The organism is Streptomyces sp. NBC_00353, assembly GCF_036108815.1.
Lineage (GTDB): Bacteria > Actinomycetota > Actinomycetes > Streptomycetales > Streptomycetaceae > Streptomyces.
Window position 1 is genome coordinate 3,897,289 of record NZ_CP107985.1, and the last position, 57,671, is coordinate 3,954,959.

The following is a 57,671-nucleotide window of genomic DNA, read 5'->3' on the forward strand; positions in this document are numbered from 1 at the left end:
ACGGGTCCCGTCTCAGGCCACCGTCGGCCCCGCCGTGGTGCCGGACTCGCTCGTCGTCGCCGACGGACCGCTCGCCGAGACGGACGTGTCCGGCGTGGTCGGTTCCGGTTGCGTCTCGGTCGGGCTGGGGCTGTCCGTCGGGGTCGGGGTCGGGGACTGCGTGGGTGTCCCGCTCGGAGGCTTGGTGGGGGACTTGGTCGGCGACTTGGTGGGCGTGCCCGGTGTGCTGGGCCTCCCGGTCGACGGCCTGCCCGATGACGACGGGCTGTCGCTCGGCCCGGTCGATCCCGTGGACGGCGCACCGCTGCCGCTCGGGGTGCTCCGACTGCCGGACGGCCCCGGCGACGAGGGACTCCCGCTGGACGAGGCCTTGCCCGGTGTCGAGGCGTCCGTCGGCTCGTCGGCCGGGAGCCCGCTGTCGCCGTCGCCCTCGTCGGCCGGCTGCTCGGTCGTGACGCCACCGCCGTCCCGGGCGTCGCTGCTGGACGTCATGCCGAGCGTCACCACCGTGCCGAGCACAGCGACCAGCGCGGCACCCGCGCCCGCCGCGACGAGATTGCGCCGGGCGCCGCCCAGCAGCGCAGCCTTGCGGCCGCCGGACGCACCGGTGCCTGCCGGCGGGGCGACCCGGGATATCAGCGCGGTCTCGTCCTCGGACGTACGCGGCGCGGCCTTCGGCGCGCTCATAGGTACGACGACGGGCAGCCGCGGCGACTCCTCGTACCGCGCGGCCGGCACCTCCTCGCCCGACGGGCGGCCGCCGGACACCTGTCCGCCGGAGCGGTCGGCGACCAGGGCGAGCGCGCGCCGTCCGGCCACCGCCCCGGACTTGTCGGCGAGCGCGCCGCGCATACCGATCGAGGCCTCCAGTTCGGCCCTGGCCCGGTCGAGATTGCCGGTGCAGAGCGCGAGGACGCCCAACTCGTGGTGGAAGTAGGCCTCTTCGGCGACCTCACCGGCGATCCTGGCAGCCTCCTGGCCGAGCCGCAGGGCCTTCTCCCAGCCGCCCCAGTGCAGCCCGGCGGCGAAGGCGGGGGCCGCGCTGCGGGCCAGCAGCACGGCTGCGCTGGTCTGTCCGGCCCCGTCGCCGGGGACCAGCTGGGTCATGGCCGCGATGATCGCGTCGGCCTCGACGACCGCGCGGGCAGGGGTGACCGAGGGATGCCCGGACCACCAGGCGTAGTGCTGGGCCGCCGTACGGGCCCGGTCGGCCGCGTCCTCGCCGTATCCGGCGGCCTCCAGCTGGGCGAGGACACCGGCGGCCAGCCGGTAGCGGGAACCGGCCGGGGAGAGCATTCCGCAGCCGGCCAGCTCGCCGAGCGCGGCATCGGCGTGGGTGTCCCCCACGAGGGCCGGCAGATGCGCCTGGTGGGGCACCTCGCCGCCGAGTGCGACCGCGAAGTGCAGGGTGTCGCGCGCGGGCTCGCTGAGCCGGGAGGCGAGCAGCGCGGCGGGCGCGGCGCCCTCGCCGAGGCTGGGCAGCGGTACGTCGTGGCCGTCGGCGTCGGCGTCCTGGCCGAAGGCGTCGAAGGAATCGTCGACGGGCCGGCCGTCGAAGTAGCCGTGCTCGTCGTACGCGGTGGGGTCGGTGCGCAGCATGTCGCGCTGGCGCAGCAGGGCGCCCGCCTGGACGAAGCGCAGCGGCAGCCCCTCGGACTCGAACCAGAGGTCGCCCGCCCAGTTCGCCTCGTCCTCGGTGAGCGACCGCTCGACGACCTGTTCCAGCAGGTCGACCGAGGCGCTGCGGCCCAGCCCGGCGAGGAAGACCTCTTCGAGGTGCGAGTCGGCGGTGGGTGCGGCGACGTCGGGTGTCGCGGCGAGCAGGAACGCGCACTCCGGCGTCGCGTCGAGCAGCTCCTCCAGCGCGGCCCCGCCGAACTCCAGGTCGTCGAGGACGACGACGGCCCCGATGCCCCGGACCTTTTCGAGGAGGGCGGCGCGGTCGGGGCGCAGCAGCGGTGCGTCGAGGACCGCCTGGTAGAGCCCGTACAACAGGTCAGTGGCGGTGCGCTTGTGGCCGGAGAGCCGTACGACCCCGTCCGGTGCGAGGTCCGCACAGTCGGCGGCGACGGCGTTCAGCAGCGCGGTGCGTCCGGACCCGGCCGGTCCGGTGAGCCGCACCGAGCGGCCGCGCGCCAGCAGGCGCACCAGCCGCTCACGCTCCTCCGCACGCTCCAGGAGCGGCAGTTGGGGGGAGGGAGGTCCCGGCGGTACGGGTGGTGCGGCGGCGCGCTCGCGGTCGGTGCGCTCGGCGGGGGTGCGGCGGACCGGAGTGGCGGGCTGCTCCCCCGGCGGGCACAGCTCGACCTCGCTGCCGTCGACCGGGTTGACGGTGAGGAGGAAGTCGCCGGGAAAGAGCTGCACGACGCGAGCCTGCTGCGGCGACTGCTGACCGAATTCGGTGAGCGGGTCGCGGGACCGCCGTCGGCCGGTGTCCTCGCCGTAGCCGTCATTGTCATGGCCGAAAACTTCCGGCCCCCGGTGTGTCGAGTCCATCGCCAAACCCCCCAGACGCGTCGCGCACGGTTGCCCCTCCCGGCCTCGCACGCCCTGCTGTCGCTTCTGGTCCGGTGTCCGCCGCATGGGTTCCGTCAATCGGCGGACGGCCGAACCCTAAACCTTCGCACAGTATCTACAAACCATCGGGGTGCCGCGCCGTCCAGGACGTCACGGTCTCGTGAGGATTGTGCGGGTTCGAGCGAGGGGACGAGCGCCCCTGCGCCCGTGCTAAACCCGCGGCAGGGAGTCCGCGGCGATTCCGCCTTCGATCGCCAGAATGCGGTGCAGTCTCGTCGCCACCAGCAGGCGCTGCATCTGTGGCGGCACACCACGGAGCACCAGCCGCCGTCCGGCCCGCCCGGCCCGGCGGTGCGCGCCCATGATGACACCGAGACCGGTGGCGTCCCAGGAGTCCAGCTCGGTCAGGTCGAGAATCAGGTCGCCGACCCCGTCGTCAAGGGCCGAATGCAGGACCGTACGGGCGTCCGCCGCGCTGCGCACGTCGAGGCGGCCCCCGACGACCAGCTCGGCATGGTCGCCCCTGATGTGCATATTCGCTCCCCGGAAATGCTCCATGGCACGGTCGTCTGTCTGTTTCTGTCTCTGCCTCAACTGACTGCGGCAACGACAGGGAAGTTTCCGTCTGTAAGCGAACCGATACCGAATTCACTCCGTGGAGTGACAACGGCCCACTCGAGGACCACCGCAGCCGGGGAGTGACCCCCGTCTCCCCCGGGCGTGATCGACGGCAGATCAGTCGCCCAGGGGCCGAGAACGATCAGTAGGTGTAGAAGCCCTGCCCGCTCTTGCGGCCGATGTCACCTGCATCCACCATCCGGCGCATCAGCTCGGGTGCGGCAAACTTCTCGTCCTGCGACTCGGTGTAGATGTTGGACGTGGCGTGCAGCAGGATGTCGACGCCGGTGAGGTCCGCCGTCGCGAGCGGGCCCATGGCGTGGCCGAAGCCCAGCTTGCAGGCGATGTCGATGTCCTCGGCCGTGGCGACGCCCGACTCGTACAGCTTGGCGGCCTCGACGACCAGCGCCGAGATCAGCCGGGTGGTGACGAACCCGGCGACGTCACGGTTGACGACGATGCAGGTCTTGCCGACGGACTCGGCGAACTCCCGTGCGGTGGCGAGCGTTTCGTCGCTCGTCTTGTAGCCGCGCACCAGCTCGCAGAGCTGCATCATCGGGACCGGCGAGAAGAAGTGCACACCGACGACGCGCTCCGGACGCTCCGTGACGGCCGCGATCTTGGTGATCGGGATGGCGGAGGTGTTCGAGGCGAGGACGGCGTCGTCCCGCACGATCTTGTCGAGGGCCCGGAAGATCTCGTGCTTGACCTCGAGCTTCTCGAAAACGGCCTCGACGACGACATCCGCGTCGGCGACCGCGTCGAGGTCGGTGGTCGTGGTGATGCGGGCCAGCGCGGCGTCGGCGTCGGCCGCCTCCAGCTTGCCCTTGGAGACGAACTTGTCGTACGAGGCCTTGATGCTGTCGCGCCCACGGGCCAGGGCCTCGTCGGTGACATCACGCAGCACGACGTCCCAGCCCGCCTGGGCGGAGACCTGCGCGATACCGGACCCCATGAGTCCGGCCCCGATGACGGCGAGCTTCCTGGCCACGTTCGCACCCCTTTGTGTCAGTCCTCGACGGCCGACGTCCACGACGGCTCCCCGGACATATTCGTAACGCTTGTTCACATGCTCTCCGGCGGAGATTAGTACCCGTGAGGCGCGCTGGGGCGGCGAAGAGATACGCGTCACGTCTCACATGACGGACATCACACCGGTACACGTCATTCGGTGGCGCGCCGCGCGCAGTTGAGCACCCTGCCGCCGAGGAAGCCGTGAAGTCCTCGTGGTGTGCGCGTCCGCCCGCGTTCCGGACCGCCGGAGCGGGAACGGGCCCGGATAGGCTCGGCCGCATGGTCAATCTGACACGCATCTATACCCGTACCGGCGACCAGGGCACCACCGCCCTCGGGGACATGAGCCGCACCGCCAAGACCGATCTGCGGATCTCGGCGTACGCGGACACGAATGAGGCCAACGCCGTCATCGGTACGGCGATCGCGCTCGGCCAATTGCCGGAGGAGGTCGTGAAGGTCCTCGTCCGCGTGCAGAACGACCTGTTCGACGTGGGCGCGGATCTGTCGACGCCGGTCGCCGAGAAGCCGAAGTATCCGCCGCTGCGGGTCGAGCAGAACTATGTCGACAGGCTGGAGGCGGACTGCGACCACTTCCTGGAGCACCTGGAGAAGCTGCGGAGCTTCATCCTGCCGGGCGGTACGCCGGGGGCGGCGCTGCTCCACCAGGCGTGCACGGTGGTCCGGCGTGCCGAGCGGTCCACCTGGGCGGCGCTGGAGGTGCACGGTGACGTGATGAACGCACTGACGGCGACCTACCTCAACCGCCTCTCCGACCTTCTGTTCATCCTGGCGAGGACGGCGAACAAGGAAGTCGGCGACGTGCTGTGGGTGCCGGGCGGCGAGCGGTAGGAAGGGGGGGCCGTCCGGCTCGGCAGATGTGCTCAGCCGCCGGACGGGCCCATTCCGCTTGATTGAAGGGCACGTCAGCCGGTTGCCGCGACACTCGGGCTGCGCAACCGGCCCCAAGCGGCGGTTCCGGCACAGGAGTTGGGCATGTGAGGTTTACTTCCGATCTTTGGTCCAGACCTCTTGACGATTGGTCCAGACCTTCCTAACCTCACCGAACACACTGCGGTGAGCGCGCCATGACAAAGCGTGCTCAGGGCGGCGCAGGGTTGCAGTCCACGGACCACCCCCGTTTGTCCGGACCTCACCCGAGGAGCACCGTTGAGCACCGAAACCCCCCTACGTCGAACCAGATTCAGATTCGGCCTGGCCACCACCACCCGCACGAAGGCGATGGCGGGCCTCACCGCACTACTGCTCCCCCTCGCCGCAATGGTCGGACTGGCCACTCCGGCCCAGGCCGCCACCTCGGCGACCGCCACCTACGTCAAGAAGTCCGACTGGGGCACCGGCTTCGAGGGCCAGTGGACGGTGAAGAACACCGGTACCACCGCCCTGAGTTCCTGGACCATCGAGTGGGACTTCCCCTCCGGCACGTCGGTCACGTCCGCCTGGGACGCCACTGTCACCAGCTCCGGAACCCACTGGACCGCAAAGAACGTCGGCTGGAACGGTGCGGTCGCCCCCGGCGCCAGCGTCAGCTTCGGCTTCAACGGCGCCGGCCCCGGCGCCCCCACCGGCTGCAAGGTGAACGGCGCCTCCTGTGACGGCGGCAGCGTCCCCGGCGACAACGCCCCCTCCGCACCCGGCACTCCGACCGCGAGCAACATCACCGACACCGGTGTGAAGCTCACCTGGACAGCCGCCACCGACGACAACGGCATCAAGAACTACGACGTGTTGCGCAACGGCAACAAGGTCACCACGGTCACCGGCCTGACCTACACCGACAGCGGGCTGACCGCCGGCAGCGACTACTCGTACACGATCCAGGCGCGTGACACCGCCGACCAGACGGGCCCGGCCAGCGGCTCGGTGGCCGTACACACCACGGGCGGCGGAGGAAACCCCGATCCCGGCAGCAAGGTCAAGCTCGGTTACTTCACCGAGTGGGGCGTCTACGACCGCAACTTCCACGTCAAGAACCTGGAGACCAGCGGCAGCGCCGCCAAGATCACGCACATCAACTACTCCTTCGGCAACGTCACCGGCGGCCAGTGCGCGATCGGCGACGCCTACGCCGCTTACCAGAAGACCTACGACGCGGCCTCCAGCGTCGACGGCACCGCCGACACGTGGGACCAGCCGGTGGCCGGCAACATCAACCAGCTGCGCGAGCTGAAGAAGAAGCACCCGGGCCTCAAGGTCCTCTGGTCCTTCGGCGGCTGGACCTGGTCCGGCGGCTTCACCCAGGCCGCGCAGAACCCCACCGCCTTCGCCAACTCCTGCTACAACCTGGTCGAAGACCCGCGCTGGGCCGATGTCTTCGACGGCATCGACATCGACTGGGAGTACCCCAACGCCTGCGGTCTGTCCTGTGACAGCAGCGGCGCCGCGGCCTTCAAGAACGTGGTCTCCGCGCTGCGGACGAAGTTCGGCAGCTCCAACCTGGTCACTGCGGCGATCACCGCCGACGCCTCGTCGGGCGGCAAGATCGACGCGACCGACTACGCGGGCGCGGCCCAGTACGTCGACTGGTACAACGTGATGACGTACGACTTCTTCGGCGCCTGGGACGCGGACGGACCGACCGCCCCGCACTCCCCGCTCACCTCGTACAGCGGCATCCCGCTGGACGGGTACAACAGCGACGCCGCGATCACCAAGCTCAAGGGCAAGGGCATCGCGGGCAGCAAGCTGAACCTCGGCATCGGCTTCTACGGGCGCGGCTGGACCGGCGTCACCCAGGCCACCCCGGGCGGCACGGCGACCGGTCCCGCGCCCGGCAAGTACGAGCAGGGCATCGAGGACTACAAGGTGCTCAAGACCAGCTGCCCGTCCACCGGCACCATCGCCGGCACCGCCTACGCCAAGTGCGGCAGCAACTGGTGGAGCTACGACACCCCGGCCACCATCGCCGGAAAGATGACCTACGTGAAGAACCAGGGCCTCAAGGGAGCGTTCTTCTGGGAGTTCAGCGGGGACACCAGCAACGGTGAACTCGTCAGCGCGATCGACAGCGGCCTGAGGTAGTCACCGCGGTCCTCGTGCAGAACAGCGCGTAACCCCGAAAAGCAGCCGGGGAGACAGGTCCGCCCCCTGTCTCCCCGGTTCCTCTTTGTGCCCGTTGCCGTGCCCGTACGTCCCGTGGTCGTGCCCGTGCACAAGGGGCCTCCGGCACAAGGGGCCTCGGGCCAGGCTCGCCCTCCCCGGACCTCATCCGGGGGGACCCGTTACCGGCGAGGCCCTTTCTCAAGCAACATTGACCCGCTGGCCGGGCGGCGCCGCCTCCAGCCAGGCGAGAAAACCGGTGAGGGCGTCCTCGCTCATCGCCAGCTCCAGGCGGGTCTCGCGGTGGAGACAGCCGAGCACGACGGCGTCGGAGAGCAGCGCCAGCTCCTCCTCGCCCTCGGGAAGCCGCCGGGCGACCACCTCGATCGCGGAACGCTCAAGAACCCGGCGGGGCCGGGGAGCGTACGAGAAGACCCGGAACCAGTCGATCCTGTCGCCGCTGTACCGGGCGACGCCGTACACCCAGCCCTTGCCCGAGAGATCGGGCTCGGCCGGCACGTTCCACCGCACGCTGCAGTCGAACGTCCCGCCGGATCGCTGGATCAGCCGCCGGCGCAGGCCGAAGACGAAGAGACCCACCGCGACCAGTACGACGACCAGGCCGCACACCCACAAAGCGAGGACCATCTCCACCGACCTCCTCGCATCGTCGAGTAACGGATACCACCCGGACTGCACCTGCACCTGCATCGCCTCAGCCGCGGCACGGTCTGGAGAGATCCAGCTCGGGCCGCGGCTGAGGATAAAAACATTCGGCGGGGTGCTTAACGCACCGCCACCGCACGGAGTCGGACATCGGCGCGACGCTCGGCGGCGCCGTCCGTCTCCGACTTCGCACGCTCCAGCGCACGCTCGGCGCGCTGGACATCGATCTCGTCCGCCAGCTCGGCGATCTCCGCCAGCAGCGACAGCTTGTCGTCCGCGAACGAGATGAAACCGCCGTGCACAGCCGCGACTACGGTTGGGCCCTCGCTCGTTCGGATCGTCACCGGGCCCGACTCCAGCACACCGAGAAGCGGCTGGTGACCGGGCATGACGCCGATGTCGCCGGACGTGGTACGCGCGACGACCAGGGTGGCCTCGCCGGACCAGACACTGCGGTCCGCGGCGACCAGCTCGACGTGCAGCTCAGCAGCCAAGAGTGGCTCCTCGGGTCACCACCCGGCCGTTGCAGCCGGGTGTTGGGTCAATTCTACGGGGCGTGGTGAGGGGGACGGGACGCACCCGCCCCCCTCGGTGAGCCATGGGCTCAGGAGACGCCGAGCTCCTTGGCGTTGGCCTTGAGGTCCTCAATGCCACCGCACATGAAGAACGCCTGCTCCGGGAAGTGGTCGTACTCACCGTCGCAGATCGAGTTGAACGCGGCGATCGACTCCTCGAGCGGTACGTCCGAACCGTCCACGCCGGTGAACTGCTTGGCGACGTGGGTGTTCTGCGACAGGAAGCGCTCGACACGACGGGCACGGTGGACAACGAGCTTGTCCTCCTCGCCCAGCTCGTCGATACCGAGGATCGCGATGATGTCCTGGAGGTCCTTGTACTTCTGGAGGATCCCCTTGACACGCATGGCGGCCTCGTAGTGGTCCGCCGCGATGTAGCGCGGGTCCAGGATGCGGGACGTCGAGTCCAGCGGGTCGACCGCCGGGTAGATGCCCTTCTCCGAGATCGGACGCGACAGAACGGTCGTCGCGTCCAGGTGGGCGAAGGTGGTCGCCGGCGCCGGGTCGGTCAGGTCGTCCGCGGGGACGTAGATCGCCTGCATCGAGGTGATCGAGTGACCGCGGGTCGACGTGATGCGCTCCTGCAGCAGACCCATCTCGTCGGCCAGGTTCGGCTGGTAACCCACCGCGGACGGCATACGGCCGAGCAGCGTGGAGACCTCGGAGCCGGCCTGGGTGTAACGGAAGATGTTGTCGATGAAGAAGAGCACGTCCTGCTTCTGCACATCGCGGAAGTACTCCGCCATGGTCAGACCGGCAAGCGCGACCCGCAGACGGGTGCCCGGGGGCTCGTCCATCTGACCGAAGACAAGGGCGGTCTTGTCGATGACGCCCGACTCGGCCATTTCCTCGATGAGGTCGTTGCCCTCACGGGTGCGCTCACCGACGCCCGCGAACACCGACACACCGTCGTGGTTGTTGGCGACGCGGTAGATCATTTCCTGGATCAGAACGGTCTTGCCGACACCGGCACCACCGAACAGACCGATCTTTCCACCCTTGACGTACGGGGTGAGAAGGTCGATGACCTTGACGCCGGTCTCGAACATCTCGGTCTTGGACTCGAGCTGGTCGAAGCTGGGCGCCTTGCGGTGGATCGGCCAGCGCTCGGTGACCTCGGACTCGGCCTCAGGCTTGTTCAGGATCTCACCGAGGGTGTTGAACACCTTGCCCTTGGTGATGTCGCCGACCGGCACCGTGATGCCCGCGCCCGTGTCGGTCACCGGGGCCTGGCGGACCAGACCGTCGGTGGGCTGCATCGAGATCGCACGGACCACGCCGTCACCGAGGTGCTGGGCGACCTCGAGCGTCAGCTTCTTGATCTTGCCGTCCTCGGCCGGGTCGGCCACCTGGACAGTCAGCGCGTTGTAGATCTCCGGCATTGCGTCGACGGGGAACTCCACGTCGACGACCGGGCCGATGACCCGGGCGACGCGGCCCGTGGCAACGGCCGTCTCAACTGTGGTCGTCATTACTTGTCACTCCCCGCGGTCGCGTCGGCCAGCGCACTGGCACCACCGACGATCTCGCTGATTTCCTGGGTGATTTCGGCCTGGCGGGCCGCGTTGGCAAGCCGGGAGAGGCTCTTGATGAGATCTCCGGCGTTGTCGGTGGCCGACTTCATCGCGCGGCGGCGGGCAGCGTGCTCGGAAGCAGCGGCCTGCAGCAGTGCGTTGTAGATCCGGCTCTCGACGTACCGCGGAAGCAGGGCGTCGAGGACGTCCTCCGCCGACGGCTCGAAGTCGAAGAGCGGCAGGATCTCGCCCTTGCCCTCTTCGGCCTTCGTCATGTCGAGGCTGAGCGGCAGCATCCGGTTGTCCACCGGGTTCTGCGTCATCATCGACACGAACTCGGTGAAGACGATGTGCAGCTCGTCCACGCCGCCCTCGGCGGTCTCCTGGGTGACCGCCTCGATCAGCGGGGCCGCAGCCCGCTTCGCATCCGCGTACGTCGGGCTGTCGGTGAAGCCGGTCCACGAGTCCGCGACCTTGCGCTCACGGAAGCCGTAGTAGGCGACACCCTTGCGGCCGATCACATACGTGACGACCTCCTTGCCCTCACCGCGCAGACGCTCGGTCAGTCGCTCCGCCGCCTTGATGGCGTTGGCGGAGTAACCGCCGGCCAGACCGCGGTCGCTCGTGATGAGCAGGATCGCGGCCCGCGCCGGAGCGTCGGCCTCGGTGGTCAGCGGGTGCTTGGTGGTGGAGCCGGTCGCCACCGCGGTCACCGCACGGGTGAGCTCGGTCGCGTACGGCGTCGACGCCGCCACTTGGCGCTGCGCCTTGACGATGCGCGAAGCGGCGATCATCTCCATCGCCTTGGTGATCTTCTTCGTGGCGGTGACGGAGCGAATGCGGCGCTTGTAAACGCGAAGCTGAGCGCCCATCGATCAGCCCTCGCCCAGGAGCTTGCCGTCCGAGGTCTCGAACTGCTGCTTGAAGGCGGCGATCGCGTCGGCGATCGACTGCAGCGTGTCGTCGGACATCTTGCCGCCCTCGGCGATGCTGGTCAGGAGCTCCTTGCGCTCACGGCGCAGGTACTCCAGCAGCTCGCTCTCGAAGCGACGGATGTCCTCGACCGGGACGTCGTCCATCTTGCCGGTGGTACCGGCCCAGACGGAGACGACCTGCTCCTCGACGGGCATCGGCTGGTACTGGCCCTGCTTCAGCAGCTCGACCATGCGCTTACCGCGCTCCAGCGACGCCTTCGAGGCCGCGTCCAGGTCGGAACCGAAGGCGGCGAACGCCTCCAGCTCGCGGAACTGGGCGAGGTCCACACGGAGACGGCCGGAAACCTGCTTCATGGCCTTGTGCTGGGCGGAGCCACCGACACGGGAGACCGAGATACCGACGTTCAGGGCCGGACGCTGGCCGGCGTTGAACAGGTCGGACTCCAGGAAGCACTGACCGTCGGTGATGGAGATGACGTTGGTCGGGATGAACGCCGACACGTCGTTCGCCTTGGTCTCGACGATCGGGAGGCCCGTCATCGAACCGGCACCCATCTCGTCGGAGAGCTTCGCGCAGCGCTCCAGCAGACGCGAGTGGAGGTAGAAGACGTCGCCCGGGTAGGCCTCACGGCCCGGCGGACGGCGCAGCAGCAGCGACACGGCGCGGTAGGCGTCGGCCTGCTTCGAAAGGTCGTCGAAGATGATCAGGACGTGCTTGCCCTGGTACATCCAGTGCTGACCGATGGCCGAACCGGTGTACGGCGCCAGGTACTTGAAGCCGGCCGGGTCGGACGCCGGGGCGGCGACGATGGTCGTGTACTCGAGCGCGCCGGCCTCTTCGAGGGCACCGCGCACGGAGGCGATGGTGGAGCCCTTCTGACCGATGGCGACGTAGATGCAGCGCACCTGCTTGTTCACGTCGCCCGAGCGCCAGTTGTCGCGCTGGTTGATGATCGTGTCGACGGCCAGAGCGGTCTTACCCGTCTGACGGTCACCAATGATCAGCTGACGCTGGCCACGGCCGATCGGCACCATCGCGTCGACGGCCTTGTAGCCGGTCTGCATCGGCTCGTGCACCGACTTACGGACCATTACGCCAGGGGCCTGCAGCTCGAGGGCGCGGCGGCTGTCGGTCGCGATCTCGCCGAGACCGTCGATCGGGTTGCCGAGCGGGTCGACGACGCGGCCGAGGTAACCCTCGCCGACGCCGACGGAGAGCACCTCACCGGTGCGCTGCACCGGCTGGCCCTCCTCGATTCCGCTGAACTCGCCGAGAACGATCGCACCGATCTCGCGCTCCTCGAGGTTGAGGGCGAGACCGAGGGTTCCGTCCTCGAACTTCAGCAGCTCGTTCGCCATGGCCGAGGGAAGACCCTCGACCTTCGCGATGCCGTCGCCGGCAACGCTGACCGTACCGACCTCCTCGCGCGAGGCCGCGTCCGGCTTGTACGACTGGACAAAGTTCTCCAGCGCGTCCCGGATCTCCTCCGGCCGGATCGTGAGCTCCGCCATCTGGGTTCCCTGCTCTCCTTGTTGGGCCCGAAGTTTCTTAAGGGGGTCTGGGGGCCGACCCCCAGGAATCTTCTGCAATTTCTGCACGGCCCAACCGGGCCGCTGGTCTTGCTTGTTCTGTTGCTGCGCTGCGTCAGCCGGCCATGCGACGGGTCGCCTCGTCGAGGCGCTCCGCGATGGTGCCGTTGATCAACTCGTCACCGACCCGCACCGCGATCCCGCCGAGGACCGTCGGGTCCACGTCGAGGTTCAGGTGCATCGGCCGACCGTAGATCTTCGCCAGTGCGGCACCGAGGCGCTGCTTCTGCTGATCACTCAGCGGCACTGCCGACGTGACCACGGCGACCATGCGGTCCCGGCGCTCCGCGGCAAGCTTGGAGAGGGACTCGAGTCCCGCTTCCAGGCTACGTCCCCGGGGCTGGGTCACAAGCCGCACGACGACGCGCTCGGTGACGGGCCGCGCCTTGCCGCCGAGCAGGCTGCGCAGCAGCTCGCCCTTGGCGGCGGTGGACGCGGACCGGTTGGTGAGCGCGGCGCGCAGCTCCCTGTCGGAAGCCACGATCCGGCCGAACCGGAACAGCTCGTCCTCGACGTCGTCGAGGTCTCCGCTGCGCTGGGCGGCGGTGAGGTCTGCGATGTTCGCCAGCTCCTCGACCGAGTCGACCAGGTCACGCGACTGCGACCAGCGGGAGCGGACCATGCCGGAGACCAGGTCGACGGTCTCGCCGCCCACCTGGCCGCGCAGCAGCCGTCCGGCCAGCTCCGCCTTGGCCTCGCCTGCCTGCGACGGGTCGGTCAGGACCCGCCGCAGTGAGACCTCGCGCTGGAGCAGCGCCGTGACAGCGGCCAGCTCCTCGGCGAGCTTCGCCGCGTCGACCGACGTGCTGTCGGTCAGCGCGTCGAGACGCTCACGTGCGGCAGCCAGTGCCTCGCGGCTCGCGCCGTTCATCGGACAGCCTCGGCCTTCGCCTCGAGCTCATCGAGGAAACGGTCGACGGTGCCGCTCTGCCGGGCGTGGTCCTCGAGGGACTCGCCGACGAGCTTGCCGGCCAGGTCGGTGGCGAGCTTGCCCACGTCCTGACGCAGCGCAGCGGCCGCAGCCTTGCGGTCGGCCTCGATCTGGGCGTGGCCGGCAGCGATGATCTCCTCGCGCTGCCGCTGGCCTTCCGCCCGCATCTCCTGCAGGATCACGGCGCCCTGCTCCTGCGCCTCCTGGCGCAGGCGCGCGGCCTCGTGACGGGCCTCGGCGAGCTGAGCCTTGTACTGCTCAAGAACGCTCTGGGCCTCGGTCTGGGCCGCATCGGCCTTTTCGATACCGCCTTCGATGGCCTCGCGGCGCTCGTCCAGAACCTTGTTGATGTTCGGGAGGAGCTTCTTGGCGAGGAAGCCGAAGACGATGAGGAAGGCGATGAGGCCGATGACGAGCTCGGGGATCGGCGGGATGAGAGGGTTTTCCATCTCAGCCGCGACCGTAAGCATCTGGCTCACGTCATTGCCTTTCGTCTAGTGGGCTGGTCGTGGATCCGAAGATCACTGGCCGTAGACGAACGGCATGACCAGACCGATGAGGGCGAGCGCCTCACAGAAGGCGAAGCCGAGAATCTGGTTGGCGCGGATGAGACCGGCAGCCTCGGGCTGACGGGCGAGAGCCTGGGTGCCGTTACCGAAGATGATGCCGACGCCGACGCCGGGACCGATGGCGGCGAGGCCGTAACCGATGGAGCCGAGGGAGCCGCTGACGGCAGCAAGGGTCTGGGACATGCCAGTTCTTCCTTCTCTTTCACGGACCGGTGGGGGTTGGCCACCGGACGAATAAGGGTCGGAGCGCGAGATGCTCAGTGGTGCTTGGCGAGCGCGCCCTGGATGAAGGTGCAGGTCAGGAGTACGAAGACGTACGCCTGCAGCGCCTGAATGAAGAGCTCGAACGCGGTCATCACGATGACCATCACAAAGGAGACGCCCGCGTAGGCGATCCCGATGCCGTTGAGCAGGTACCAGCTGGCGATCGTGAACAGCAGCAGCAGCGTGTGGCCTGCAAACATGTTCGCGAAGAGTCGGACCGCGTGGGTGAAGGGGCGGACCAGCAGGTTCGAGAAGAACTCGATGAGCATGGCCAGCGGGAGCACCGGGCCGAGCGACTTGTCGTATCCGGTGAAGTTCTTGAAGGCGCCGACGAAGCCGTGACGCTTGAAGGTCAGGCTGACCCACAGGACGTACACGATCAGGGCCAGGACGATCGGGTACGCGATGATCGACGTCACCGGGAACTGCGCGACCGGGATGATCGACCAGAGGTTCATCATCCAGACGAAGAAGAACAGCGAGACAACGAGCGGGACGTACTTCTCGCCCTCACGCTTGCCGATCGTCTCGTAGACGATGCCGCGACGGATGAAGTCGTAGCCGGTCTCGGCGACCATCTGCAGCTTGCCCGGGACGACCTTCGGCTTACGGAAGGCGGCCCAGAAGAAACCGACGACGATGATCGAGCCGAGCAGGGCCAGCAGCATCGGCTTGTTGAAGTACAGGTTGCTGTCCGCGTCGCCCCAGAGGGGCTCGAACAGGAACGAGTGCAAGCCGGGTGCCGGGAAGCCACAACCGTTGTCGGCGAAGATGTGGCAATCGGTCTCGAAGGCGAGCACCTGTGTCGGGTCAGCACTCACCGCGGGCTCCTTCAGCGTGGCGCATAGGTACGGCAACCTCGTTGTGTCGGCGCGGCGCACAGCCGCGGTTCGGCACTGGACTGGTGTTACGGATGTGTGAGCGGCAGTCAGGCATTGAGCCTCGCGATCGAGCAGGCGTCAGCTCACATGCCCGCGCCCGCAGTGCCGCAGTTGGAACCGGACGATAGCAGGGTCCGGAACGTGCACTTATTCCGCCCCTACCTTTCACGTCTGCGAGCCCGTGTTTTTGGGCTTGTCGCCCTGGTCGGACTCGGGCTCGACGTAAAGGATCTTGGCCTTCATGTGCGCACGCGCCTGTGCGCCGATCCACACGAGAGTCGTCGCAACCAGCGTGATCGCGAAGGCCTTCGGGTTGAACAGCGTCGTGTTCTTGAATGCGGCAACAAAGATGAACAGCAGCAGGAGCTGGGCTGTATACAGCATCAGCCCCATCGCCTGGAACAAGTGGGGCAGGGACCTCGCGGTCCGTTGCAGGACCATGAGGCCGATCCCCATGAAGAGGATCACCACGATCGTCGCAACGACCGCGCCCAGGGCTCCCTTGCCGCCGGCAACGCCACCGCTGATGGCGGCGGCAACAGCGCCGGCGACAGCGGTGGGTACGGCGGCTTGAAGGAGAGTCCGGACGTCGTTGGACGGCATGGCGGCAGCTCCGCTTGCAGGGGGTGGGCAGTGTGTCGTCATGGACGAGCGTAGGCCCGGTTCGAGTCGATGCCTCGGGCCAATGGAGCCTCTCATTAGGCTCCTTCGGCTCCGTCACCGGGCTTAGTGAACGGTATCACAAACTATTTGATGAGGTCTTTACCAAGAAAGTGTGGTCGCTGTCACACATGAGAGTTAACCCGCGCGTGTGAGCAAGACAACTCAATGCTTTGTCTGGTAATGCCCTTCGGTGCCCGAATCGTTAGCGGGTCGTATCGGCCTTGTGTCTCTCCGGGAGACGCGAACGGGGGCCGATCGCGGTCGCTCCGTTGACGCCGGAGACTCCCGCGACGACCGGGCGCCGCCCGTGGTGCTCGTCCGCGTCCTGCCCCATCTGCGTTTCCCTGGGCTCCTGTTGGGTCCCGTACGCAGCTGAGGGCGCCGCCCCCGACTCCTCGCCGTGGCGGTCCCGGCGACGGTAACGAGGCGGCACGAAGCGCTCCGCCCAGTGCGGTGCGCGCGGGGTGAAGCGGGGCATCAGCAGCAGGACCAGACCCACCGCGCTCAGCCCCACGATGACCAGCACGATCCACAGTGATGCCGAGTGCACGGAGTAGCCGACCGTCCCGAAGGCGATCAGAGCCGACCAGAAGTACATGATCAGCACGGCCCTGCTGTGCGAGTGGCCGATCTCCAGCAGTCGGTGGTGCAGATGGCCGCGGTCCGCCGCGAACGGCGACTGGCCGTTCCAGGTACGCCGCACGATCGCCAGCACCAGGTCGGCGGCCGGGATCGCGATGATGGTCAGCGGCAGCAGCAGTGGGATGAAGACCGGCAGCATCGCGTGGGTGGCCTCGCGCTCACTGCCCGCGAAGAGCTTCATCGCGTCGGGGTCGACCTGGCCCGTGACGGAGATCGCGCCGGCCGCCAGCACGAGGCCGATCAGCATCGATCCGGAGTCGCCCATGAAGATCCGGGCGGGATGCATGTTGTGCGGCAGGAAGCCGAGGCACATGCCCATCAGGATCGCGGTGAAGAGCGTCGCGGGGGCGGCCGCCTCGATCATGTGCCCGTACCAGAGCCGGTACGTGTAGAGGAAGGACGCGGCGGAGGCGATGCACACCATGCCGGCCGCCAGGCCGTCCAGGCCGTCGACGAAGTTGACCGCGTTGATCGTGATGACGACCAGTGCGACGGTGAGCAGCGTGCCCTGCCACTGGGTGAGGGCGACCGTGCCGATGCCGGGGATCGGCAGCCACAGGATGGTCAGACCCTGGATGACCATGACCGCGGCGGCGATCATCTGGCCGCCGAGCTTGATCAGCGCATCGATCTCGAACTTGTCGTCGAGTACGCCGATCAGCCAGATCAGGGCGGCGCCGGAGAGCAGCGCCCGTGGCTCGTTGGAGAGCTGGAAGACGCCGTCGAGGTTGTACAGATGGTCCGCGACGATCAGTCCGGCGCACAGCCCGCCGAACATGGCGATGCCACCGAGCCGCGGTGTCGGTTCTCGGTGGACGTCACGCGCTCGGATCGCGGGCATCGCCCCGACCGCGATAGCGAACTTCCGCACCGGACCGGTCAGCAGATAGGTCACCGCGGCCGTGACACACAGTGTCAGCAAGTAATCACGCACGGGCTGCCCCACAGATATCGCCGGCCATCTCAGCCCACACCTTAACTACGTCGGCCTCATGATTGAGGACACGGAGGTACGGGTGATGGTTGCACGAGCCACGTCTACCCCGGATAGGGGGGATATTTCCCTGTCAGTTCCTTCACCTCTGCGCGGACGTCGCCTTCCTCACGTACGGCCGCCCCGAAGAGCACCGCGATCCGCGCCATGTCGGCGTCGCCCATGCCCTGGGTGGTGACCGCGGCGGTGCCGAGCCTGATGCCCCGTGCGTCCCCGTACGGCAGCGCGCAGGTGTCCAGCACCATGCCCGCAGCCGCGAGCCGCTCCCGGGCGGTGCGGCCGTCGACACCGAGCGGCGCCGGGTCCGCGACGATCAGATGGGTGTCCGTGCCGCCGGTGGTCACCTCGAAGCCCTCGGCCTCCAGACCGGCCGCCAGCACCCGCGCGTGTGCCACCACCTGGTGGGCGTACCCCGTGAACGCCGGTGTCGCCGCCTCCCCGAACGCCACCGCCTTGGCCGCGACCGTGTGCATCTGCGCCCCGCCCTGGGTGAAGGGGAAGACCGCCCGGTCGATCCGCTCGGCCAGCTCCGCGCCGCACAGGATCATGCCGCCGCGCGGCCCGCGCAGCACCTTGTGCGTGGTGGCGCACACCACATCGGCGTACGGGACGGGACTGGGCGCAGCTCCCCCGGCGATCAGCCCCATCGGATGAGCGGCATCGGCGATCAGATACGCGCCGACCTCGTCGGCGATCTCGCGGAACACCTCGTAGTCGGGGTGACGGGGGTACGAGATCGAGCCGCTGACGATCGCCTTGGGCCGGTGGGTGCGGGCCAGGGTGCGCACCTGCTCGTAGTCGATCAGACCGCTGTCGGAGTCGACCCCGTAGCCGATGAACTCGAACCAGCGGCCGGAGAAGTTGGCGGGCGAGCCATGCGTGAGGTGTCCGCCGTACGGGAGTCCCATCGCGAGGACCGTGTCGCCGGGGCGCAGCAGCGCCGCGTACGCCGCGAGGACGGCCGAGGAGCCGGAGTGCGACTGGACGTTGGCGTGCTCGGCGCCGAAGAGCGTGGTGGCCCGCTGGACGGCGATGAATTCGGCGGCGTCGGCCATCTCGCAGCCGCCGTGGTGGCGGGCGCCGGGATACCCCTCGGCGTACTTGTTGGCGAGCGGTGAGCCGAGGGCGGCAAGGACCGCGGGCGAGGTGAAGTTCTCGGCGGCGATCAGCTGCAGCGTGCTCGACTGCCGGTTCAGCTCCCCCAGCAGCACATCGGCGATCTCCGGGTCCTCCCGGATCAGGGCTGCGAAGTCCTGCGGCAGGGCGGTGACGTGGGCGGAGGAGGGGGCGGCGGGGGTGGTGACCGACATCTGACGGCTCCGGGCCTGGGGTGGGGGTGCGCTGGCGTCAGATCCAAGGTAGGCCAGTACCCGGCTCGCTGCCTGCTGCGCGCTGCCCCCGGACGCGTCAGTGCGGGGCCGGTACGCCCGTCAGTGCGGTGACCACCGGGTCGAGGGCCTGGTTGATCTCGTCGCCGACCGAGCGGAAGAACGTGATCGGGGCGCCGTACGGGTCGTACACCTCGTCGGCCTCGGCGGTGGGGGCCAGCAGCCAGCCGCGCAGCGCGGCTGCCGCGCGGACCAGCGCGCGGGCGCGTTCGACGACGCCCTCGTCGCGCGGGTCGGGCAGCGTCGCGGGGTCTATGGCCCGGACCAGCCGGGTGAATTCCTTGAGCGTGAACGTCCTCAGGCCGGCCGAGTGACCCATCGAGATCACCTGGGCGCGGTGGTCGCGGGTCGCGGTGAGGACGAGGTCGGCGCGGATCACGTGCTCGTCGAGCAGTTCGCGGCCGACGAAACCGGTGGCGTCGGCGCCGAAGTCGGCCAGGACGATCTCGGCGTTGGCCTCCATGGGGGCGCCTTCGTGCCCCCAGGTACCGGCGCTCTCCACGATCAGGCCGCCGCTGAGCGGATCGCCGAGGCGGTCCACCAGGGCATGGCGGGTCAGCCGCTCGGTGATCGGCGAGCGGCAGACGTTGCCGGTGCTGACGTGGAGGATGCGGAAAGTATCGGTCCGCCCCGCTATGCCACGCCCCTCAGGGGCGGTCAATTGGCCACCTCGAGGTCGGGTACCACCTTGCGGAGTTCCTCGACGGAGAGCGCACCGGCGCGCAGCAGTACCGGCACCTTGCCCGTGACGTCGACGATGGAGGACGGCACGATGCCGGGGGTCGGGCCGCCGTCGAGGTAGACGGAGACGGAGTCGCCGAGCATCTCCTGGGCTGCGTCGCAGTCCTCGGGGGACGGGTGTCCGGTGAGGTTGGCGCTGGAGACGGCCATCGGACCGACCTCGGTGAGCAGCTCGATGGCGACCGGGTGCAGCGGCATCCGGACGGCGACGGTGCCTCGGGTGTCGCCGAGGTCCCACTGGAGCGACGGCTGGTGCTTCGCGACGAGCGTGAGGGCGCCGGGCCAGAAGGCGTCGACGAGCTCCCACGCCTGCTCGGAGAAGTCCGTGACCAGGCCGTGCAGGGTGTTCGGCGAGCCGATCAGGACAGGGGTGGGCATATTGCGGCCGCGGCCCTTGGCGTCGAGCAGGTCGGCGACGCCCTCGGAGCTGAAGGCGTCCGCGCCGATCCCGTACACGGTGTCGGTGGGCAGCACGACCAGTTCGCCCCGGCGCACGGCGGACGCGGCTTCGCGCAGACCCGTCGTACGGTCGGTCGCGTCGTTGCAGTCGTATCGCCGTGCCATCAGCCGGCCTCCTCAAGCGTGTACGGGTACGGGTCGTGCGGGTGCGCGTGCGGGGCGCCGGTCACGGCATGGCCTTGCGGGCCGTGGCGAACCGGGGGCGCCCGTTCAGGTCGGGGTGGTCGGCCGCGTCGGCCCAGCCCCGCTCCTCGGTGAAGATCCACGGCACCTGACCGCCCTGGGTGTCGGCGTGCTCGATGACGACGAGACCGCCGGGGCGCAGCAGACGGTGCGCGGTGCGTTCGATGCCGCGGATGGTGTCGAGACCGTCCTCGCCGGAGAAGAGCGCCATCTCCGGATCGTGGTCACGGGCCTCGGGTGCCACGTACTCCCACTCGGTGAGCGGGATGTACGGCGGGTTGGAGATGACCAGGTCGACCTGGCCGTCGAGCTCGGGAAGGGCCGTCAGGGCGTCTCCGCGGTGCACGGTGACCCTGGACCCCTCGGCGTTCTTCCGCGTCCAGGTGAGGGCCTCCTCGGACAGCTCCACGGCGTGCACGCGCGAGCGCGGCACCTCCTGGGCCATCGCGAGGGCGATGGCGCCCGATCCCGTGCAGAGGTCGACGATCATCGGCTCGACGACGTCCATCGCGCGGACGGCGTCTATCGCCCAGCCGACGACCGATTCCGTCTCCGGGCGGGGGACGAAGACGCCGGGGCCCACCTGGAGCTCCAGGTAGCGGAAGAAGGCGCGACCGGTGATGTGCTGGAGCGGCTCGCGGGCCTCGCGGCGGGCGATGGCCTCCCAGTACCGCGCGTCGAAGTCCGCGTCCGGCACATTGTGCAGCTCGCCCCGCTTGACGCCGTGCACGAACGCGGCGAGCTCCTCCGCGTCGAATCGCGGTGAGGGTACACCGGCGTCGGCCAGCCGCTGGGTGGCCTGGGCCACCTCGGCGAGCAGCAGGTTCATCGCGGTTCTCCGTACGGTTTCACGGGCGGGGCGGGGTGTTGCTCATGCGACGGCGAGCTTGGCGGCGGAGTCGGCGTCGACGCAAGCCTGGATGACTGCGTCCAGTTCACCGTCGAGCACCTGGTCCAAGTTGTACGCCTTGAATCCGACGCGGTGGTCCGAGATCCGGTTTTCCGGGAAGTTGTACGTGCGGATCTTCTCGGAACGGTCGACGGTGCGCACCTGGCTGCGCCGGACGTCCGAAGCTTCCTGCTCGGCCGCCTCCTGGGCTGCGGCAAGCAGTCGCGACCGCAGGATACGCATCGCCTGCTCCTTGTTCTGGAGCTGGCTCTTCTCGTTCTGGCAGGAGGCCACGACACCGGTCGGCAGGTGCGTGATGCGGACGGCGGAGTCCGTCGTGTTGACGGACTGGCCGCCGGGGCCCGAGGAGCGGTAGACGTCGATACGGAGATCGTTGGCGTGGATCTCGACGTCGACCTCCTCCGCCTCGGGCGTGACGAGCACACCGGCTGCCGACGTGTGGATGCGGCCCTGGGACTCGGTGGACGGCACCCGCTGCACGCGGTGCACGCCGCCCTCGTACTTCAACCGGGCCCACACACCCTGGCCGGGCTCGGTTGCGCCGTTGCCGCCCTTGGTCTTCACGGCGACCTGGACGTCCTTGTACCCGCCGAGCTCGGACTCGGTGGAGTCGATGATCTCGGTCTTCCAGCCGACGCGCTCGGCGTACCGCAGATACATGCGCAGCAGATCGCCGGCGAACAGGGCGGACTCGTCGCCGCCCGCGCCCGCCTTGATCTCCAGGAGCACGTCCTTGTCGTCGCTGGGGTCGCGCGGGACCAGGAGGAGGCGGAGCTTCTCGGTGAGCTCCTCGCGCTGCTTCTCCAGGTCCTTCACCTCGGCGGCGAAGTCGGGGTCGTCCGCCGCGAACTCGCGGGCGGTCTCGATGTCGTCCCCGGTCTGCTTCCAGGAGCGGTACGTACCGACGATCGGGGTCAGCTCGGCGTAGCGCTTGTTGAGCTTGCGCGCGTTGGCCTGGTCGGCGTGGACCGCGGGATCCGCGAGCTTCTTCTCAAGATCGGCCTGTTCGCCGATCAGTTCCTCGACCGCCTCGAACATCGGGGGCTCCTGGGGGTGGGGTATCCCCTGCTCATCAAGAGCTCGGGGAAGTGACTTCGACGTGCCTGCTGGAAGGCGTGGTGCTGTCCGGTCGGGGCTGCGGGGACTGGCCCGTACCCCCCGGCCGGAAAAAAACGCCGGTCTCGGCGCCCCCGGGAAGAGGGCGCCGAGAACCGGCGCAAGGGCTCGCTACTTGCTGGCGGAGCCTGCAGCCTTGCCGAAGCGGGCCTCGAAGCGGGCCACACGGCCACCGGTGTCGAGGATCTTCTGCTTGCCCGTGTAGAACGGGTGGCACTCGGAGCAGACGTCGGCACGGATGGCGCCGCCGCCGATGGTGGACCGCGTGGTGAACGACGCGCCACAGGTGCAGCTGACCTGCGTCTCGACGTACTCGGGGTGGATGTCGCGCTTCAAGGGTGTCTCCTAGGTTCGGGAGGGCGCCGGGTCGTACGCGCGGATTTGCGCATCCGTGAACCGGGGCCGACGTACCAGTCTGCCAGGACCGGCCGCATCTCCCAAAACCGGGGGCGAGCCGCAACTATTCCCGAGCGTTCCGGAACGTTCCGCGCATGCCGGGTCACCGGACTGCGGTGGTCCTACCGGACGACCTGGCCGGCATCGCCCTTGTCACCGGCCGACTTCTCGATGGCGGAGGCGGGGATCGGCTTGTCCTGCTTGAGGGCGGTCCACACCTGCTGTGCGGACTTCTCCAGCGGTACGACGCGGTTCGGGTCGGCCGGGTCGTACTGCACGGGCAGCGTGACCATGTGGACGTTCCTCGAGCCGAGCCCCTTGAGGCCGTTGGCGAAGCCCGTGAGCTCCTTGACCGAACCCAGGTCGGAGTCGGTGGTGATGGCCTTGGTGGCCGTGTCCGCGAGGCCGAACAGTGTCTTCGGGTCGGAGAACACCCCCACGGTCTTCGCCTGTTCCATCAGCGCCTTGATGAAGGCCTGCTGCAGCTGGATGCGGCCGAGGTCGCTGCCGTCGCCGACGCTCTTGCGGGTGCGGACCAGGCCGAGCGACTGCTCTCCGTCGAGGGTGTGGGTGCCGGGCGTCAGATTCAGATGACTCTTGGAGTCGTTGATCGCCTGCGTGGTGGTGATCTTGACGCCGCCCAGCTGGTCGATGAGCTTCTTGAAGCCCGTGAAGTCGACTTCGAGGTAGTGGTCCATGCGGATGCCGGACATCGCCTCGACGGTCTTGACCGCGCAGGCCGGTCCGCCGACCTCGTACGCCGTGTTGAACATCGCGCGCTGCTGGCCCGGTACGGTCTTGCCGCTGGTGTCGCTCGTGCAGTCGGGGCGGGTGACGAGGGTGTCGCGCGGGATGGAGACGACGCTCGCGGTCCTGTGGCCCTGATTGAGGTGCACGACCATCGCGGTGTCCGAGCGGGCGGTGCCTTCGTCCCTGCCGTACTCGGAGTTCGCGCCGGAGCGGGAGTCGGAGCCGAGGACGAGGATGTCCTGCGAGCCGTTGTCGACGTCGGCCGGGCGGTTCTTGCCGAGCGCGGCGTTGATGTCGACGGCCTTGAGATTTCCGTTGAGCTTGAAGTACGCGTACCCCAGGCCCGTACCGCCCACGACGACCACACCGGCCACGGTCCAGGCGGCTATGGCCGTCGTCCTGCGGCGGCGGGAAGGCTCCTTCCGGCGCTTGCCGGTGCCGCGTATTCGGCCGTTGCTCCCGCTCTGCCCGGTCATCCGTCTCCTCGATCCTCGCCTGCCCCCGGCTACCCCCTGCAGTGGTGTTCGGGCACTGGTTCTGTCGCTCTGTCGCTATGAGTACGACGTGGTGGCTCGAAAAAGGGTTGCACAGCACCCTGTCGTGACCGGGTGAGGACGGAAGCCGCGCACGACGGCGCGGAACGGCCGGTGATCCCGCGCTCACCTGCGGTTTCTTGCCCGTTACAGGCATCGTCGGGGCCCGGAACGGAACGGTCGCCGTGTGGCGAAGGTCTCGGATCGGGCGGATCTGCCGAAAGGCCGGAAAACGATGCACCGGAACAGGGCCGCCCCCGTCACCGAGGTGACGGGGGCGGCCCTGTGACGACTGTCTGAGCGGTACGACGTCAGTCGTTGCCGTTGCCCGGAGCGGGCGTCGTCTTCTGGATCTGGAGCAGGAACTCCGCGTTGGACTGGGTCTTCTTCATCCGGTCCAGGAGCAGCTCGATCGCCTGCTGCTGGTCGAGTGCGTGCAGCACCCGGCGCAGCTTCCAGACAATCGCCAACTCGTCGCTGCCGAGCAGGATTTCTTCCTTACGGGTGCTGGACGCGTCGACGTCCACCGCCGGGAAGATGCGCTTGTCCGAGAGCTTCCGGTCGAGCTTGAGCTCCATGTTGCCGGTGCCCTTGAACTCCTCGAAGATCACCTCGTCCATGCGTGAGCCGGTCTCGACGAGCGCGGTGGCCAGGATGGTCAGCGAGCCGCCGTCCTCGATGTTGCGCGCGGCACCGAAGAAGCGCTTCGGCGGGTAGAGCGCGGTCGAGTCGACACCACCGGACAGGATGCGACCGGATGCCGGGGCCGCGAGGTTGTACGCGCGGCCGAGGCGGGTGATCGAGTCCAGCAGGACGACCACGTCGTGACCCAGCTCGACGAGACGCTTGGCGCGCTCGATGGCCAGCTCGGCGACGGTGGTGTGGTCCTCGGCGGGACGGTCGAAGGTCGAGGAGATGACCTCGCCCTTCACCGACCGCTGCATGTCGGTGACCTCTTCCGGACGCTCGTCGACCAGGACGACCATCAGGTGGCACTCGGGGCTGTTGACGGTGATCGCGTTGGCGATCGCCTGCAGGATCATGGTCTTGCCGGTCTTCGGCGGGGCCACGATCAGACCACGCTGGCCCTTGCCGATCGGTGCGACCAGGTCGATGATCCGCGTCGTCAGGACGTTGGAGTCGGTCTCCAGACGGAGCCGGTCCTGCGGGTACAGCGGGGTCAGCTTCTGGAACTCCGGGCGGCCGCGGCCGCTTTCGGGAGCCATGCCGTTGACCGAGTCGAGGCGGACCAGCGCGTTGAACTTCTCGCGGCGCTCGCCGTCCTTGGGCTGGCGCACCGCACCGGTGACGTGGTCACCCTTGCGCAGGCCGTTCTTGCGGACCTGGGCGAGCGACACGTACACGTCGTTCGGGCCCGGCAGGTAGCCGGAGGTCCGGATGAACGCGTAGTTGTCGAGGATGTCCAGGATGCCCGCGACGGGGATCAGGACGTCGTCGTCGGAGACCGGCGGCGCGTCGCTCGCGAAGTCGTCGCGGCCACGGCGGCCACGGCGGTCGCGGTAGCGGCCACGGCGACCGCGACGGCCGCCTGCCTCGTCGTCGTAACCGTCGTCCTGCGGTCCGCCGCCACCCTGCGGGCCCTGGCCCTGGCCCTGACCCTGGCTCTGGCCCTGGCCCTGGCGCTGCTGGCGCTGACCGCCCTGCTGGCCCTGGCCACCGCCCTGCTCGTCGCCCTTGCCTCGGCGGTCGCGCTGACGGTCACGGCGGTCGCCGCGGTCGCCACGCTCACCGCGTTCGCCACGCTGACCGCGGTCGCCACGGTCGCCACGGCGGCCTTCGGCGGTGTCCACGGCGGCTTCGGCCTTCGCCTCGGCGCGGTCCTCGCCCTTCGGCTCGGCCTGCGTCTCCACCTTGGCCTCGGCCTTGGGCTCCGCCTTGACGTCCGGGCTGCCCGCCTGCGCGGTCGCACGGCGCCGACGACGCTCACCCGTGGGCTGGTCGTCGCTGGCCGGCTGGCCGGGGATGTCGATCTGCTGCTGGGCCGTGGCCTTCTCGGCGGGCGCGGCGGCGGACTCGTCCCCCGTGCGCGCCTTGGAGGTGGCGCGGCGCTTCGGCTTGGTCTCGGCGTCCGCGGCGGCGGGCGCTGCGGCAGCCTTGGGCGCAGCGCTTCCGCCCTGCGCCTCCTTGATGACCTCGATCAGCTGGCTCTTGCGCATCCGCGCAGTGCCCTTGATGCCGAGGCCGGACGCGACCTGCTGCAGCTCGGCCAGGACCATGCCATCGAGGCCGGTGCCGGAGCGGCGGCGCCGTGCGGTGGTGCCAGTGGCAGCACCTTCGGCGGGCGCGGAGCTGTCGACGGTCTTGTCGGCAGTCACGCCCATCAGATCGGTGGTGTCGCTCACGAAGGGTCCTTCCCTGGAGCGGACGTCGGCCTTCTGGCTCGGCGACCGGTTGTGCTGTCCGACTGCGGTCTTTGGATCTTGCGGACCGTGCCGGGGCGGTGGTCCGCCGGGTACGGCGGAGAGATGAATGTGCAAGGGTCCGACGCGAGCATCCCCCTGCTCGGCCCACTCCTGGACAAGCGAGGGGTGTCGTGCCGGTTCCGGAGCGTGCTCGAAACTGCTCAGGCAGGCTGCTCAGGCAGTTGGGGAGGCTCTCGGAAGAAATGGTGGCCCCGGAAAGGGACACGAAGCAACGCGCCACATAGACGTCGATTGCAGACTTGAGGTTAACACTACCGGCTCCAACAAACATTCCCCCTCTCACTCACCGGCAATCACTTCTCGCTACGGGGCGAGCGGCAGGACACTCGCACCCGAGGCGTCGAGAGTGAGCCGGTTGGCCGCCCATCCCTCGCCCGCCAGCCGTGCGACCTTGTCGGCCGCACCGTCCTCGGCCAGCGCGAGCACGGTCGGCCCGGCACCGGAGATGACTGCAGGGACGCCGTCGGCGCGCAGTCGGTTCACAAGTTCCACGCTCTCGGCCATTGCGGGGGCGCGGTATTCCTGGTGCAGCCGGTCCTCGGTCGCGGCGAGCAGCAGTTCGGGGCGCCGGGTCATGGCCTCGACCAGGAGGCCCGCACGGCCGGCGTTGAACGCGGCGTCGACGTGCGGGACGGTACGCGGCAGCAGTCCGCGGGCGGTCTCGGTGAGCACCGGCTTGCCGGGGACGAAAACCACCGGAACGATGGAATCCGAGGGATCCATCCTGATCGCGCGGGCGGAGCCACCGTCCATCCAGGCCAGTGTGAAGCCGCCGAGCAGGCATGCCGCGACATTGTCGGGGTGGCCCTCGATCTCGGTGGCGAGCTCCAGCAGCGCCGCGTCGTCGAGCCGGGCATCGCCACCGGTCGTCACGGCGCGGGCCGCGACGATACCGGCGCAGATGGCCGCGGAGGAGGAACCGAGGCCACGCCCGTGCGGGATGCGGTTGGCGCAGACGATCTCCAGGCCGCGGGGCTGTCCGCCGAGCAGGTCGAAGGCCGTACGCAGGGAGCGCACGAGGAGGTGGCTCTCGTCGCGTGGCAGGGTGTCGGCACCCTCGCCGGCGATGTCGATGTGCAGACCGGAGTCGGCGACGCGGACGACGACGTCGTCGTACAGCCCCAGCGACAGGCCGAGGGCGTCAAAACCCGGGCCCAGGTTGGCGCTGGTAGCGGGGACGCGCACCCGGACGGCGGCGGCTCGGAAGGCGGGACCGGCCATCGCTTCGACGACTCTCCTTGTGAGGCAGTGGGGATTGCTGCGGCGGGGATTGTGGCGGTGGATATTTCGTAAGCCTGTGGAGAACCCGACGGCCACGAAGGCGACACCGCGGCAATTGCGGCGGGGCGGGTTGACTACAGCTTATCGAAGGAAGGTTCTGTCGCGACATAGGGCGCACAGGAGGCGCACGATGCGTGTCGCACGCCTCCTATGCGCTCTCCGCCCCGAAAAGGGGTGGTTGAGCTGCTGATGTCTTTACTGCACGAGGCCGAGCTTCTCCGCGGCGGTGGCGGCGTCGACCGGTACGGTGACGGGCTGCGGGGCGCCCGCGACGGCCCAGTCCGGATCCTTCAGACCGTTGCCGGTGACCGTGCAGACGATCTTCTGGCCGGGGTCGACCTTGCCCTCTTCGGCAGCCTTGAGCAGACCGGCGACCGATGCGGCCGAGGCAGGCTCGACGAAGACGCCCTCCTGAGAGGCCAACAGACGGTAGGCGGACAGAATTTGACGGTCCGTCACCTCGTCGATGAAGCCACCCGACTCGTCGCGCGCGTCCAGCGCGTACTGCCAGGAGGCCGGGTTGCCGATCCGGATCGCGGTGGCGATGGTCGACGGGTCCTTGACGATCTCGCCGCGGACGATGGGCGCGGAGCCCGAGGCCTGGAAGCCCCACATGCGCGGCCTGTGCGTCGACATGGCATCCGCGGCGTACTCCGTGTAACCCTTCCAGTACGCGGTGATGTTGCCCGCGTTGCCGACCGGGAGGACATGGATGTCGGGGGCGTCGCCGAGCGCGTCGACGATCTCGAACGCCGCGGTCTTCTGGCCCTCGATACGGACCGGATTGACCGAATTGACCAGCGCCACCGGGTAGTTGTCCGAGAGCGAGCGGGCCAGCGTCAGGCAGTCGTCGAAGTTGCCGTCGACCTGGAGGATCTTGGCGCCGTGGACGAGCGCCTGGCCCATCTTGCCGAGCGCGATCTTGCCCTGCGGTACGAGGACGGCGCAGACCATGCCCGCCCGCACCGCGTACGCGGCGGCGGAAGCGGAGGTGTTGCCGGTGGAGGCGCAGATGACGGCCTTGGCCCCCTCCTCCTTGGCCCGGGTGATCGCCATCGTCATACCGCGGTCCTTGAAGGACCCGGTGGGATTGGCGCCCTCCACCTTGAGGTGCACCTCGCAGCCCGTGCGCTCGGAGAGGACCTGAGCGGGAACGAGCGGCGTGCCACCCTCACGAAGCGTGACGACCGGCGTCGTGCTCGTGACCGGAAGACGGTCCCGGTACTCCTCGATGATGCCGCGCCACTGGTGGGTGCCCTTGCTGGTCATGGGTCCTTACTCCCCTTCAACACGCATGATGCTGGCGACACCGCGCACGGTGTCGAGCTTGCGCAGCGCCTCGACGGTCGCCGAGAGGGCGGCGTCGGGCGCGCGGTGGGTGACGACGACGAGAGATGCCTCGCCGCCTCCGTCCTGGCGGCCTTGCTGGCGGACCGTATCGATGGATACGCCCTGTTCGGCGAAGACCGTCGCGACCTGGGCGAGTACGCCAGGCTTGTCGGCCACGTCGAGACTGATGTGGTACCGCGTGACGACCTCGCCCATGGGGCTGACCGGCAGACGCGTGTACGCGGACTCACCGGGGCCGGTGGCCTCGTTGAGCTTGTTCCGGCAGACCGCGACCAGGTCGCCGAGGACCGCGGAGGCGGTCGGGGAACCGCCCGCGCCGGGGCCGTAGAACATCAGCTGCCCGGCGGCATCCGCCTCGACGAAGACCGCGTTGTACGCCTCACGGACGGAGGCCAGCGGATGGCTGAGCGGGATCATCGCCGGGTGCACGCGCGCGGTGACGGACCGGCCGTCGGCGGCGCGCTCGCAGATGGCGAGGAGTTTGACGGTGCAGCCCATGCGGCGGGCCGACGCGATGTCGGCCGCGGTGACCTCGGTGATGCCCTCGCGGTGCACCTCGCCGATCCGCACCCGGGTGTGGAAGGCGATTCCGGCGAGGATCGCGGCCTTGGCGGCGGCGTCGAAGCCCTCGACGTCGGCGGTCGGGTCGGCCTCGGCGTACCCGAGGGCGGTGGCCTCGTCGAGCGCCTCGGAGTAGCCCGCGCCGCTGGTGTCCATCTTGTCGAGGATGAAGTTGGTCGTGCCGTTGACGATGCCCAGCACCCGGTTGACCTTGTCACCGACGAGGGACTCGCGCAGCGGCCGCACGAGCGGAATGGCACCGGCCACGGCCGCCTCGTAATAGAGGTCTCGGCCGTACTGTTCGGCGGCGGCGTGCAGAGCGGCGCCGTCCTCGGCGAGCAGCGCCTTGTTGGCGGAGACGACACTCGCGCCGTGCTCGAAGGCGGTGGTGATGAGTGCGCGGGCCGGCTCGATGCCGCCGATGACCTCGATGACGACGTCGATGTCGCCCCGTTTGACCAGGGCGGTCGCATCGGTGGTGATCAGCGCGGGGTCGATCCCCTCCCGCGCCTTCGAGGGCCGGCGGACGGCGACACCGGCGAGCTCGATGGGCGCGCCGATGCGCGCGGCGAGGTCGTCGGCGTGCGTCGTCATGATGCGCGCCACCTCTGAGCCGACCACTCCACAGCCCAGCAGCGCCACCTTCAGCGGACGCGTACGCATCATCCGACCTCGTTTCTCATGCATGCTCATGTGTGGACCAGTCTCACTCACCGGACGGGAGTTTCTGTCACCCGTCCGGATCCTGAGACATCTATTTCATCAGCCGACATCAAGACGCAGGAGATCTTCCTCCGTCTCGCGCCGGACGATCACCCGCGCCTCTCCGTCGCGCACGGCGACGACGGGCGGGCGCAGCGCGTGGTTGTAATTGCTCGCCATCGAGCGGCAGTAGGCGCCGGTGGCGGGCACGGCGATCAGATCGCCGGGCGCGAGGTCGGACGGCAGGAACGCGTCCTTGACCACGATGTCACCGCTCTCGCAGTGCTTGCCGACGACGCGTACGAGCATCGGTTCGGCGTCGGAGCGGCGCGAGACGAGCGCGACGCTGTACTCGGCGTCGTAGAGCGCGGTGCGGATGTTGTCCGACATGCCGCCGTCGACACTGACGTAGGTACGCAGTCCTTCGAGGTGCTTGATGGTGCCGACCTCGTACAGCGTGAACGCGGTGGGGCCGACGATGGCGCGCCCGGGCTCGACCGAGATCCGCGGAGTGGCGAGGCCGGCCGACTCGCACTCGCGGGTCACGATGTCGCCGAGCGCCTTGGCGATCTCGTGCGGCTCGCGCGGGTCGTCGTCGGAGGTGTACGCGATGCCCAGACCACCGCCGAGGTCGATCTCCGGCAGCTCGACACCGTGCTCGTCGCGCACCTCGGCGAGGAGCTGGACCACGCGGCGGGCGGAGACCTCGAAGCCGGCCATGTCGAAGATCTGCGAGCCGATGTGCGAGTGGATGCCGATGAGTTCGATCCCATCGAGCGTGAGCGCCCGGCGCACTGCTTCGGCGGCCTGTCCTCCGGCCAGCGCGATGCCGAACTTCTGGTCCTCGTGGGCGGTGGCGATGAACTCGTGGGTGTGCGCCTCGACGCCGACCGTCACCCGGATCTGGACACGCTGCCGCTTGCCGAGCCGCTGCGCGATGTGCGAGACGCGGACGATCTCCTGGAACGAGTCGAGCACGATACGCCCGACACCGACCTGGACGGCCCGCTCGATCTCGGCGACGGTCTTGTTGTTGCCGTGGAAGGCGATGCGCTCGGCGGGCATGCCGGCGTCGAGTGCGGTGGTCAGCTCGCCGCCGGAGCAGACGTCGAGGTTGAGCCCCTCCTCCTTGAGCCAGCGCACGACAGCCCGTGACAGGAACGCCTTGCCGGCGTAGAAGACATCGGCGCCCGGTCCGAACGCGTCGGCCCAGGCGCGGCAGCGGGCGCGGAAGTCGCTCTCGTCGAGGAAGTAGGCGGGCGTGCCGAATTCCTCGGCCAGCCGGGTCACTTCGATCCCGCCGACGGTCACGGCGCCGTCGTCGTTGCGGGAGACGGTGCGGGCCCAGACCTTCTCGTCGAGGACGTTCAGGTCGGCGGGCGGGGCCGTGTAGTGCCCCTCGGTCAGGACGTCGGCGTGACGGGGACCGGCGGGGTGTGCGGATCGGCTCATGGTGTTGCTCTGCTCTTTCGGATCTCTCAGAGGTGTTCGGGTGCGCTGATACCGAGCAGGGACAGGCCACCGGCGAGCACCGTCCCGGCGGCTTCGGCAACGGCCAGCCGGGAGCGGTGGGCGGCCGAGGGTTTCTCGTCGCCGACGGGCAGCGGGGACGCGGAGTCCTGGAAGTCGAAGAAGGCGTGCGCGACGTCTTCGAGATGCCGGGCGAGCCGGTCGGGCGCGCGGTGGCGGGCGGCGGCGGCGAGGGCCTCTGGGTAGTCGGCCAGCGCGCGCAGCAGTGCGGGTGCGTCGACATCCTCGTCGTACGAGCTGTCGAATCCGAGGAGCGCGGCGCCACGGGTGAGCGCGCGGGCCCGGGAGCGGGCGTAGCGGACGAGGAACAGCGGATTGCCGGCGCTCTGTACGAGCAGCTCGTCGTCGAGCGGGGCCCGGTCGTGCCCGGCCGGCCGCAGCAGCCCCCACCGGACGGCATCGGGCCCGAGCCGCTCCAGCAGCTCGCTCGCGGCGGCACCGGCGGGAAGGGGCCGGACGGCGGTGGGCGACGCAGCCGGCTCCCCCGGGGCGTCGATGTCGACCCCCAGCCGCACCCAGTCGGGGTCGGGCGACCCGTCGCAGCCGGTGCGCACCAGCGCACCCTGGGTGCGTGCGATGGTGCGCAGCGCGTGGGCGGTGACCGCGGCCCGGACCTCGCGGGCATGGCTCAACTGCAGGATGTCCCCGGCGAGCACGTCCCCGTGCCCGTACCGGGCCCCTCGCGCCAGCACATCGCGTACGAGCGCCTCGCGCGCGCGGGCATCCGCCGACGCGTCGAGCGTGAAGTTCAGGAATCCGGGCCCGGTGACCTCGACCCGCCCGATCCCCGGTGCGCCGGCGACCCGGTCCCGCAGGATCTCGGCGACCTCCCGGGCCGGCCGCGCGGCGGCCCCGGCCAGCTGGAGCGCGACGGCACAGGCGTAGTCCCCGCTGCCGCCGGGCCGTGTCCGCTCCACTCGCACGCGCGCGGGCACGGGCGCGCGCAAGGCGTCCTCGTCGACCGCGCGACGCACGGCGCGCAGCACGGTCCTGGAGAGCTCGGCGGGGGTCACGGGACAAGCGTATGGGAGGGAGGGGGGCGCTCCGCGACCTGGTTTCGCCATGCGGTCAGCCCGCGGCGCTCTCGGCCTTCCCGGCGCTTTGTCTGCCGTCGATCGACGGCGGGTCCTCCCTGTTCGCCAACTGCCGTACGAGCCGCACCAGCTCGCTCGGCTCGAAGGGCTTCGCCAGGAACGCGTCGACGCCCGCGACGACACCGTTGTCAACCTCGTACTGCGTACAGGCGCTGACGATCGCGACGGGTAGATGCCTGGTCCGCGGATCGGAGCGCAGGCGAGTGGCGGTCTGCAGACCGTCGAGCCGGGGCATGACGACATCGAGGGTGATCACATCGGGGCAGACCCGATGCACCAGGTCCAGGCACTCGACACCATCGGCCGCGGTCACGACCTCGAAGCCCTCAAGCTCGAGATTGACCCTGATCAACTGCCGGATGACCTTGTTGTCGTCAACAACAAGCACGCGGCCACACGCCCCTGACACACTCCGAGAGTAGGCGGGACGTAGGGGCTGCGTCCGGGTTTTGCCCATTTCCGGCCCCGGACGGGTGGCGGCCGGGTGGCCCACGGACGGCACGGCGGACGCTACGGCGGAGGGCGTGGCGGCCGACGTGACGCGGACGGTGGCCGCGTGGAAATACCTGTTCACGGACACCCCGCGGAAGCTGGTAGTGTTTCACCCGTCGCAGAGCACGCCAGCGACATGCCCCCGTAGCTCAGGGGATAGAGCATCGGCCTCCGGAGCCGGGTGCGCAGGTTCGAATCCTGCCGGGGGCACTTCCGGATAGACCCTCTGACCAGCGGAAACGCTGAGCAGGGGGTCTTTTTCATGCCGTTTTCCTGCCGTTGGATCCTGCGGACGGCGGCCAGTGCGCTGTGCACCCCGAGGCCCCTTGGGCGGGCACGGCCGTCAGCGAGCGGGACACGCCGCCATTCGGCGTCACGCCCGAACAACAGCCGCCCTCACCAACCGCTCCAATTTCGGCCGGAACGGGCCCCACCGGCTCTCCTGCCGGGGGCACCGCAGTTCGGGGGCCGAGCAGGCTCTCTGATCAGGCATGACGCCGGATCGGAGAGCCTGCTGTCGGATACGGGCCGGGCGCCGGGTTCCGTCGGGTGGTCCGGTGGGTCGACGATGACCTTCCGCTTCACCGCGCCCACGACCGCGCATCGGCGGTGGAGTGCTGGGTATCGGGTTCGGAGAGACGATGGAGGGACCGCAGCGAGGCGGAAGGAGCAGCTACGGGCTGGGCCGGACGGAACTGCCGCCGTGGAGGCGAGCGGAAGGGGTGCCCGGGGATGAGTACGACCGATGCGTTCCTGGCCGGGCTGGGCCTGCCAGGTGCGGCATCCGCGCCGAGCGGGCTGCTGGATTTGCTGAGCCTGGCTGCGGTGGTACTCGATGACAGTGGGCGGATCGTCTTCTGGAGCCCGCAGGCGGAGGAGCTGTTCGGCTATACCGCCGAGGAGGCGCTGGGGACGTTCGCGGGCCGGCTGCTGGTGGAGGAACGGCACCTGGAGACGGTGATCGAGCTGTTCGCCCGGGTGATGCAGAGCGGGCAGCGCTGGTCGGGGAGTTTCCCGGTCCTGCACCGGGACGGCAGCACGCGGCTGGTGGAATTTCGCAACATGCGGCTGCAGGACGACCACGGGGGCTACTACGCGCTGGGCATTGCCACGGACCAGGCGACGCTGCAGCGCGTGGAGCGGGATCTGGCACTGTCCATACGGCTCGTCTCCCAGTCCCCCATCGGCCTGGGGGTCATGGACACCGAACTGCGGTACGTGCTTGTCAACCCGGTGCTGGCGCGCGTCGACGGCCTGCCCGCCGACGAGCAGGTCGGGCGCGCCGTCAGCGACGCGCTGCCCTTCGCGAACGAGGATTCCATCGAGTCGGACATGCGCCGGGTCCTGGCCACCGGCATCCCGCTGCTGGACCGGTTCGTCGTCGGCCGCACCCCGGACGAATCCGACCAGGACCATGCCTGGTCGGTGTCCTTCTACCGGCTGGAGGACCCTGGCGGGCAGGTGCTCGGACTCGCCACCTCGGTGGTGGACGTCACCGAGCAGCACCGGGCGGCTACCGACGCCACCCGGGCACGGCACCGGCTGGCGCTGGTCGCCGACGCGTCGGTCCGGGTCGGCACCACCCTCGATCTGGGACAGACCGCCCGGGAGTTGGCCGAGGTCTGTGTGCCACAGGTGGCCGACGTGGCCACGGTGGATGTGCTGGACAGCATCCTGCACGGCCACCGCAGCAGCGGGGGTGCGGTCGGCACGGCACGGTTCAGGGCACTGGCGGTGGCGTCGGCCCACCCCACCATGGCCACTCACGCCGTCGATCCCACCGGCGACTACGCCCAGTACGACGCCAACCGTCTGATCACCCAGTGCGTCAACACCCGCCGGCCCGTCCTCAAGACCGATGTGACGGGCCAGGATCTGCGCCGCGTCGCCCGGGACGACGAATGCGCGGCGCTGCTGGCGGCAGCCGGAGTGCACTCCTACCTCGCGGTGCCGCTGATCGCCCGTGGCGAGGTGATCGGCGCCGTGGGCCTCATGCGCGCCGACAACCTGAGGCCCTTCGACGAGGACGACGTCGTCCTGGCCGGGGAGCTGGCTGCCCGCGCGGCGGTATGCATCGACAACGCACGCCTGTTCCAGAGCCAGCGGCACGCCGCCCTGACCCTTCAGCGCAGCCTGTTGCCCGAACGGCCGGCCGACCAACTGGGTCTGAAGATCGCCACTCGCTACCAGCCCGCCGGCGCCACCAGTGAGATCGGCGGCGACTGGTTCGACGTCATCCCACTGGCCGACGACAAGACCGCCCTGGTCATCGGCGATGTCATGGGCAGCGGTATCGACGCCGCCGCCACCATGGGCCAGCTGCGCACCTCCACCCGCACGCTGACACAGCTCGACCTCGATCCCGACCAGGTCCTGCACTATCTCGACCGGGCCACCGCCGGCATCGAACACACCATCGCCACCTGCGCCTACGCCGTGTTCAACCCCCGCAACGGCACGTGCGACATCTCGCTGGCCGGGCACCTGCCGCCGGTCCTCATGCGACCGGGTCGTACCCCCGAACTGCTCGACCTGCCCACCGGCGCTCCGCTCGGCGTGGGCGGGGTCCCCTTCAGTACCACCCGCCTCGGCCTCGCCCCCGGTGACCAGCTGGTCCTGTACACGGATGGCCTGGTCGAGACCCGCGACCAGGCCATCGACGATCGACTGGATCTCCTGCTGTCCCTGCTCGCGGGTCCGCACCGCGATCTTGAGGAGACCTGCGACCTGCTCCTGCGGGCGCTGCGCCGGCCCGGCGACCACGATGACGTGGCCCTGCTCATCGCCCGGCTGCCCGCCGCGGAGCCCGGAGACCCTCAGCCCACCGGCAGCCCCGGCGCCGGGTAGGCGTCCATCAGGTTCTTCACGTCGGTCGATTCCACGGAGCACCCCTGTCGGGGTGCGCGCCAGCCGCGCGGCAGCCGGCTGAGGGCTTGGAACCAGCAACGCCAACGCCGCACTCTCGAACCACTGCTCAGGTTGAACTGGCCTTGTCGTAGGTGAAGACGGACCTTGATCCGTGCGGTAAGGGTCACGGTTCGCCGCGGAGAACAACGTCGCGACGCCCCTGCACCGGCATCGGCCGCCCACCCGCCCGACGAGCGCGGACGGGCGGCCGCGGCATCCTGCGAGTTGCAAGTCAAAGGCGTCCGCACAGCCCGCGGTGATAGCGAAGATGCTCCTGTTCAATGACGTGGTCGACATGCCGCTTCAGCTGGTAATCGACAGCTCCGGTCGAGTTCCGCCTAACTGTCCAGTCCTCGTCGATGTAGATGGCGAGCCTGTCGAATTCGACGTGGTGGTTGGGACAGAGGCACAGCAGGTTGGACAGCTCATCGGGTCCGTGGTGAGGCTTTCCGACCCCTCTGATATGCGCCGCCTCGCTGTAGTGGCTGTACCTGGTCTCCACTCGGGACCCGCACACCTGGCACTCGTGCTCGTACATCACCTTTATGCGTTCCACGAGCCGCGGATCACGATCGGGCTGCGACGAGGTGACCGAACGGCGGGGCACCCTTCCCCCGCCGCGTCCTCCGTCGGGAAGTTCGCCGCTGGCCCTCGTGTATCCGGCGAGCCCCACCCGTTCCAGGAGCTCGTCCCGATCGACATCGCCAAGATATTTCGAACAGAGCAGGCCGACGGCCTCGGCACGGGCCAGAGAACGACGGAGGATCTTGGCCGCATCCTTGGTGAGACCGGCCCTGGCGCGCGCCACCGTCAGCTGGGACGGAGTCGGTGTGGACGGCGGCTGCTCGATCCCCTCGACGCTCCACAGCCCACTGCTGCGCAGGTGCCAGAAAGGGTACTCAGGAGTGACCCGGGATTCCGGAAGCCCGAAGTCCTTCAGCAGCGGGCCGACCTCATTCCTGAACGTCTCCCACCCCACTATGCGATCCTGCTCCGCGGCCAGGCGACCGATTGCCCACAGAAGGGTGATCGGCTTGTGGCGTGAGGGGCGCTGCCCCTTGATGTGGGTCTTCAGGCTGGAGAGAGAACGGAACAGGTCGTCCCGGCCCAGCGTCGGCCCTCGTTCTGGACGCGAGTCGTTCCGCCCTGTCTGCGAGGGCTCCGAGGGATCGACCATGTCCAGGAAACTGCGCCTCCCTTCGGCGGGTACGAGAGTCAGCGAGCGCAGCGGCACGGGGATACGGAGGCCCCGGAGAACGGGCTCCGCGGGCACTTCGATCTCGGCCACATCACCAAGCGCCATGATGTGCTCCCAGGTCTTCTGATCGTCATCTACGCCCCAGACGGCCTTGGCGAGGGGCCGGTTGCGGAAGAGCCCGAGGATCCTGGCTTTGGCGACGAATTTCTTGCCGGCGTAGAACAGCACCTCGTCGCCGACTCGGCGCTCCTCCAGCGCGGTCACTTTCTCCGACTTCTCGCGGACGGGAGGCGTCGATCCCCAGAGCCGTGCCACGCCTGCGGGGAAGAGCTCCCTGAGGGCTTCCCCATCCGCACCCAGGACATGTTCGTAATCGGAGAGCCGGATGCCTTCACGCACCGAGTGCCTGAAGTGTTGCGGTCCTCGCACCCGAGCTGTACCTCTCGGCTGGAGCACCCACTGAACCCCTGCCGGCCCCGGGAGGTAGGCCCCATCCCCACCCGGGCCACTCGCTTCTTCGTCCCCCGTGCCGGGGAGCAGGACAGCACTCTCCATTCTCATGGTTATCAGGTTAACTAACGGCACTGACAACGGACTTGTTGCCCCCAAGCGCAATCCAGAGTTCCATCACCGGCATCGAGGCCCGCCCGACACTGCTCGCATGACTCACAATCTTCCTTTGCATCGCTGTCCGCGGACGAGCGCCGACGCTCAGAGGAAGCCTTCGCGGAGGCACGCGACTGTGTGATCGTCTCCACGAGCACTCTGGAACTCGGCATCGATGTAGGCGATCTCGACCGAGTCATCCAGATCGACGCACCTGGGACCGTGGCTTCGTTCCTTCAACGCCTCGGGCGAACCGGACGGCGTCCCGGATCCATGCGCAACTGTCTGTTCCTGGCGCTCGACGAGGCTGGTCTATTGTCGGCCGCCGCCCTTCTGCTGCTCTGGTCGCGTGGCTGGGTTGAACCGGCCGTCGCACCCTCAGAACCGCGACACATCGTCGCTCAGCAGGTGCTGGCTCTCTGCCTTCAGGAACACCGGGTCGGGGACCGGCTATGGCAGGACTGGTGGGGTGGGCTCGGACCGTTCGGCTCGTCCGCCGAGCCGATCGTGCGCCATCTGATCGCCGAGGGGTATCTGAACCGGGATGGCGGGCTGATGTTCGTCGGGCCCGAGGCCGAACGGCGCTTCGGCTAACGGCACTTCATGGATCTTACGGCCGTGTTCACCGCAGCCCCTGAGTTCACTGTCCTGTCGGGCCGCAACGAAATCGGCACTACGGATCCCGCACTGCTCACAGAGGAGATCGCCGGACCGCGGCGGCTGCTGCTCGCCGGACGCAGCTGGCAGGTGACGTACATCGACTGGTCCCGGCGCCGCTGCTCCGTCGAGCCGGTGGACGGGGGCGGAAAGGCCCGATGGGGTGGGGTAGGTCTGTCCCGCACCGCGTCCCACGCACTGACCCGCGCGGCGCGGGAGGTGCTGCTCGGTGAGACACCTCCCGTCAGCCTCACCCGACGTGCCGATAGCGCGCTCGCCCAGGTGCGCGAAAAGGGAGCCGAGCTGGTGCACCCAGATGCCTCTGTCCTCCTGCGGGGCGGCCGCGACACCAATGTGCGCTGGTGGACGTGGGCCGGGCACAAGGCCAACGCCACGCTGGCAGCAACGCTCAGTTCGGTGGCCGACCCCCTGCAACGCCCCACGGACACGTACGTCCGGCTTCGCGAAGACATCACGCTTCAAGAATGGAAACAGGCGAAGGCTGAAGCAACGGAGCGTCTGTGCCTCCCCTCGGTAGACCCCCGTGCCCTCCAAGGACTGAAGTTCAGCGCAGCTCTGCCCCCGCGTCTGGCCGAGGCGACACTTGCCGCCGGCCTGGCCGACCTCGGTGGCGCGGCGGCAGCGATTCGTGAGCCCGTCAGGTTCACTCTCGAGGGCTCCTAGCAGAGGGGCTGACGTGCGGTGCACGTCATGCCCAGGCATGCGGTTGACCAGCGTGAGTGCGAAGCATGTAGTCCCGGACTCAGGCTCACTGGGTTTGGTCCCTTGTCGTTCCCCGTACCGAGCGAGACCGGTCAACGGCCCTGCAGCCACCACACGATCCAGGCGACGGTGGCAGTGCCCGCAGCGGTGCCGGCTCCCGTTACGAAGCTGTACAGCGCCGCGGTGCGCAGGTTGCGGGCTGCGACGTGCGCTGCATTGCGCTTGCTGATGTCCATGACTGCTCCCCGGCCGCTCGTACGGTGCCCGCTCCGCCGAGCGGCGAGAGGAGGGCCTGATATGAGGTTGCGGCGGCGGCACACGGGAAGACTGAAAGACCGGGCACTGCGGGCAGAACTCTCTTACGCTCCACGTCACCGGTGTGCCCGCAGTGCCCGTCGAGGGCAGCGGACCCGGCGGGCACCGCGCTCACGGCGGTCGTCACAGTCTGGGGGGGATCGATGGAACAGCGCGCCCGTGCCTTCTACGAGGAGTTACGCGCCCTGGAGAACCGCGCCAGGGCAGCCAAGCGTGCCGCGGGCCAGGTGTACTCGCGCCGAGAGGCCGGACGCGCCGTCAGGAAGTACGGTCCGGAGGTGAGCGCGCAGCGCGTCAGCGACTGGCTGTCGGACATCCCCGGCCGGGCGAAGATACCGAGTCCCGGCAGCAGCGAGCAGGTCTGGGCCCTGGTGCGGCTGTGGAGCGACTGGGCCGGCGAGGTACCCAACGAAAGATACTGGCGCACTCTGCTGGACCAGGCACAGCCATTGGAACGGGCCCGTGCTGCCGCCGTGACCAGTTCGCAGTCGTCCCCGGGCGAGTGGCGGTCGGCGGCGTCGTCCGCCGCCGCGACCTCCCTGCGCACGCTCCCGCGCGACGTCGCCGCCTTCACCGGACGCACCCTTGAACTCGACCGGCTGGTCGCAGCGGTGGGCCCCGCCCGTGGGGTGACCGTGCACACCGTGGACGGGATGCCGGGGGTGGGAAAGACGGCGCTGGTGACGCGTGCTGCGCACCTGCTCGCCGACCGCTTTCCCGATGGGCAGATGTTCATCCGGCTGCATGCCCATACGCCCGGGCAGCGGCCTGCCGAACCGGCCGATGTGCTGGCCGGGCTGCTCGCCGGTATCGGCGGCGGTGCCCAGCAGATTCCGGTCGACCTCGACAGCCGGGCCGCGTTGTGGCGTGGCCACCTGGCGGGTCGCCGGATGCTGCTGGTCCTGGACGACGCGGTCGATCACGCCCAGGTCGAGCCGCTGCTGCCCGCCATCGGGGACTGCCTGGTGCTGGTCACCAGCCGACGCCGACTGGTCGCGATGGAGAGCGCCATACCCCTGTCGTTGGAGATCCTCCCGGCGAGGCAGGCAGCCGAGCTGTTCAGGCGCCTCACACACCGCACCCCCGACGACAGCGCCGCCGATGCCGACGTGATCGAAGAAGTGGTGCGCCTGTGCGGCTGCCTGCCACTGGCCATCTCACTGCTCGCGGGAAGGCTGGCGCACCATCCGACCTGGAGCATCGCACAGCTGGCAGCCGACTTCACCACCGCGCGGGACCGGCTGGGCGAACTCCACGCCGGCGACCGCACGGTGGCCGCCGCCTTCGAGCTCTCGTACCACGACCTGCCCCCCGACCGGCAGCGGCTGTTCCGCCGGATCGGCCTGCACCCCGGACCGGACATCGACGCCCGCGCTGCCGCGGCTCTCGACGACATCCCGCCGGACCTGGCGCGGCGGGAGCTGGAGGCGCTGTACACCGACCACCTCATCGACGAACAGGCGCCCGGCCGCTACCGGCCGCACGACCTCGTCCGCGCCTACGCCCGTACGCTGGCGGCTCGTGACCCGGTCGAGGAACGCAGCCGGGCAACCGCCCGGCTGCTGAACCATTACCAGCACAGCGCGGAGGCCGCCGACCGGCACCTCTCGCTGGCCCCCTCACCCGCCAGTGCCTCCGCCCTCGCGGACGGAATGTCCTCCCGGGACCAGGCACTGACCTGGATGCATGCCGAGCGGGCGAATCTCTTCGCATGCGCCGACCACGCCTCCGTCACCGCCGATCACTCACGGGTCGTCCGGCTCGCCGCGGCCATGACGGCGTTCCTCCACCAGGAAGGCCCGTGGCAGGAAGCTGCCGCCCTTCAGAGCCGTGCGGTGACGGCCGCCAGGCTCAGCGGTGATCGACACGGCCAGGCCACCGCTCTCACCGCCCTGGGCCATGTACGCCTCTTGACCAACGACTATGCGGCAGCGGTCGAGCTCGAAGAGCGCGCGCTGACCCTGTACCGCGAGCTCGGCGACCGGCACGGCGAGGCCCGAGCGCTCACTGAACTGGGCCGCGTGCTCCGGCTGATCAACGACTATCCGAAGGCGTACGCGCTGCAACGCCAGGCGCTATCCCTGCAGCAACGTCTCGGCGACCGGCAGGGCGAGGCCGAGGCCCTGACCGAGCTCGGCTTCATCCGGTACCGCACCAACGACTACACGGAAGCGGCCGAACTGCAGGAGCGGGCCCTGACCCTCTACTGGGACCTCGGTGACCGGCATGGCGAGGCCGGTGCCCTCAGCAGGCTGGGATTCGTACGATTCCGCACCGGGGACTACCCAGCGGCGGCGGAGCTCCAGGACAGGGCCCGGATCATCTACCGGGACCTCGGTGCCCGCCAGGGCGAGGCCAACGTGCTCACCGAACTGGGCCACATCGAGATCGCCACCGGGAGTCACGGCAGAGCCGTCGCTCCCCTGGACCGGGCCATGGCTCTGTACCGGGACCTCGGTGACCGGCACGGCGAAGCCGACGTCCTCACCGAACTCGGCCGCGCGGCGGCCGCCGCCGGCGACAACCCGGCGGCGGCGGCGTTACTGGAACAGGCACTGGACCTGTTGTCGCAGCTCGGCGACCACCTGCACGAGGCATACGTCCTCGCCTCCCTGGGCAGGGTGCGGATCGCCACCGGACATTATCCGGAAGCTGCCGAACTGCTGCGACGGTCCCTGGCCCTGCGTCAGGAACTGGGCGACGTACGCGGCGAAGCCGAGGCCCGCAATGCCACGGGTGCACTCCTTGTCGCATCGACAGGCGCCCCGGAGGCTCTCGTCCAGTACGAGGAGGCTCTGCGGCTCACCGGTGTCGTACCGAATCCGCTGGAGGAGGGCCGCGCGCTCGAAGGCGCCGCCCGCTGCAAGGAGCTCACCGGGGCAATTCCCGCAGCGCTGGCCGACCTCGCTGCGGCCGTGCGCATCTACCGGCGCCTCGGTGCCGCCGAAGCAGAGCCGACGGCGGCTCATCTGGCCCGCCTCGTACGTACGGCCGATCCGCTGCCCCCTCCTTCCGCCTCCTCCGGCACGCCGGCCCGTCAGGAACCGCCCGACGGCTGAAGGGGCCGGGTACCAAGCCGGTTGCGTATTCGAGTCACGCCCCGACACGGGAGAGGAGTCGCATGAATGTGACGCGACAGGACGGCGAAGTTGTCAGGGTTGCCGTAGTAGGCCCCCTCAGCGGGCCGAACACCGAGTCGGGGCTGCTACTCGCCGAGGCGGCCGCGGCCGTCCGGCAGCTCGCGGTGCGATGGGAGCTGTTCGACGATCGAGGCGGGACCGACGGCGCCGTGGCCAGAGCGGAGGATGTCGTCGCCGACGGCGGATTCGCTGCCGTCCTCACGCACCTGCAGAGCGACGGAGCACATGCGGTCCTGGACGTGTACCGGGCGGCCGGGCTGCCGGTGCTGCTGCCGCTGGCCATCGCACCCGGACGGTCCGGCTTCCGCACCGAAGCGGAGGCCGACCGTACAGTATTGCGGCTGCACCCCGGCGACCGGAGTCAGATCGCAGCAATAGTGCGCGCATGCCAGGAACGCGGCAAGCGGCGACTCGCCGTCCTCCACGACGGCAGTGACCGTGGCCGACAGCTGGCCGGCCGGCTGACCGAGGAGGCCGCGACGAACGATACGACCGGCCCCGAACTATCCGTTCAGCTGCACGAGGTCTGGCCAGACAATGACGGGACGGCAACCGTAGTGGTGTGCGGCACCCACTCGGGAGCGGCCAGGCTGCTCCATCAGGGTCTCAGCGGGCAGCCAGGACACCTGGTCGTACTCACCGATGACTGCGACATCCTCGCCGGTGGCCCGCCCCCCTCGACCGTTGTGGTGACCCGTTTGGTCGGCGGCGCCGCCACACGGGTGACAGCAGCGTTCGCCGCACTGGGCGGAGCACTCACCAAGCACCCTGCGCTGCGCGGCGCGGCCCTGCTGGACATGGTGCGCGGGGAGCTGGCCGACATTTTCGACCCCGCCGGCGACCTGCTGGACGGCACTGCGGGCGGTGGCTGGGAGGTACGGCCGCAGCGCCCGCTCCGCGCGTCCGGTGGGTCGGCTGCCAGGCGTCACCACGACATCGCCGTCCTGGGCGGCGGCATGGTGGGCAGGGCGGCGGCAGCGGAACTCGCCGAGGGCGGTGCCTCGGTTGTCCTACTGGACGACGGCACCCCCGGCTCGTCGGCCAGCGCGGTATCCGGCGCGCTCATCCGGGCCTTCGAGCTGGACGCGGGGGAACGGGATCTGGCCTGTGAGGCCTTCCTGTCCCTCTGGGGACGTCCGGGGCCGGCGACGGCCTATGGCTACCACCGCACCGGCGCCCTGGTGCTCCTCAGTCCTGCGGACCTGGAGGCGGCCGCTGCCGGGGTCGCCGAGCTGGGCAAAGCAGGTGTGGCCGTCGAACTGATCTCCGTACCCGAGTTGAACGCCCGCTGGCCCGATGTCAACACCGCCGGTCTGGCGGCCGCGGTGTGGGAGCCGGGGGCGGGCTACACACGGCCCACCGTGGCCATGGCCGCGACGCTCGACCGGGCCCGACGGGCAGGGGTGGAGCTGCTCCCCCACCACCGTGTCGACTCACTCACCGCTTCCCCGGACGGCTCCGTCGTCCTGTCCGGCTCGAATCTCCGGGACGACGTCCGCGGCCGCACCGAAGTGCACGCCGAGGTCGTCCTGGTCGCCGCCGGTATCGCATCCCCCGGACTGCTCGGCGACCGTTGGCCGACCGACCGGCCCGCCAGGACCAAACACATCAGGTACGCAATCTTCAATCGCGGCGACCGGCGGCTTCCCACCATCGTCGATGCCGCCACCGGCGCCTGGGCCCGCCCCGACGGGCTGGACGGAATGCTGGCCGGCTACCCGGCAGAGGAATGGGACCTTCCCCCGACCCCCACGGCGGTGCCCGACGAGCGGCAGGTCCAGTGGATCCGTGACGGCGTCTCCCCTCTGCTGCCATTCCTGGCGGAGGCGAAATTGCTCACCGGTTCGAGCGGCACGGACCTGTTCGTCGCCGGCGGTCCGGCGCTGGGACCGTTGCCGGGTCTGCCGAGGGCCGTTGTGGCGGCCGGCTGGTCAGGTGCGGGATTCAAGACCTCTCCGGCGGCGGCGCATCGAGCCGCCGAGGCCGCTGCCCAACTGCTCGGCGAGCGGAGGCGGGCAGCGGCATCACGTGGCTGAAGGGCCTGGCGCCCGGGGGTGCCGGGCGGCCCTGGGCTCGTCAGTCCACCGGCAGCCCCGGCGCCGGGTAGGCGTCCATCAGGTTCTTCACGTCGGCGCGCACCTTGGTGACCGTCGCCTCGTCGTCCGTACGCGCCGCCTCCACCACCCGGGCGATCCACTCCGCGACCGTGCCCATCTCGGATGCGGGGATCCCGCGAGAGGTCAGGGCCGGGGTGCCGATGCGGATGCCGGACGGGTCGAAGGGCTTGCGGGGGTCGTAGGGGACCGCGTTGTAGTTGACGACGATCCCCGCCCGGTCCAGAGCCTTCGCCGCGATCTTGCCGGGCACGTCCTTGCCGGTGAGGTCGATCAGCAGAAGGTGGTTGTCCGTGCCGCCGGAGACCAGGTCGAAGCCCCGGGACGCCAGCTCCTCGCCGAGGGCGCGGGCGTTGGCGACCACCTGGTGGGCGTAGGCACTGAAGTCGGTGGTCGCGGCTTCCTTGAGCGCTACTGCGATCGCCGCCGTCGTCTGGTTGTGCGGGCCGCCCTGGAGGCCTGGGAAGACGGCGCGGTCGATGGCACGGGCGTGTTCCGCCCGGCTCAGCAGCATCGCGCCGCGCGGGCCGCGCAGCGTCTTGTGGGTGGTGGTGGAGACCACGTCGGCGTGCGGGGCGGGTGAGGGGTGGGCGCCGCCCGCGATCAGGCCGGCGATGTGGGCGATGTCGGCGACCAGGACCGCGCCGACCTCGTGGGCGATCTCGGCGAAGCCGGCGAAGTCGATCGTCCGGGGTACGGCGGTACCGCCGCAGAAGATCACCTTGGGGCGCTCGGCGCGGGCCAGGTCGCGGACCTCGTCCAGGTCGATCCGGCCGGTGTCGCGCCGGACGCCGTACTGCACCCCGCGGAACCAGGTGCCGGTCGCCGAGACACCCCAGCCGTGCGTGAGGTGACCACCCATCGGCAGCGACATGCCGAGCACGGTGTCACCGGGCCGGAGGAACGCCAGGTACACGGCGAGGTTGGCGGGCGAGCCGGAGTACGGCTGCACATTGGCGTGGTCCATGCGGAAGAGGGATGTGGCCCGTTCGACGGCCACCGTCTCCACCTGGTCGATGATCTGCTGGCCTTCGTAGTACCGCTTGCCGGGGTAGCCCTCGGAGTACTTGTTCTGGAGGACCGTGCCGGAGGCCTCCAGAACCGCTGCGGAGACGTAGTTCTCACTGGGGATCAGGCGCAGGGTGTCTGCCTGCAGCTGCTCCTCCGCGGTGATGAGGGCGGCGAGCTCCGGGTCGGCGGCGGTAAGGGCGGGGCGGTGGTTCTCGGGTGTCGTCACAGGGTTCTCCCGGGTCTGGCGCATTGCTGCGGCGTGGACCCGGATGCCCAGGCGGACGGCTCTCCGGCGGTGACGCCTCCGGGCAGGCCCGGAGTGTGCCGCTTCCTCGTGGTCGATTCCACGGAGCACCCCTGCCGGGGTGCGCGCCAGTCGCGGCGCCTCGAAGTTTACCGACGGATGATGGATCCGGGGCGGATGCAGGGCGGATCCGGGGCGAATACGCCCGATTGACACGGTTCGTGGCGGCGAGGATTGTGGTGAAGCCGGGCGCGGTCAGGGGTGTCGTGCCCAACGGTTGGGGGGCCGGGATGAGTTGGGACGATCAGGTTTTCCGACCGGGCTCGGTCCCTCCCGCACCGCCACCGCCTTCCCGTCCGCCCACCGTGGGGCCGCCGCCACCGGGCGCCGCACTGCGTGCCGTGGCCGCCGGGTTGCTCAATCTCACCGGTCTCGGGCTCGGCTACGCCCTGACGGGGCGTTGGCTCAGAGCCGTTCTGTGCTGGGTGGCGACGGGTGTGCTGCTGCTCGTGGCGCTGCCCGCCGATCCCGGCGGCGTGGCCATGGGTCCGGTCGTCGGGTATGTGCTCGTGCTGGTGGCGGCCGCCGTGGACGGGGCGCGGATCGCGCGGCGTACCGCTGTCGGCGGGTCGTGGCGGCCGGTGGTGGCGGCCGGGGTCGGACTGGTGCTGCTGGCGGCGCCGGCGGGCGGCGTGGTGCTCTACGGCTCCGCGCAGGACGAGGCCGTCGAACAGATGCTGCTCGACCGGCTGGGTGAGAGCGACCGGACCGTGCGGGCCGCCTCGGGCCGGACCTTCGATGCCGCCCGGGCCGACTACCGTTCCGCCCTTGCCGTCTACCGCGATCTCGGTGAGGAGCATGCGGGGTCGAGGGCGGGGAAGCTCGTGCCGGAGCGGCTGAACGCGTACTACGAGGCGGTCGCCGCTCCGTACCGGCAGGGCAGGCACTGCGAGGCCGTGGCGCCGCTGACGTATCTGCGGACCGTGCCCGATTCGATCGACCCGAAGCTGCTGGGCGACCTCGCCGGCTGGCCCGACGGTCCGCTGGCCACCTCGCTGTACGCGTGCGGGGTGTCGAAGCTGGGTGTGGGGTCGTCGGGTGGCGAGCTGGCCGAGCTGCTGCGTACGTTCCCCGGCTCGGCGCAGGCCGGGAAGGTGGGTCCGGCGGTCTCCAGGAAGATCGCGGAGCAGGCCCGGGCGGTGAGCGGGAGCAGTCCCTGCCCGGCCACCGAGACGCTGCGCGGGCTCCGGGCGAGCGTGGCGTCGATGCCGGAGAAGTCGGTCGCCGCCCGGGCCGGGGAGGCCGACCGGGGGATCCGGAACGGCATGTACGCCTGCGGGGTGGACCAGTTCCAGAACAAGCAGTTCACCGAGGCGCGGAAGACCCTGACGGAGTTCGCCACCACTTACGAGAAGGACAGGCGCAGGGCTCGGGCCCGGGACATCGCCGTCGCCGCGGAGATCGCCGACGACCGGCCGGCGGCGGGCAGGCGGCTGCCGCCGGCCGGACGTCCGGGCGGGTCCCGGATGGAACTCGTCATCAGCAACGACGCCCCGAGCGGTGTCGAGATCCTCTACACCGGCCCGGTCACCGGCCGCGTCACGCTCAAGGCGTGCGGCAGTTGCAAGCGGTACGGGACGGAGGCGTCCGGGTCGGCGCTCGCCTGCAAGGCCGGCGGCAGGAGCTACCCGAAGGTGCGGTTGCAGCTTCCGGCGGGCGAGTACCACTTCCTGTACAAGCACGGCACGGGCGCGAGCGCGAACGTCGACAGCTACTCGTCCGGGTCGCGCATCAAGTCCGGCTACACGTACGCGAGTTGTACGTACGTCGTCGAGAGTGCGTACGGGCTCGGCCTGCCCTCACCGTCCGATCCGATCACCTTTTCGCCCGCGTCGCCTTCTCGGTGAACCGGACATCGATACCGGGGCGGCCGGATCCGGACAGGTGCATTCCTGCCCTTATCGACCTGAACTGCCCGTTTCCCAGCGCCTCTTGACAGTTTCTTGGTGAATGCATGCCCCTTACGTAAACGGTTCCTCGCCAGAGTGACGGATTACATGTGCACATCATCCGGCACATGCTCCACACGCGAAGAACCACATCGCAGGGGGTTACATGAGAATCAGCCGCGCCAGACGTCGCGCCGGGCTGAGCATGGCAGCGACACTGCCGCTGCTCGCCGGTGCACTCGCCCTCGGCATACCGTCCGCCAGTGCGGACTCCGCGCCCGGCGGGCGCGACGCACTGCAGGGCACCAAGCCGGCCTGGGCGACCGCCCAGGCCGATCAGGGTGCCACGGCCGACAGCGGCAAGGTGAGTGTCCGGGTCCATCTGGCCGGGCGGGACGCGCAGGGGCTGGCCGCCTACGCCGCCGCCGTGTCCGACCCGCACTCCTCCTCGTACGGGAAGTATCTGAGCGCCGAGGAGGCACAGGCCCGGTTCGGGGCGACCAAGCAGCAGATCGACCAGGTCAGCCACTGGCTGAAGTCGAACGGTCTGACCGTCACCGGTGCCAACCAGCACTACGTCTCCGCCACCGGCGATGTCGCCGCGGCCGAGAAGGCGTTCAGCACCCAGCTGCGCAACTACCGCAAGGGCAGCCGGACCTATCGCGCCCCGTCCTCGACGGCCTCCGTGCCGGCCGGGCTGAGCGACTCGGTCCTGGCGGTCTCCGGTCTGGACAACGCGCCGCACAAGTCGAGCCACGACGAGACGCTGCCGCCGCCGGACGCGGTGTTCCGCAACGCGGGCCCCTTCTCCTCGTACTTCGGCTCGAGGACCGCGGAGTCGCTGCCGAGCGCGTACGGGACCAAGGTGCCGTACGCGGTCAAGGGCTACACCGGCAAGCAGCTGCGTGCCGCGTACGGTGCGGGCAGCTGGACCGGCAAGGGCGTGACCGTCGCGATCACCGACGCGTACGCCTCGCCGACCATCGCCAAGGACGCCTCCGAATACGCCAGGCGCAACGGCGACGCCCCGTACCGCAGCGGGCAGCTCCGCCAGGTGCTGCCGGCCGACTACACGAAGACCGAGGAGTGCGGGGCGTCCGGCTGGTACGGCGAGGAGACCCTCGACGTCGAGGCCGTGCACGCGGTCGCGCCCGCCGCGGACATCGTGTACGTGGGCGGCGCCTCCTGCTACGACGCCGACCTGCTGGACTCGCTCAACAAGATCGTCGACCACCGGCTGGCCGACATCGTCTCCAACTCCTGGGGCGACATCGAGGCCAACGAGACCCCGGACGTCGCGGCCGCGTACGACCAGGTGTTCAAGATGGGCGCGGTCGAGGGCATCGGCTTCTACTTCTCCTCCGGTGACGCGGGCGACAACGTCGCGTCCACCGGCACGAAGCAGATCGACGTCCCGTCCAACTCCGCCTGGGTGACGTCGGTCGGCGGCACCTCGCTGGCCGTCGGCAAGCACGACGCGTACCAGTGGGAGACCGGCTGGGGCACGCTGAAGGCGTCCCTCGCGGCCGACGGCAAGAGCTGGACCGGCTTCCCCGGCGCCTACACCTCGGGTGCGGGCGGTGGCACCAGCTCGACCGTGAAGCAGCCGTCCTACCAGCGTGGGATCGTCCCGGACGCGCTCGCGCAGGCGAACGGCAAGCGCCGGATGCGCACCGCCCCGGACATCGCGGCGGTCGCCGACCCGAACACCGGCTTCCTGGTCGGCCAGACCCAGACGCTGCCCGACGGCTCGCTCGGCTACGACGAGTACCGCATCGGCGGTACGTCACTGGCGGCCCCGGTCATCGCGGGCGTCCAGGCCCTCGCGCAGCAGGCCCAGCACGGCCGGCCGCTCGGCTTCGCCAACCCGGCGATCTATGCCCGGTACGGCTCGGCGACGTACCACGACGTCACCGACCACCCGCTGGGCGCAGGCCGTGACCTCGCGGTGGCCCGGGTCGACTTCGCCAACGGCTTCGACGCGGCGGACGGTCTGCTGACGTCGGTGCGGAGCCTCGGCAAGGACGCCTCGCTCAAGGCGGTCAAGGGATACGACGACGTGACGGGTGTCGGGACTCCGGCGGCCGGCTACATCAACTCGTACCGCTGACACCGACGCACAGGATCGACGCGTAGGACTGCCCCGGGGCTTCGGCCCCGGGGCAGCAGTGTGTGCGGGCCGACCTCAACAGATGCACTCCGGCACAGAGGTCGTGATCACGCCGCTGACACCCTTCCGCCCACCTGACGGCGCCCAGCGCCCGGAGGCGGGGCGCGGCATCCGTTCCCACGTGCAGTGACCAGCCGCTGCGGGACAGCCCTCAGAGGCTGTCCGTGGCCCCGGGCAGCGGCTGCTGCGCCCAGATGACCTTGCCTTCAGGGGTGTACCGCGTGCCCCAGTGCTCGGCGATCTGCGAGACGAGAAACAGCCCGCGGCCTCCCTCGTCCATCATCGCCGCGTACCTCAGATGAGGTGAGGTGCTGCTGCCGTCGGACACCTCGCAGATCAGGCTGCGGTCACGCAGGAGCCGCACCCGGATGGGTGCGGAGGCGTGGCGGATGGCGTTGGTGATCAGCTCGCTGAGCAGCAGCTCCGTGGTGAACGCCAGCTCCGACAGATCCCAGTCGTCGAGCTTCTCGGCGACGGCGGCGCGTATCCCGGCCACGGCGGCGGGGTCGAGCGGAACGTCCCATTCGGCGATCTGGTCGGCGGAGAGCGCGCAGGTGCGGGCGATGAGCAGTGCCACGTCGTCCTTGGCCTGGGTGGGAAGGAGTGCGTCGAGCACCGCCCGGCAGTGTTCTTCCGGCGATCGGCCGGCATGGGCCAGGGCCTGGCGGAGCAGCTCCATCCCCACATCGATGTCCCGGGTGCGGTCCTCGATCAGCCCGTCGGTGTAGAGGACCAGCTGAGCACCCACGGCCAGATCCAGTTCGGCCGTCTTGAACGGCATGCCGCCGAGCCCCAGCGGCGGCCCGGCAGGAAGGTCGGGGAACTCCACTCTGCCGTCGGGGTGGACCAGCGCGGGGAGGTGATGCCCGGCGCGGGCCATGGTGCAGTGCCGGGAGACAGGATCGTAGATCGCATACAGGCAGGTCGCTCCCACGACCCCGGCGCCGACGTCCGTGCTCCCCTCTTCCCTGTCGATGCGGTCGACGAGGTCGTCGAGGTGGCCGAGCAGCTCATCGGGCGGCAGGTCGAGCGTGGAGAAGTTGTGCACCGCGGTGCGGAGCCGCCCCATGGTTGCGGCGGCATGAAGTCCATGGCCGACGACATCCCCGACGACCAGAGCGACGCGGTTGCCCGACAGCGGGATCACATCGAACCAGTCACCGCTGACTCCCGACTGTGCGGGCAGATAGCGGTGGGCGACATCCAGGGCGTTCTGCTCGGGCAGGGCGCGCGGCAGCAGGCTGCGCTGCAACATCACCGCCAGGGCGTGTTCGCGGGTGTACCGGCGGGCGTTGTCGATGCTGACCGCGGCACGGGCGACCAGCTCCTCGGCGAGCGACCGGTCCTCCTCGTCGAACGTTCCGGCCTCCCGCGAGCGCCAGAAGTTGGCCATGCCGAGGACCACGCCCCGTGCCTGCAGCGGCGTCGTGAGGAGTGAGTGGATTCCGTACGCGATGACGTCGTCCGTGCGTTCCGGGTCCTGAGCACGCCAGCCGGGTGCGGAGGACAGGTCGGGCACCACCACCGACCGGCCGGTGGCGAATCCGCGTGCCTGGGGCGTGGAGGGAAGGAAGGTGATGAGCTCGCCGCGCGGGTAGAGGGGGTGGTCGTTCCGGATACCGCTGACGGCGACGCGGCACATGTCGGCGGCCGCGCCGGTCGGCTCCTCCCCGAGCAGGACGGCGTTGGCGAGGTCGACAGTGGCGAAGTCCGCGAAACGGGGGACGGACATCTCGGCCAGTTCTTCGGCCGTGCGCGCCACGTCCAGGGTGGTGCCGATGCCCAGTCCCGCGTCGTACAGCAGTCTGAGGCGTTCGTTCGCCGCGTCCACCTTGCCCGACAGCGCCATGAGCTGGGTGGAGTCGCGCAGGGTCGCCACCGTTCCCAGAGAGCCTCCGTTGTGGTCCGTGCGCCGCTGGTTCACCACCAGCATTCGGTCCCCGGCCAAGTACACCTCGTCCGTGACCACGCGGCCGGAGACAAGCAGCTCCGCCGTGGCCGGGTCGAGGCTCTCCAGTTCGTCGACCCGGCGTCCCTGGGCATCCGGCGGCAGATCAAGCAGCCGTTCGGCCTCGTCGTTCGCGAGCAGCAGCCGACCGTCGCGTCCGACGATGAGCACTCCTTCGCGGACGGAGTGCAGCACCGCGTCATGGTGCTCGTACATGCGTGTCATCTGGGCGGGATCGAGCCCGTGGGTCTGCCTGCGCAGCCGTTTGGCCACCAGTGCGGCCCCGCCCGTGGCCAGGGCGAGCGCGGCGGCACCGCTGGCAAAGATGACCACCAGCTGCCTGCTGACCGTGTTGGCGACGTTCTTGACCCTGAGACCTGCGGACACCAAACCCACGACCGAGTGGTCGGGGGCTTTGACGGGGACAATCGCCTGGACCTCATGGCCGAGGGGTCCTTGGACGTCTTCCACGTGGACCTGACCCGCCAGCGAGGGTTCGATGTTGCCGACGAACTTCTTCCCGATGAGCTCCGGGCGGGGGTGTGTGTAGCGAATCCCGTGGGTGTCCGTCACCACGATGAAGTCGACCCCGGCCAGTTTCCGCGCCTCCTCGGTGAGCGGCTGCAGCACCTTCGAGGGATCGGGAGATCTCAGCACATCCACCATCCCCGGAGCGTGTGCGAACGACTCCGCTGCCGCCACCGAACGGCGCTCCGCCTCGATCTCGGCGTCGTGAAACGATTGGAGGACCAGCGCAAGAACCGCGCCCGCCACGAGCAGGACAATGACCACCGCCTGCAGGACGAACACCTGCCGGGCTACGCTTCGCGGACGCCTGCCGCTCAGTGACCGAACCGATCTGCTCCGGGATCGGTCGGAATGGTCGACCATGGCGCCATTTCTAACACTTTCCAGCAACGCGTGCCCATTGGGTCACCCTTGTCCGATTTTCATCGACCAACCGTCAGGCCGAGGCGCGCTTCTTGGAGGATGCCTTCCTGGCCACCGGCTTCGTGCCCGTTGCCGACTTCGCTGTCTTTGCCGCCGTGTTCGCCGTCGTCTTCTTCGTGGCCGACTTCGTCGCCGACCGTGCGGTGGTCTTCTTGGCGGGGGTTCTGCCCGGCGTCGTCTTCTTCGCGGCGGCCTTCCGGCCGGTGCTCGCTGCCGTGGAGGCAGCTTTCTTCTTTGCCCCGGTTCCCCCGCTCTTCTTGCGTCCGGCGAGCGAGGTGACCTTGGCGACCGGGGCACCCTCTGCCTCTTCCGGCTCCTCACCGCGGGCTTCCTTCGCCGCCCGGACGCTGTTCTCCAGCGCCGCGATCAGGTCGATCACCTTGCCGCCGCCGTGCTCGTCGGAGGCGGCGGGCTGCAACGCCTCGCCGGAGGCCTTCGAGGCGATGAGGGTCTCCACCGCCTCGCGGTAGTCGTCGTGGAGCGTGTCCATGTCGACCTCGCCGAGGGTGGCCATCAGCGCGTCGGCCAGATCGAGTTCGGCGTCACGGACCGTGACGTCGGCCTCCGGGGCCACTCCGTCGGTGGCCCGGATCTCATCGGGCCAGAGCAGGCCGTGCATGGCGATCACGTCGTCGACCACGCGCAGCATGCCGAGCCGTTCACGGCCGCGCAGTGCGTACTTGGCGACCGCGACCTTCTGGCTCCGCTTCAGGGCCTCGCGCAGCAGTGTGTACGGCTTGGCCGCCGGCACTCCGTTGGCGGAGAGGTAGTACGCCGCGTCCATCTGGAGCGGGTCGATCTCGGTGGCGGGCACGAATGCGACGATCTCGATCGTCTTGGCGGTGGGAAGCGGGAGCGAGGCCAGGTCCTCGTCGGTGATCGGGATCATCGTGCCGTCGGCATCCTCGTACGCCTTGCCGATCTCGGCGGTCGTCACCTCCTGGTCGTCGAGTTCGCAGACCTTCCGGTAGCGGATCCGGCCGCCGTCGGCGAGGTGGATCTGACGGAAGGAGATCGAGTGGCTCTCAGTGGCGTTGACCAGCTTGATCGGGATGCTGACCAGCCCGAAGGAGATCGCGCCGTTCCAAATGGACCTCACCGTTCACCCCTGTGTCCCTGGAGATTTCGACAGGTATCGATAGATGGCGATTGATTCCATAAGATCCCGGAATCATGTGATTCTTATCGTATGACGCCGATCACGGAGGTGGAGGGGCGGCGCCTGGCGCTCAGCAACCTCGACAAGGTGCTGTATCCGGCCACCGGGACCACCAAGGGCGAGGTGCTCCACTACTACGCGGTCACGGCGGCCGACGCCCTGCTCGCGCATCTGCACAACCGGCCGGTGTCCTTCCTGCGCTATCCGGACGGGCCGGACGGTCAACGCTTCTTCACCAAGAACCCGCCGCCCGGTACCCCGTCCTGGGTACGGATCGCCGAGGTGCCGCGGCATGCGGCACAGCAGAACCGGCAGGTGGTCGTACAGGACCTGGCGTCGCTGATGTGGGCCGCAAACCTGGTGGTGGAGTTCCATACGCCGCAGTGGCAGGCCGATGCTCCGGGGATCGCCGACCGGATGGTGTTCGACCTCGATCCCGGAGCTCCGGCGACCGTCGTGGAGTGCTGTCGGGTGGCGCTGTGGCTGCGTGAGCGGCTGGCGGCGGACGGGTTGCCCGCGTACGGGAAGACCTCGGGGTCGAAGGGGCTGCATCTCCTCGTACCGCTGGAGCCGGTTCCCGCCGATCGGGTGTCGGCGTACGCGAAACGGCTGGCGATGGAGGCGGAGCGGGATCTTCCGGACCTGGTGGTGCACCGGATGACGCGGGCGCTGCGGCCGGGGAAGGTGTTCGTCGACTTCAGTCAGAACGCGGCGGCGAAGACCACCGCCACGCCGTACACCCTGCGCGCCGGGGCCGAGCCGACCGTCTCCGCGCCCGTCACCTGGGCGGAGATCGAGGACTGCCGGACCCCCGCCGAGCTGGTATTTCTGGCCGCCGACATGGCCGGGCGGCTGGAGCGGTACGGGGATCTGCTCGGCCCGCTGCTCGATCCGGACCGGGCCCGGCCGCTGCCTGCCGCTCCCTGAGCCGAGTCCGTCGGGGCCTGTTCAGGACCATGCCGCCTGCCCTTGGCGGCCGTGCGGGCAAAAGGCTGCATGTGGCGGGTGGATTGTCCGGGCCGTGGTGCACACTCTGCGCAGACACTGCTTCGTGAGGTCGCGTGGGGAGGCGATGGCGTGTTCGCAGGGATCGACGAGGTCGACTGGGCCTCGATGGAGCATGCGTACGGGCCTGCCGATGATGTGCCCGGGCTGCTGCGGGGGCTGGCGTCCGCCGATGCGGCGGAGCGCGAGGGAGCGCTGGACGGCATGTACGGGGCCGTGCACCACCAGGGCGATGTGTACGCCTGCACGCTTGCCTGCATTCCGTTTCTCTTCGAGCTGGTCGCGGATCCAGGGATCCAGGACCGGGGCAGCATCGTCGAGCTGCTCACCAGCATCGGTGGCATCGATCTGGACGAGGACGACGAGGAAGAGCTCGACGAGGAGGAGATCGAGGGCGCGGCGAACTACGCGATGGCGGCCACCGCCGTCACCGCGGGCGCCGGGGTGTTCTTCGAGCTGGTCTCCGACGAGGACCCGGGGGTGCGGCTCGCCGCACCGCTGGCGCTCGCCACACTGCACGGCCACCCGGTGCGGGTCCTCGCCCTGCTGCGGGAGCGGCTGCCGGTGGAGCCGGACGAGGAGGTGCGGCTCGCGCTCGTGGAGGCCGCCGGGCGCGTCGCGCTGCGGCACCGCCCGCTGGCCGGGCAGGCGGCTGACTGGCTGAGCCGGCTCGCCGCGGAGTCGTACGCCCCGGGACTGCGGCTGGCCGCCCTCGCCCAGCTGGCCCGGTGTGCGCCGGAAGCACTGCCGGGTGATGTCGTACGGGTGGTGGCGGGACTGCTGCGCCGGCTGCGCGCGACACCGGCGGGCGCAGCCGACGGGGAGGACGGGACCAACGGGGCGGACGAGGCGGATCCGGTGGTCATCGCCGGGCCGGGCGACGATCCGGGTCCGGCCGCCGATGCCGCCGAGGAGCGAGGCGCGCCGGTGACCCTGGTGGGGCAGTTGCGGGCGCTGTCCGCCGCCGAGTCCGCAGGGCGTACCGCCCCCTGGACGGCCGATCTGCTGCGGACACTGCACGTCGGGCTCGACGACCGGGTCGCGGACCGGACGGCGCTGCTGACCGATCAGCTGCGCAGCCCCGACCTCCGGCAGCGGATCGACGCCGTGCGGATGAGCGCCGGGCTGATACGGGCCTGGCGGGGCTCGTACGAGGAGCTGGTCCGGCTCGTGGGCGAACAGCTCGCCTCCCCGGAGCCGAAACTGGCCGAGGCCGCCTCGCATGTACTGGAAGAGCTCTTCGGGCTCGCCGCACCGGCCGCGGACGCGCTGGCGGCGCGGGTGGCGGCGGACCCCGGGACCTGGGTGAAGGAGTGGGCGAGCGGACCGCCGGGGCTCGGCAGCGCGGTCAAGGCGCTGGCCCGGCTGGGTGACGCCCGGGCCCTGCCCGCGCTGGCCGCCGCCCTGGAGCGTCCCGAGGTGCCGCACGACGTGGGTTTCGCCATCGGGTATCTGGGGGCGGCTGCGGCACCGCTGGCCGGGGTGCTGCGCCGCAGGCTCGGCGAGGTCGCTCTCGACGAGGGGGCGTACGACCGGGCGAATCCGCTGCTCTGCGGGCTGACCGCGCTGCGGGCGGGCGAGGCTGCGCCGGAGGTGCTGCGGGTGCTGCGCGGTGCGCCGGAGTATCGCGGGGAGTGGTTGCGGACGTCGGCGCTGCGGGCGCTCGGCTCGTTCGGTCCCGCAGCGCACTGCGCCGTACCGGAGTTGCGGGCGCTGATACGCCGCCCCGGGACCGCGGCGGCGACGGAGGCGGCTCAGGCGCTGTGGGCGGTCGACGGGGACGCGGAGGCCGTGCTGCCGGTGCTGATCGAGGGGCTTCGGGCCGAGCATGCGCACGAGCGGAGGTCGGCGGTGACCGCGCTGGGCGGGCTGGGGACCCGGGCGGAAGCGGCAGCGCCACGGCTGCGGGCACTGCTGTCGCACGACGAGCTGTGGCTGCGGGTGGACGCGGCGATCGCGTTGTGGGAGGTGTCCGGCCGGGCCGAGGAGTCCGTGCCGGTCATGCTGGCTGCCTGGGAGAAGAATCGTCATGTCAGGGTCCGGGTGGCCGAATGCCTGGCGCGGATGGGTGCTGCTGGTGCAGGGTCGGATGCGGCACACGTGCTGCGTGCCGAACTCGCCTCCGTGCGCCGTCACAACGCGATGGACGGCGGGTACGGCAGCCACGACACATACGAGGACGAAAAGCTGCTGGTGCTCTGCCGGCAAGCG

Annotated in this window: 42 protein-coding genes, 1 tRNA gene and 1 pseudogene (1 of these 44 running past the window's edge); 11 read left to right on the forward strand and 33 right to left on the reverse strand. The window is 69.7% G+C overall.

Going from position 1 to position 57,671, the window contains the following annotated elements:
• Positions 1-12: 12 nt before the first annotated feature.
• The 3 genes from OHA88_RS17565 to OHA88_RS17575 all read right to left on the reverse strand — a co-directional run bounded on the left by OHA88_RS17565 (position 13) and on the right by OHA88_RS17575 (position 4,126).
• Positions 13-2,496 carry an ATP-binding protein gene (locus OHA88_RS17565; RefSeq protein ID WP_328626228.1) on the reverse strand — a complete coding sequence of 828 codons (2,484 nt, stop codon included), beginning with the start codon at positions 2,494-2,496 and terminating at the stop codon, positions 13-15.
• A 231-nt stretch (positions 2,497-2,727) separates the two neighbouring features.
• Positions 2,728-3,051, reverse strand: a complete 324-nt coding sequence (locus OHA88_RS17570) for an STAS domain-containing protein (RefSeq protein WP_030916001.1) — start codon at positions 3,049-3,051, stop codon at positions 2,728-2,730.
• 226 nt (positions 3,052-3,277) lie between these two features.
• On the reverse strand, positions 3,278-4,126 hold the full coding sequence (locus OHA88_RS17575; RefSeq protein ID WP_267001764.1) for a 3-hydroxyacyl-CoA dehydrogenase family protein: 849 nt from the start codon (positions 4,124-4,126) through the stop codon (positions 3,278-3,280).
• Between the two features lie 302 nt (positions 4,127-4,428).
• On the opposite strand from OHA88_RS17575, the gene OHA88_RS17580 reads away from it, so the two are divergent.
• Positions 4,429-5,001 (forward strand): cob(I)yrinic acid a,c-diamide adenosyltransferase, encoded by a 573-nt coding sequence (locus OHA88_RS17580; RefSeq protein WP_326605800.1) that lies wholly within the window; start codon positions 4,429-4,431, stop codon positions 4,999-5,001.
• 318 nt (positions 5,002-5,319) lie between these two features.
• Positions 5,320-7,191, forward strand: coding sequence for a glycoside hydrolase family 18 chitinase (locus OHA88_RS17585; protein WP_328626229.1), 1,872 nt, complete (start codon positions 5,320-5,322; stop codon positions 7,189-7,191).
• A 219-nt stretch (positions 7,192-7,410) separates the two neighbouring features.
• On the opposite strand, the gene OHA88_RS17590 is transcribed toward OHA88_RS17585, so the two are convergent.
• From OHA88_RS17590 to OHA88_RS17710, 25 genes are all read right to left on the reverse strand, one after another.
• A complete protein-coding gene (locus OHA88_RS17590) occupies positions 7,411-7,857 on the reverse strand; it encodes a DUF2550 domain-containing protein (protein ID WP_313939226.1) in 447 nt (148 codons plus the stop codon).
• A 137-nt stretch (positions 7,858-7,994) separates the two neighbouring features.
• The gene (locus OHA88_RS17595) at positions 7,995-8,369 is read right to left on the reverse strand and encodes a F0F1 ATP synthase subunit epsilon (protein WP_030915989.1); all 375 of its coding nucleotides are present in this window, start codon (positions 8,367-8,369) and stop codon (positions 7,995-7,997) included.
• 110 nt (positions 8,370-8,479) lie between these two features.
• A complete protein-coding gene (gene atpD / locus OHA88_RS17600) occupies positions 8,480-9,922 on the reverse strand; it encodes a F0F1 ATP synthase subunit beta (protein ID WP_326605794.1) in 1,443 nt (480 codons plus the stop codon).
• Complete coding sequence (locus OHA88_RS17605) at positions 9,922-10,836, reverse strand: F0F1 ATP synthase subunit gamma (protein WP_328626230.1); 915 nt, start codon at positions 10,834-10,836, stop codon at positions 9,922-9,924. Before OHA88_RS17605 ends, atpD begins: the two co-directional genes overlap by 1 nt.
• A 3-nt stretch (positions 10,837-10,839) precedes the next feature.
• Positions 10,840-12,411 (reverse strand): F0F1 ATP synthase subunit alpha, encoded by a 1,572-nt coding sequence (gene atpA, locus OHA88_RS17610; RefSeq protein ID WP_267001778.1) that lies wholly within the window; start codon positions 12,409-12,411, stop codon positions 10,840-10,842.
• 133 nt (positions 12,412-12,544) lie between these two features.
• Positions 12,545-13,360 (reverse strand): F0F1 ATP synthase subunit delta, encoded by an 816-nt coding sequence (locus OHA88_RS17615; protein ID WP_328626231.1) that lies wholly within the window; start codon positions 13,358-13,360, stop codon positions 12,545-12,547.
• The gene (locus OHA88_RS17620; protein WP_371797265.1) at positions 13,357-13,890 is read right to left on the reverse strand and encodes a F0F1 ATP synthase subunit B; all 534 of its coding nucleotides are present in this window, start codon (positions 13,888-13,890) and stop codon (positions 13,357-13,359) included. Before OHA88_RS17620 ends, OHA88_RS17615 begins: the two co-directional genes overlap by 4 nt.
• 51 nt (positions 13,891-13,941) lie before the next feature.
• On the reverse strand, positions 13,942-14,172 hold the full coding sequence (gene atpE / locus OHA88_RS17625) for an ATP synthase F0 subunit C (protein WP_030915976.1): 231 nt from the start codon (positions 14,170-14,172) through the stop codon (positions 13,942-13,944).
• A 74-nt stretch (positions 14,173-14,246) separates the two neighbouring features.
• On the reverse strand, positions 14,247-15,074 hold the full coding sequence (atpB, locus tag OHA88_RS17630) for a F0F1 ATP synthase subunit A (RefSeq protein ID WP_030971537.1): 828 nt from the start codon (positions 15,072-15,074) through the stop codon (positions 14,247-14,249).
• 225 nt (positions 15,075-15,299) lie between these two features.
• The gene (locus tag OHA88_RS17635) at positions 15,300-15,737 is read right to left on the reverse strand and encodes a hypothetical protein (RefSeq protein WP_267001786.1); all 438 of its coding nucleotides are present in this window, start codon (positions 15,735-15,737) and stop codon (positions 15,300-15,302) included.
• Between the two features lie 262 nt (positions 15,738-15,999).
• Positions 16,000-17,385: an MraY family glycosyltransferase gene (locus tag OHA88_RS17640; protein ID WP_328626232.1), complete on the reverse strand. Its 1,386-nt coding sequence runs from the start codon at positions 17,383-17,385 to the stop codon at positions 16,000-16,002.
• A 92-nt stretch (positions 17,386-17,477) separates the two neighbouring features.
• Positions 17,478-18,743, reverse strand: a complete 1,266-nt coding sequence (gene glyA / locus OHA88_RS17645; protein WP_267001790.1) for a serine hydroxymethyltransferase — start codon at positions 18,741-18,743, stop codon at positions 17,478-17,480.
• Positions 18,744-18,840: 97 nt separating this feature from the next.
• Positions 18,841-19,482, reverse strand: a complete 642-nt coding sequence (locus tag OHA88_RS17650) for an arsenate reductase/protein-tyrosine-phosphatase family protein (protein WP_267001792.1) — start codon at positions 19,480-19,482, stop codon at positions 18,841-18,843.
• Positions 19,479-20,126: an L-threonylcarbamoyladenylate synthase gene (locus OHA88_RS17655; protein WP_030915951.1), complete on the reverse strand. Its 648-nt coding sequence runs from the start codon at positions 20,124-20,126 to the stop codon at positions 19,479-19,481. Before OHA88_RS17655 ends, OHA88_RS17650 begins: the two co-directional genes overlap by 4 nt.
• Positions 20,127-20,187: 61 nt before the next feature.
• Positions 20,188-21,033: a peptide chain release factor N(5)-glutamine methyltransferase gene (gene prmC / locus OHA88_RS17660; protein ID WP_030971548.1), complete on the reverse strand. Its 846-nt coding sequence runs from the start codon at positions 21,031-21,033 to the stop codon at positions 20,188-20,190.
• A gap of 42 nt (positions 21,034-21,075) precedes the next feature.
• The gene (gene prfA / locus OHA88_RS17665) at positions 21,076-22,152 is read right to left on the reverse strand and encodes a peptide chain release factor 1 (protein ID WP_267001796.1); all 1,077 of its coding nucleotides are present in this window, start codon (positions 22,150-22,152) and stop codon (positions 21,076-21,078) included.
• A 189-nt stretch (positions 22,153-22,341) separates the two neighbouring features.
• Positions 22,342-22,566: a 50S ribosomal protein L31 gene (gene rpmE / locus OHA88_RS17670; protein WP_030971552.1), complete on the reverse strand. Its 225-nt coding sequence runs from the start codon at positions 22,564-22,566 to the stop codon at positions 22,342-22,344.
• Between the two features lie 182 nt (positions 22,567-22,748).
• A complete protein-coding gene (locus OHA88_RS17675) occupies positions 22,749-23,852 on the reverse strand; it encodes an LCP family protein (RefSeq protein WP_328626233.1) in 1,104 nt (367 codons plus the stop codon).
• 368 nt (positions 23,853-24,220) lie between these two features.
• On the reverse strand, positions 24,221-26,272 hold the full coding sequence (rho, locus tag OHA88_RS17680; protein ID WP_328626234.1) for a transcription termination factor Rho: 2,052 nt from the start codon (positions 26,270-26,272) through the stop codon (positions 24,221-24,223).
• Between the two features lie 384 nt (positions 26,273-26,656).
• A complete protein-coding gene (gene thrB, locus OHA88_RS17685; protein WP_267001805.1) occupies positions 26,657-27,574 on the reverse strand; it encodes a homoserine kinase in 918 nt (305 codons plus the stop codon).
• 255 nt (positions 27,575-27,829) lie between these two features.
• Complete coding sequence (thrC, locus tag OHA88_RS17690; protein WP_328626235.1) at positions 27,830-28,903, reverse strand: threonine synthase; 1,074 nt, start codon at positions 28,901-28,903, stop codon at positions 27,830-27,832.
• Positions 28,904-28,909: 6 nt separating this feature from the next.
• Entirely contained in the window at positions 28,910-30,208 is a 1,299-nt protein-coding gene (locus tag OHA88_RS17695; RefSeq protein WP_267007956.1) for a homoserine dehydrogenase, read from the reverse strand.
• 99 nt (positions 30,209-30,307) lie between these two features.
• Positions 30,308-31,699, reverse strand: a complete 1,392-nt coding sequence (gene lysA / locus OHA88_RS17700) for a diaminopimelate decarboxylase (protein ID WP_326605782.1) — start codon at positions 31,697-31,699, stop codon at positions 30,308-30,310.
• A gap of 26 nt (positions 31,700-31,725) precedes the next feature.
• The gene (gene nrtL / locus OHA88_RS17705) at positions 31,726-32,790 is read right to left on the reverse strand and encodes an ArgS-related anticodon-binding protein NrtL (RefSeq protein WP_328626236.1); all 1,065 of its coding nucleotides are present in this window, start codon (positions 32,788-32,790) and stop codon (positions 31,726-31,728) included.
• 55 nt (positions 32,791-32,845) lie between these two features.
• Entirely contained in the window at positions 32,846-33,328 is a 483-nt protein-coding gene (locus OHA88_RS17710) for a response regulator (RefSeq protein WP_328629716.1), read from the reverse strand.
• 173 nt (positions 33,329-33,501) lie between these two features.
• Here OHA88_RS17710 and OHA88_RS17715 point away from each other — a divergent pair.
• Positions 33,502-33,573, forward strand: a tRNA-Arg gene (locus tag OHA88_RS17715).
• A 522-nt stretch (positions 33,574-34,095) separates the two neighbouring features.
• Positions 34,096-36,210, forward strand: coding sequence for a SpoIIE family protein phosphatase (locus OHA88_RS17720; RefSeq protein ID WP_328626237.1), 2,115 nt, complete (start codon positions 34,096-34,098; stop codon positions 36,208-36,210).
• A gap of 292 nt (positions 36,211-36,502) precedes the next feature.
• Here OHA88_RS17720 and OHA88_RS17725 read toward each other — a convergent pair whose 3' ends face one another.
• On the reverse strand, positions 36,503-37,867 hold the full coding sequence (locus OHA88_RS17725; protein ID WP_328626238.1) for an HNH endonuclease: 1,365 nt from the start codon (positions 37,865-37,867) through the stop codon (positions 36,503-36,505).
• A gap of 276 nt (positions 37,868-38,143) precedes the next feature.
• On the opposite strand from OHA88_RS17725, the pseudogene OHA88_RS17730 reads away from it, so the two are divergent.
• A pseudogene (locus tag OHA88_RS17730) lies at positions 38,144-39,415 on the forward strand (helicase-related protein); the annotation flags it as partial.
• A gap of 131 nt (positions 39,416-39,546) precedes the next feature.
• Here OHA88_RS17730 and OHA88_RS17735 read toward each other — a convergent pair.
• Entirely contained in the window at positions 39,547-39,690 is a 144-nt protein-coding gene (locus OHA88_RS17735) for a hypothetical protein (protein WP_328626239.1), read from the reverse strand.
• Positions 39,691-39,912: 222 nt separating this feature from the next.
• Here OHA88_RS17735 and OHA88_RS17740 point away from each other — a divergent pair, with 222 nt between their 5' ends.
• Both OHA88_RS17740 and OHA88_RS17745 read left to right on the forward strand, forming a co-directional pair.
• A complete protein-coding gene (locus tag OHA88_RS17740) occupies positions 39,913-42,828 on the forward strand; it encodes an ATP-binding protein (RefSeq protein ID WP_328626240.1) in 2,916 nt (971 codons plus the stop codon).
• A gap of 62 nt (positions 42,829-42,890) precedes the next feature.
• Entirely contained in the window at positions 42,891-44,945 is a 2,055-nt protein-coding gene (locus OHA88_RS17745) for an FAD-dependent oxidoreductase (protein ID WP_328626241.1), read from the forward strand.
• 40 nt (positions 44,946-44,985) lie between these two features.
• On the opposite strand, the gene glyA (OHA88_RS17750) is transcribed toward OHA88_RS17745, so the two are convergent.
• Positions 44,986-46,284, reverse strand: a complete 1,299-nt coding sequence (gene glyA, locus OHA88_RS17750; protein ID WP_443044245.1) for a serine hydroxymethyltransferase — start codon at positions 46,282-46,284, stop codon at positions 44,986-44,988.
• 284 nt (positions 46,285-46,568) lie between these two features.
• On the opposite strand from glyA (OHA88_RS17750), the gene OHA88_RS17755 reads away from it, so the two are divergent.
• Positions 46,569-48,185: a hypothetical protein gene (locus OHA88_RS17755; RefSeq protein ID WP_328626243.1), complete on the forward strand. Its 1,617-nt coding sequence runs from the start codon at positions 46,569-46,571 to the stop codon at positions 48,183-48,185.
• A gap of 208 nt (positions 48,186-48,393) precedes the next feature.
• Positions 48,394-50,337, forward strand: a complete 1,944-nt coding sequence (locus tag OHA88_RS17760) for a S53 family peptidase (RefSeq protein ID WP_328626244.1) — start codon at positions 48,394-48,396, stop codon at positions 50,335-50,337.
• A 211-nt stretch (positions 50,338-50,548) separates the two neighbouring features.
• On the opposite strand, the gene OHA88_RS17765 is transcribed toward OHA88_RS17760, so the two are convergent.
• Together OHA88_RS17765 and ku are read right to left on the reverse strand one after the other, a co-directional pair.
• Entirely contained in the window at positions 50,549-53,236 is a 2,688-nt protein-coding gene (locus OHA88_RS17765) for a SpoIIE family protein phosphatase (RefSeq protein WP_328626245.1), read from the reverse strand.
• A gap of 73 nt (positions 53,237-53,309) precedes the next feature.
• The gene (gene ku / locus OHA88_RS17770) at positions 53,310-54,395 is read right to left on the reverse strand and encodes a non-homologous end joining protein Ku (RefSeq protein WP_328626246.1); all 1,086 of its coding nucleotides are present in this window, start codon (positions 54,393-54,395) and stop codon (positions 53,310-53,312) included.
• Between the two features lie 90 nt (positions 54,396-54,485).
• Between ku and ligD the strand changes: the two genes are divergently transcribed.
• Entirely contained in the window at positions 54,486-55,382 is an 897-nt protein-coding gene (ligD, locus tag OHA88_RS17775; protein ID WP_328626247.1) for a non-homologous end-joining DNA ligase, read from the forward strand.
• A 150-nt stretch (positions 55,383-55,532) separates the two neighbouring features.
• Positions 55,533-57,671, forward strand: the 5' portion of a protein-coding gene (locus OHA88_RS17780) for a HEAT repeat domain-containing protein (RefSeq protein WP_328626248.1). It continues 36 nt past the right edge of the window; the window shows 2,139 of its 2,175 coding nt (coding positions 1-2,139); its start codon is at positions 55,533-55,535; its stop codon lies beyond the right edge, outside the window.

Coding starts and splice junctions, on each gene's coding strand:
- OHA88_RS17565 (WP_328626228.1), bottom strand. CDS start 2,496: ATGGACTCGACACACCGGGGGCCGGAAGTTTTCGGCCATGACAATGAC.
- OHA88_RS17570 (WP_030916001.1), bottom strand. CDS start 3,051: ATGCACATCAGGGGCGACCATGCCGAGCTGGTCGTCGGGGGCCGCCTC.
- OHA88_RS17580 (WP_326605800.1), top strand. CDS start 4,429: ATGGTCAATCTGACACGCATCTATACCCGTACCGGCGACCAGGGCACC.
- OHA88_RS17590 (WP_313939226.1), bottom strand. CDS start 7,857: ATGGTCCTCGCTTTGTGGGTGTGCGGCCTGGTCGTCGTACTGGTCGCG.
- atpD (WP_326605794.1), bottom strand. CDS start 9,922: ATGACGACCACAGTTGAGACGGCCGTTGCCACGGGCCGCGTCGCCCGG.
- OHA88_RS17605 (WP_328626230.1), bottom strand. CDS start 10,836: ATGGGCGCTCAGCTTCGCGTTTACAAGCGCCGCATTCGCTCCGTCACC.
- atpA (WP_267001778.1), bottom strand. CDS start 12,411: ATGGCGGAGCTCACGATCCGGCCGGAGGAGATCCGGGACGCGCTGGAG.
- OHA88_RS17615 (WP_328626231.1), bottom strand. CDS start 13,360: ATGAACGGCGCGAGCCGCGAGGCACTGGCTGCCGCACGTGAGCGTCTC.
- OHA88_RS17620 (WP_371797265.1), bottom strand. CDS start 13,890: ATGCTTACGGTCGCGGCTGAGATGGAAAACCCTCTCATCCCGCCGATC.
- atpE (WP_030915976.1), bottom strand. CDS start 14,172: ATGTCCCAGACCCTTGCTGCCGTCAGCGGCTCCCTCGGCTCCATCGGT.
- OHA88_RS17635 (WP_267001786.1), bottom strand. CDS start 15,737: ATGCCGTCCAACGACGTCCGGACTCTCCTTCAAGCCGCCGTACCCACC.
- glyA (WP_267001790.1), bottom strand. CDS start 18,743: ATGTCGGTCACCACCCCCGCCGCCCCCTCCTCCGCCCACGTCACCGCC.
- OHA88_RS17655 (WP_030915951.1), bottom strand. CDS start 20,126: ATGGCACGGCGATACGACTGCAACGACGCGACCGACCGTACGACGGGT.
- prmC (WP_030971548.1), bottom strand. CDS start 21,033: ATGAACCTGCTGCTCGCCGAGGTGGCCCAGGCCACCCAGCGGCTGGCC.
- prfA (WP_267001796.1), bottom strand. CDS start 22,152: ATGTTCGAGGCGGTCGAGGAACTGATCGGCGAACAGGCCGATCTTGAG.
- OHA88_RS17675 (WP_328626233.1), bottom strand. CDS start 23,852: ATGACCGGGCAGAGCGGGAGCAACGGCCGAATACGCGGCACCGGCAAG.
- thrB (WP_267001805.1), bottom strand. CDS start 27,574: ATGGCCGGTCCCGCCTTCCGAGCCGCCGCCGTCCGGGTGCGCGTCCCC.
- thrC (WP_328626235.1), bottom strand. CDS start 28,903: ATGACCAGCAAGGGCACCCACCAGTGGCGCGGCATCATCGAGGAGTAC.
- OHA88_RS17695 (WP_267007956.1), bottom strand. CDS start 30,208: ATGCGTACGCGTCCGCTGAAGGTGGCGCTGCTGGGCTGTGGAGTGGTC.
- lysA (WP_326605782.1), bottom strand. CDS start 31,699: ATGAGCCGATCCGCACACCCCGCCGGTCCCCGTCACGCCGACGTCCTG.
- OHA88_RS17710 (WP_328629716.1), bottom strand. CDS start 33,328: ATGGGCAAAACCCGGACGCAGCCCCTACGTCCCGCCTACTCTCGGAGT.
- OHA88_RS17720 (WP_328626237.1), top strand. CDS start 34,096: ATGAGTACGACCGATGCGTTCCTGGCCGGGCTGGGCCTGCCAGGTGCG.
- OHA88_RS17735 (WP_328626239.1), bottom strand. CDS start 39,690: ATGGACATCAGCAAGCGCAATGCAGCGCACGTCGCAGCCCGCAACCTG.
- OHA88_RS17740 (WP_328626240.1), top strand. CDS start 39,913: ATGGAACAGCGCGCCCGTGCCTTCTACGAGGAGTTACGCGCCCTGGAG.
- OHA88_RS17745 (WP_328626241.1), top strand. CDS start 42,891: ATGAATGTGACGCGACAGGACGGCGAAGTTGTCAGGGTTGCCGTAGTA.
- glyA (WP_443044245.1), bottom strand. CDS start 46,284: ATGCGCCAGACCCGGGAGAACCCTGTGACGACACCCGAGAACCACCGC.
- OHA88_RS17755 (WP_328626243.1), top strand. CDS start 46,569: ATGAGTTGGGACGATCAGGTTTTCCGACCGGGCTCGGTCCCTCCCGCA.
- OHA88_RS17760 (WP_328626244.1), top strand. CDS start 48,394: ATGAGAATCAGCCGCGCCAGACGTCGCGCCGGGCTGAGCATGGCAGCG.
- OHA88_RS17765 (WP_328626245.1), bottom strand. CDS start 53,236: ATGGTCGACCATTCCGACCGATCCCGGAGCAGATCGGTTCGGTCACTG.
- ligD (WP_328626247.1), top strand. CDS start 54,486: ATGACGCCGATCACGGAGGTGGAGGGGCGGCGCCTGGCGCTCAGCAAC.